This is a genomic window from Cyanobium sp. Aljojuca 7A6, from assembly GCF_024346455.1.
GTDB lineage: Bacteria > Cyanobacteriota > Cyanobacteriia > PCC-6307 > Cyanobiaceae > Cyanobium.
In genome coordinates this window covers 1-56,231 of sequence record NZ_JAGQCY010000016.1, presented here as the reverse complement: position 1 = coordinate 56,231, position 56,231 = coordinate 1, and the positions used below count along the sequence as shown (strand labels likewise).

At 67.7% G+C, this 56,231-nt stretch carries 54 protein-coding genes and 1 pseudogene; 27 read left to right on the top strand and 28 right to left on the bottom strand.

Going from position 1 to position 56,231, the window contains the following annotated elements; genetic code table 11:
• Window positions 1-38 precede the first annotated feature (38 nt).
• Together KBY95_RS13445 and dapB are read right to left on the bottom strand one after the other, a co-directional pair.
• Entirely contained in the window at window positions 39-686 is a 648-nt protein-coding gene (locus KBY95_RS13445) for a hypothetical protein (RefSeq protein WP_254965643.1), read from the bottom strand.
• A 19-nt stretch (window positions 687-705) separates the two neighbouring features.
• Entirely contained in the window at window positions 706-1,572 is an 867-nt protein-coding gene (gene dapB, locus KBY95_RS13440) for a 4-hydroxy-tetrahydrodipicolinate reductase (RefSeq protein ID WP_254965642.1), read from the bottom strand.
• 137 nt (window positions 1,573-1,709) lie between these two features.
• Between dapB and KBY95_RS13435 the strand changes: the two genes are divergently transcribed.
• Complete coding sequence (locus KBY95_RS13435) at window positions 1,710-5,732, top strand: magnesium chelatase subunit H (RefSeq protein WP_254965640.1); 4,023 nt, start codon at window positions 1,710-1,712, stop codon at window positions 5,730-5,732.
• A gap of 257 nt (window positions 5,733-5,989) precedes the next feature.
• Complete coding sequence (locus KBY95_RS13430; protein WP_254965639.1) at window positions 5,990-6,193, top strand: CsbD family protein; 204 nt, start codon at window positions 5,990-5,992, stop codon at window positions 6,191-6,193.
• A gap of 199 nt (window positions 6,194-6,392) precedes the next feature.
• Here the strand turns inward: KBY95_RS13430 and pstS are convergent, their stop codons facing one another.
• Entirely contained in the window at window positions 6,393-7,400 is a 1,008-nt protein-coding gene (gene pstS, locus KBY95_RS13425) for a phosphate ABC transporter substrate-binding protein PstS (RefSeq protein ID WP_254965638.1), read from the bottom strand.
• A gap of 325 nt (window positions 7,401-7,725) precedes the next feature.
• On the opposite strand from pstS, the gene fldA reads away from it, so the two are divergent.
• On the top strand, window positions 7,726-8,250 hold the full coding sequence (gene fldA / locus KBY95_RS13420; RefSeq protein WP_254965662.1) for a flavodoxin FldA: 525 nt from the start codon (window positions 7,726-7,728) through the stop codon (window positions 8,248-8,250).
• Window positions 8,251-8,285: 35 nt separating this feature from the next.
• Here fldA and KBY95_RS13415 read toward each other — a convergent pair whose 3' ends face one another.
• The gene (locus KBY95_RS13415) at window positions 8,286-8,501 is read right to left on the bottom strand and encodes a hypothetical protein (RefSeq protein ID WP_254965637.1); all 216 of its coding nucleotides are present in this window, start codon (window positions 8,499-8,501) and stop codon (window positions 8,286-8,288) included.
• A gap of 190 nt (window positions 8,502-8,691) precedes the next feature.
• Here KBY95_RS13415 and KBY95_RS13410 point away from each other — a divergent pair, with 190 nt between their 5' ends.
• Window positions 8,692-9,219, top strand: coding sequence for a ferritin (locus tag KBY95_RS13410; protein WP_254965636.1), 528 nt, complete (start codon window positions 8,692-8,694; stop codon window positions 9,217-9,219).
• A 240-nt stretch (window positions 9,220-9,459) separates the two neighbouring features.
• Window positions 9,460-11,247 carry a ferrous iron transport protein B gene (feoB, locus tag KBY95_RS13405; protein WP_396095027.1) on the top strand — a complete coding sequence of 596 codons (1,788 nt, stop codon included), beginning with the start codon at window positions 9,460-9,462 and terminating at the stop codon, window positions 11,245-11,247.
• Window positions 11,248-11,279: 32 nt separating this feature from the next.
• Here the strand turns inward: feoB and KBY95_RS13400 are convergent, their stop codons facing one another.
• The 4 genes from KBY95_RS13400 to KBY95_RS13385 form a co-directional block, all read right to left on the bottom strand.
• Window positions 11,280-11,513 carry a FeoA family protein gene (locus tag KBY95_RS13400; protein ID WP_254965634.1) on the bottom strand — a complete coding sequence of 78 codons (234 nt, stop codon included), beginning with the start codon at window positions 11,511-11,513 and terminating at the stop codon, window positions 11,280-11,282.
• A gap of 69 nt (window positions 11,514-11,582) precedes the next feature.
• Window positions 11,583-11,891 carry a hypothetical protein gene (locus KBY95_RS13395; RefSeq protein WP_254965633.1) on the bottom strand — a complete coding sequence of 103 codons (309 nt, stop codon included), beginning with the start codon at window positions 11,889-11,891 and terminating at the stop codon, window positions 11,583-11,585.
• 108 nt (window positions 11,892-11,999) lie between these two features.
• Window positions 12,000-13,118 carry a UDP-2,3-diacylglucosamine diphosphatase gene (locus tag KBY95_RS13390; protein ID WP_254965632.1) on the bottom strand — a complete coding sequence of 373 codons (1,119 nt, stop codon included), beginning with the start codon at window positions 13,116-13,118 and terminating at the stop codon, window positions 12,000-12,002.
• 229 nt (window positions 13,119-13,347) lie between these two features.
• Entirely contained in the window at window positions 13,348-14,364 is a 1,017-nt protein-coding gene (locus KBY95_RS13385) for a substrate-binding domain-containing protein (RefSeq protein WP_254965631.1), read from the bottom strand.
• A 111-nt stretch (window positions 14,365-14,475) separates the two neighbouring features.
• On the opposite strand from KBY95_RS13385, the gene KBY95_RS13380 reads away from it, so the two are divergent.
• Window positions 14,476-16,161 (top strand): VWA domain-containing protein, encoded by a 1,686-nt coding sequence (locus KBY95_RS13380; protein WP_254965630.1) that lies wholly within the window; start codon window positions 14,476-14,478, stop codon window positions 16,159-16,161.
• Window positions 16,161-16,922, top strand: coding sequence for a hypothetical protein (locus tag KBY95_RS13375; RefSeq protein WP_254965629.1), 762 nt, complete (start codon window positions 16,161-16,163; stop codon window positions 16,920-16,922). Before KBY95_RS13380 ends, KBY95_RS13375 begins: the two co-directional genes overlap by 1 nt.
• Window positions 16,923-16,928: 6 nt before the next feature.
• Here the strand turns inward: KBY95_RS13375 and KBY95_RS13370 are convergent.
• Window positions 16,929-19,097, bottom strand: a pseudogene (locus tag KBY95_RS13370) (PhoX family protein); the annotation flags it as partial.
• Entirely contained in the window at window positions 19,094-20,098 is a 1,005-nt protein-coding gene (locus tag KBY95_RS13365; RefSeq protein ID WP_254965628.1) for an esterase-like activity of phytase family protein, read from the bottom strand. The pseudogene KBY95_RS13370 and the gene KBY95_RS13365, both read right to left, overlap by 4 nt.
• An 89-nt stretch (window positions 20,099-20,187) precedes the next feature.
• On the opposite strand from KBY95_RS13365, the gene KBY95_RS13360 reads away from it, so the two are divergent.
• The 3 genes from KBY95_RS13360 (at window position 20,188) to KBY95_RS13350 (ending at window position 22,409) form a co-directional block, all read left to right on the top strand.
• Window positions 20,188-20,997 carry an NYN domain-containing protein gene (locus tag KBY95_RS13360; RefSeq protein WP_254965627.1) on the top strand — a complete coding sequence of 270 codons (810 nt, stop codon included), beginning with the start codon at window positions 20,188-20,190 and terminating at the stop codon, window positions 20,995-20,997.
• A gap of 14 nt (window positions 20,998-21,011) precedes the next feature.
• Entirely contained in the window at window positions 21,012-21,845 is an 834-nt protein-coding gene (locus KBY95_RS13355) for a PhzF family phenazine biosynthesis protein (protein ID WP_254965626.1), read from the top strand.
• 111 nt (window positions 21,846-21,956) lie between these two features.
• Window positions 21,957-22,409: a gamma-glutamylcyclotransferase gene (locus KBY95_RS13350; protein ID WP_254965625.1), complete on the top strand. Its 453-nt coding sequence runs from the start codon at window positions 21,957-21,959 to the stop codon at window positions 22,407-22,409.
• A gap of 27 nt (window positions 22,410-22,436) precedes the next feature.
• Here KBY95_RS13350 and KBY95_RS13345 read toward each other — a convergent pair whose 3' ends face one another.
• Entirely contained in the window at window positions 22,437-24,569 is a 2,133-nt protein-coding gene (locus tag KBY95_RS13345) for a 4Fe-4S binding protein (RefSeq protein WP_254965624.1), read from the bottom strand.
• A gap of 88 nt (window positions 24,570-24,657) precedes the next feature.
• On the opposite strand from KBY95_RS13345, the gene pdeM reads away from it, so the two are divergent.
• On the top strand, window positions 24,658-25,362 hold the full coding sequence (pdeM, locus tag KBY95_RS13340) for a ligase-associated DNA damage response endonuclease PdeM (RefSeq protein ID WP_254965623.1): 705 nt from the start codon (window positions 24,658-24,660) through the stop codon (window positions 25,360-25,362).
• Here the strand turns inward: pdeM and KBY95_RS13335 are convergent.
• Window positions 25,319-25,786: a CBS domain-containing protein gene (locus tag KBY95_RS13335; protein ID WP_254965622.1), complete on the bottom strand. Its 468-nt coding sequence runs from the start codon at window positions 25,784-25,786 to the stop codon at window positions 25,319-25,321. The two genes, pdeM and KBY95_RS13335, sit on opposite strands and share 44 nt — an antisense overlap.
• Window positions 25,787-25,833: 47 nt before the next feature.
• Between KBY95_RS13335 and KBY95_RS13330 the strand changes: the two genes are divergently transcribed.
• The gene (locus KBY95_RS13330) at window positions 25,834-26,367 is read left to right on the top strand and encodes a CDP-alcohol phosphatidyltransferase family protein (RefSeq protein WP_254965661.1); all 534 of its coding nucleotides are present in this window, start codon (window positions 25,834-25,836) and stop codon (window positions 26,365-26,367) included.
• A 50-nt stretch (window positions 26,368-26,417) separates the two neighbouring features.
• Here KBY95_RS13330 and KBY95_RS13325 read toward each other — a convergent pair whose 3' ends face one another.
• From KBY95_RS13325 to KBY95_RS13310, 4 genes are all read right to left on the bottom strand, one after another.
• On the bottom strand, window positions 26,418-27,113 hold the full coding sequence (locus tag KBY95_RS13325) for a VanW family protein (protein WP_254965621.1): 696 nt from the start codon (window positions 27,111-27,113) through the stop codon (window positions 26,418-26,420).
• Between the two features lie 283 nt (window positions 27,114-27,396).
• Complete coding sequence (locus tag KBY95_RS13320; protein ID WP_254965660.1) at window positions 27,397-28,314, bottom strand: NAD-dependent epimerase/dehydratase family protein; 918 nt, start codon at window positions 28,312-28,314, stop codon at window positions 27,397-27,399.
• Window positions 28,315-28,358: 44 nt separating this feature from the next.
• Complete coding sequence (locus KBY95_RS13315) at window positions 28,359-29,108, bottom strand: hypothetical protein (protein ID WP_254965619.1); 750 nt, start codon at window positions 29,106-29,108, stop codon at window positions 28,359-28,361.
• Window positions 29,109-29,197: 89 nt separating this feature from the next.
• A complete protein-coding gene (locus tag KBY95_RS13310; protein ID WP_254965618.1) occupies window positions 29,198-29,431 on the bottom strand; it encodes a hypothetical protein in 234 nt (77 codons plus the stop codon).
• A 68-nt stretch (window positions 29,432-29,499) separates the two neighbouring features.
• Between KBY95_RS13310 and hisA the strand changes: the two genes are divergently transcribed.
• From hisA to KBY95_RS16430, 6 genes are all read left to right on the top strand, one after another.
• Window positions 29,500-30,261 carry a 1-(5-phosphoribosyl)-5-[(5-phosphoribosylamino)methylideneamino]imidazole-4-carboxamide isomerase gene (hisA, locus tag KBY95_RS13305; RefSeq protein ID WP_254965659.1) on the top strand — a complete coding sequence of 254 codons (762 nt, stop codon included), beginning with the start codon at window positions 29,500-29,502 and terminating at the stop codon, window positions 30,259-30,261.
• Between the two features lie 225 nt (window positions 30,262-30,486).
• Entirely contained in the window at window positions 30,487-30,876 is a 390-nt protein-coding gene (locus KBY95_RS13300) for a Fur family transcriptional regulator (RefSeq protein WP_254965658.1), read from the top strand.
• Window positions 30,877-30,902: 26 nt separating this feature from the next.
• Window positions 30,903-32,579, top strand: a complete 1,677-nt coding sequence (locus KBY95_RS13295; protein ID WP_254965617.1) for a DUF3685 domain-containing protein — start codon at window positions 30,903-30,905, stop codon at window positions 32,577-32,579.
• A gap of 22 nt (window positions 32,580-32,601) precedes the next feature.
• Window positions 32,602-33,195 carry a thylakoid membrane photosystem I accumulation factor gene (locus tag KBY95_RS13290; RefSeq protein ID WP_396095024.1) on the top strand — a complete coding sequence of 198 codons (594 nt, stop codon included), beginning with the start codon at window positions 32,602-32,604 and terminating at the stop codon, window positions 33,193-33,195.
• The gene (gene fumC / locus KBY95_RS13285; RefSeq protein WP_254965656.1) at window positions 33,192-34,574 is read left to right on the top strand and encodes a class II fumarate hydratase; all 1,383 of its coding nucleotides are present in this window, start codon (window positions 33,192-33,194) and stop codon (window positions 34,572-34,574) included. The genes KBY95_RS13290 and fumC overlap by 4 nt, the downstream gene beginning before the upstream one ends.
• 218 nt (window positions 34,575-34,792) lie before the next feature.
• Entirely contained in the window at window positions 34,793-35,299 is a 507-nt protein-coding gene (locus KBY95_RS16430; protein WP_315858933.1) for a prepilin-type N-terminal cleavage/methylation domain-containing protein, read from the top strand.
• Between the two features lie 48 nt (window positions 35,300-35,347).
• Here the strand turns inward: KBY95_RS16430 and KBY95_RS13275 are convergent, their stop codons facing one another.
• Entirely contained in the window at window positions 35,348-36,727 is a 1,380-nt protein-coding gene (locus KBY95_RS13275; protein WP_254965616.1) for a PhoH family protein, read from the bottom strand.
• 85 nt (window positions 36,728-36,812) lie between these two features.
• On the opposite strand from KBY95_RS13275, the gene KBY95_RS13270 reads away from it, so the two are divergent.
• From KBY95_RS13270 to proB, 6 genes are all read left to right on the top strand, one after another.
• The gene (locus KBY95_RS13270) at window positions 36,813-37,991 is read left to right on the top strand and encodes a F420-0:Gamma-glutamyl ligase (protein WP_254965615.1); all 1,179 of its coding nucleotides are present in this window, start codon (window positions 36,813-36,815) and stop codon (window positions 37,989-37,991) included.
• 96 nt (window positions 37,992-38,087) lie between these two features.
• Window positions 38,088-39,194 carry a hypothetical protein gene (locus KBY95_RS13265; protein WP_254965614.1) on the top strand — a complete coding sequence of 369 codons (1,107 nt, stop codon included), beginning with the start codon at window positions 38,088-38,090 and terminating at the stop codon, window positions 39,192-39,194.
• Complete coding sequence (gene ruvX / locus KBY95_RS13260; RefSeq protein ID WP_254965613.1) at window positions 39,195-39,713, top strand: Holliday junction resolvase RuvX; 519 nt, start codon at window positions 39,195-39,197, stop codon at window positions 39,711-39,713.
• A gap of 19 nt (window positions 39,714-39,732) precedes the next feature.
• Entirely contained in the window at window positions 39,733-40,281 is a 549-nt protein-coding gene (locus KBY95_RS13255) for a DUF3727 domain-containing protein (protein ID WP_216909093.1), read from the top strand.
• Window positions 40,281-40,790 carry a YqeG family HAD IIIA-type phosphatase gene (locus tag KBY95_RS13250; RefSeq protein ID WP_254965612.1) on the top strand — a complete coding sequence of 170 codons (510 nt, stop codon included), beginning with the start codon at window positions 40,281-40,283 and terminating at the stop codon, window positions 40,788-40,790. Before KBY95_RS13255 ends, KBY95_RS13250 begins: the two co-directional genes overlap by 1 nt.
• On the top strand, window positions 40,790-41,929 hold the full coding sequence (gene proB / locus KBY95_RS13245; RefSeq protein WP_254965611.1) for a glutamate 5-kinase: 1,140 nt from the start codon (window positions 40,790-40,792) through the stop codon (window positions 41,927-41,929). The genes KBY95_RS13250 and proB overlap by 1 nt, the downstream gene beginning before the upstream one ends.
• Here the strand turns inward: proB and bla are convergent.
• The 6 genes from bla to KBY95_RS13215 form a co-directional block, all read right to left on the bottom strand.
• Entirely contained in the window at window positions 41,910-42,767 is an 858-nt protein-coding gene (gene bla / locus KBY95_RS13240; protein WP_396095026.1) for a class A beta-lactamase, read from the bottom strand. The genes proB and bla overlap by 20 nt on opposite strands.
• Window positions 42,768-42,893: 126 nt before the next feature.
• On the bottom strand, window positions 42,894-43,160 hold the full coding sequence (locus KBY95_RS13235; protein ID WP_254965609.1) for a hypothetical protein: 267 nt from the start codon (window positions 43,158-43,160) through the stop codon (window positions 42,894-42,896).
• A 30-nt stretch (window positions 43,161-43,190) separates the two neighbouring features.
• Entirely contained in the window at window positions 43,191-43,871 is a 681-nt protein-coding gene (locus KBY95_RS13230; protein ID WP_254965608.1) for a hypothetical protein, read from the bottom strand.
• A complete protein-coding gene (locus KBY95_RS13225; protein WP_254965607.1) occupies window positions 43,871-44,632 on the bottom strand; it encodes a phosphatase PAP2 family protein in 762 nt (253 codons plus the stop codon). Before KBY95_RS13225 ends, KBY95_RS13230 begins: the two co-directional genes overlap by 1 nt.
• Window positions 44,633-44,682: 50 nt before the next feature.
• Window positions 44,683-44,943: a hypothetical protein gene (locus KBY95_RS13220; RefSeq protein WP_254965605.1), complete on the bottom strand. Its 261-nt coding sequence runs from the start codon at window positions 44,941-44,943 to the stop codon at window positions 44,683-44,685.
• Window positions 44,940-45,410 (bottom strand): N-acetyltransferase, encoded by a 471-nt coding sequence (locus KBY95_RS13215; RefSeq protein WP_254965604.1) that lies wholly within the window; start codon window positions 45,408-45,410, stop codon window positions 44,940-44,942. The genes KBY95_RS13220 and KBY95_RS13215 overlap by 4 nt, the downstream gene beginning before the upstream one ends.
• Window positions 45,411-45,587: 177 nt before the next feature.
• On the opposite strand from KBY95_RS13215, the gene KBY95_RS13210 reads away from it, so the two are divergent.
• The 3 genes from KBY95_RS13210 (at window position 45,588) to KBY95_RS13200 (ending at window position 50,348) form a co-directional block, all read left to right on the top strand.
• On the top strand, window positions 45,588-48,605 hold the full coding sequence (locus tag KBY95_RS13210) for a CHAT domain-containing tetratricopeptide repeat protein (RefSeq protein ID WP_254965602.1): 3,018 nt from the start codon (window positions 45,588-45,590) through the stop codon (window positions 48,603-48,605).
• A 98-nt stretch (window positions 48,606-48,703) separates the two neighbouring features.
• Window positions 48,704-49,486: a hypothetical protein gene (locus tag KBY95_RS13205; RefSeq protein ID WP_254965601.1), complete on the top strand. Its 783-nt coding sequence runs from the start codon at window positions 48,704-48,706 to the stop codon at window positions 49,484-49,486.
• Window positions 49,487-49,502: 16 nt separating this feature from the next.
• Window positions 49,503-50,348 (top strand): hypothetical protein, encoded by an 846-nt coding sequence (locus KBY95_RS13200; protein WP_254965600.1) that lies wholly within the window; start codon window positions 49,503-49,505, stop codon window positions 50,346-50,348.
• A gap of 35 nt (window positions 50,349-50,383) precedes the next feature.
• On the opposite strand, the gene KBY95_RS13195 is transcribed toward KBY95_RS13200, so the two are convergent.
• The 5 genes from KBY95_RS13195 to KBY95_RS13175 form a co-directional block, all read right to left on the bottom strand.
• Window positions 50,384-50,641, bottom strand: a complete 258-nt coding sequence (locus KBY95_RS13195; RefSeq protein ID WP_254965599.1) for a hypothetical protein — start codon at window positions 50,639-50,641, stop codon at window positions 50,384-50,386.
• Between the two features lie 1,024 nt (window positions 50,642-51,665).
• Complete coding sequence (locus KBY95_RS13190) at window positions 51,666-52,463, bottom strand: putative DNA-binding domain-containing protein (RefSeq protein WP_254965598.1); 798 nt, start codon at window positions 52,461-52,463, stop codon at window positions 51,666-51,668.
• On the bottom strand, window positions 52,460-53,284 hold the full coding sequence (locus KBY95_RS13185) for a DUF692 domain-containing protein (RefSeq protein WP_254965597.1): 825 nt from the start codon (window positions 53,282-53,284) through the stop codon (window positions 52,460-52,462). Before KBY95_RS13185 ends, KBY95_RS13190 begins: the two co-directional genes overlap by 4 nt.
• A gap of 28 nt (window positions 53,285-53,312) precedes the next feature.
• Window positions 53,313-53,561, bottom strand: coding sequence for a DUF2282 domain-containing protein (locus KBY95_RS13180; protein ID WP_254965596.1), 249 nt, complete (start codon window positions 53,559-53,561; stop codon window positions 53,313-53,315).
• A gap of 167 nt (window positions 53,562-53,728) precedes the next feature.
• The gene (locus KBY95_RS13175) at window positions 53,729-56,071 is read right to left on the bottom strand and encodes a S8 family peptidase (RefSeq protein ID WP_254965595.1); all 2,343 of its coding nucleotides are present in this window, start codon (window positions 56,069-56,071) and stop codon (window positions 53,729-53,731) included.
• Window positions 56,072-56,231 lie beyond the last annotated feature (160 nt).

Below are 56,231 nucleotides of genomic sequence, written 5' to 3'. Positions count from 1 at the left end.
GAATTGTAACGCAATGTTTCGGATCTGTCCAGCTTCCCTCACCCCAGGCGCCGCAGACAGAGCTCTTCGAAGGCCGGCCGCAGCAGGTAGGGGTACTCCCCCACCCACTGCTTCAGCTGGGGCAGCCAGCCATCGGAGAGGGCTCCGATGCGGGAGAAATCCTTGCGCTCACTCAGCACCAGGCAGCGGATCACCATCCCTGGCCGGATCAACGCATGCTTCTTTTCCAGCGGGAAGCGGATCTGGCCCAGGTAGCCCTCCTCGTCCTCCAGCTCCAGGCACAGCCAGGTGCGCCGGTTCTCGACCAGCTCGAGCCGCCCGTCGCGATTGGCCTGCTCCCGCCGGTTCTCCACCACCTCCCGCCGGAACAGGTCGGCCACCACCCCCTCGAAGATCGCGGCCGCCGGGTAGCGCCGCAGCAGCGCGTTGCGGCGGCCCGCTTCCAGGATCGGACCCCACAGCACATAGAGAAGAAACACGAAGCCCACCACCAGGAACACCGGACCGGCCTGGCTGCGAAACAGAAGCACCTGGCTGATCAGCAGCGAGATCACCCCGCCGATCACCGAAATCAGCACCCGCTGCAGCAGTTTGCGCGGATCGCCGCTGCTGGCGCTGAACTGGGAGCCGGTGGCCACCGCCGGGATCAGGCGGACCAGTTCGCCGGGTTTGAGGGGGATCAGCATCGGCTCAGAGAGGAGTGGCTCACAGGAGCCTCTCCAGTCCATAGACCAGGCCCCCCAGGCGGCGCACCTTGCGAACCGTGAGCAGCACCCCGGGCATGTAGGCGCTGCGGTCAATCGTGTCGTGGCGCAGGGTGTAGGTCTCGCCGGGGGAGCCGAACATCACCTCCTGGTGGGCCACCAGCCCGGGCAGCCGCACCGAATGCAGCCGCAGCCCGCTGTCCCGCAGCCCGCCCCGGCAGCCGGGCAGGCTCTCGTGCTCCTCCACCTGGGAGGGATTGAACGGCTTGCCGAGTTCTTCCATCAGTTCGGCGGTCTTGAGGCAGGTGCCGCTGGGGGCATCGGCCTTGCGGTTGTGGTGCAGCTCGGTGAGCTCCGCGTAGTCATAGAAGCGCGCTGCTGCCGCCGCCGCCTGCTGCAGCAGCACCATGCCCACGCAGAAGTTGGGCACCACGGCGCCCCCCATCGAGGCCTTGTCGGCGAAGCTGGCCAGATCCGCCAGCTGGTCGGGCCGCAGGCCGGTGGTGCCGATCACCGGATGCACGCCGTAGGCGAAGGCGCCTCGGCAGTGCTCGAAGACGACGCTGGGGTGGGTGAAGTCGACCAGCACCGCCCCGCCGCCCGGCCCGGCCTGCCGCACCGCCTGGCTCGCCTGGCAGAGGGTGCCCTCGAAGTCGGCGCTCAGCGCCACCTCCAGCTCCCCGAGGCCCAGAACCAGTCCCACATCCTCCCCTTCCTGGCCCGGGGTGGTGTCGATGGCTCCCACCAGGGTGCAATCGGGGGCTGCCAGCACGGCCTTGATCACCTCGACGCCCATCCGGCCCAGGGCCCCGGCCACCACCACCGGGATCGGTGCCGGCTCTGCTGGGGACGGGGAGGTCGCGGTCATGGGCGGCTAGCACTCCAGGCGAGCCTATGTGGCCTGGCCCTCCGGCAGGGCGTGGGCCTGTAACGCTGCGCTGCAACCGATCGCGTCCCCGGCGGGAGCTCCGTAGGCTGCTTCACATTGCTCAACGCTGCCGCCGCATGTTCACGCAGGTCCGTTCCGCCAGCCGCCGGGTCAGCCCTGCCTCCACCGATGGCGCCAACGACCGGGTGGTGATGAAGGCCGTCTATGTGGTGCTCGAACCCCAGTATCAGAACGCCCTCACCACTGCCGCCACCGGCCTCAATGACCAGAACGGGCCCCTGGCGGTGGAGCTCAGCGGCTACCTGATCGAGGAGCTGCGCGATCCGGCCAACTACGCCGACTTCTGCGCCGACGTGGCCGCCGCCGATGTCTTCATCGCCTCGCTGATCTTCATCGAGGACCTCGCCCAGAAGGTGGTGGAGGCGGTGGCGCCGCACCGCGACCGGCTCAAGGCGGTGGTGGTGTTCCCGTCGATGCCGGAGGTGATGCGCCTCAACAAGCTCGGCACCTTCTCGATGGCCCAGCTGGGCCAGAGCAAGAGCGCCATCGCCCAGTTCATGCGCAAGCGCAAGGAAGCCAATGGGGCCGGCTTCCAGGACGCCATGCTCAAGCTGCTGAACACCCTGCCGACGGTGCTCAAGTACCTGCCGGTGGAGAAGGCCCAGGACGCCCGTTCCTTCATGCTCAGCTTCCAGTACTGGCTGGGGGGAACGCCGGACAACCTGCGCAACTTCCTGCTGATGCTGGCCGACCGCTACGTGTTCGGCAAAGCGGAGCTGGGCCGGCCCCAGCTCACCGTGGCTGACCCGGTGGTGTTCCCCGATCTGGGCATCTGGCACCCGATGGCGCCGGGGATGTTCGAGGACCTCAAGGAGTACCTCAACTGGAGCGCCAGCCGCGCCGACCTGAGCGACAAGGCCCGCCAGGGGCCGGTGATCGGCCTGGTGCTGCAGCGCAGCCACATCGTCACCGGCGATGACGCCCACTACGTGGCAATCATTCAGGAGCTCGAATACCGGGGCGCCACGGTGATTCCCTTGTTCTGCGGCGGCCTCGACTTCTCCCGTCCCGTTTCCTCCTTCTTCTACGACCCGCTCCAGCCCGACCAACCCCTGGTGGATGGGGTGGTGAGCCTCACCGGCTTCGCCCTGGTGGGCGGCCCGGCCCGCCAGGACCACCCCAAGGCGATCGAAACCCTCAAGCGGCTCAACCGGCCCTACATGGTGGCCCTGCCCCTGGTGTTCCAGACGACGCAGGAGTGGGAGGAGAGCGATCTGGGGCTGCACCCGGTGCAGGTGGCCCTGCAGATCGCCATCCCCGAACTCGACGGCGCCATCGAACCGATCGTGCTGTCGGGGCGCGATGACGCCACCGGCAAGGCCCACACCCTGCAGGACCGGGTGGATGCCATCGCCGAACGGGCCATCCGCTGGGCCTCGCTGCGGATCAAGCCGCGGGCTGAAAAGAAGCTGGCGATCACCGTGTTCAGCTTCCCTCCCGACAAGGGCAACGTGGGCACCGCCGCCTACCTCGATGTGTTCGGCTCGATCTTCCGCGTGCTGGAGGAGATGAAGGCGAAGGGCTACAGGGTGGACGCCATGCCTCGCACCCCGAAGGAGCTGATGCAGGCGGTGCTCAGCGATCCGGAGGCCCTCGAAGGCGCCCCTGAGCTGGCGATCGCCCACCGCATGAGCGTCGAGGAGTACGAGCGGCTCACCCCCTACTCCGAACGCCTGGAAGAGAACTGGGGCAAGCCCCCGGGCAGCCTCAACTCCGACGGCACCAACCTCCTGATCTACGGCCACCACTTCGGCAACGTGTTCGTGGGGGTGCAGCCCACCTTCGGCTACGAGGGCGATCCGATGCGCCTCCTCTACTCGCGCAGCGCCAGCCCCCACCATGGCTTCGCCGCTTATTACACCTACCTGGAGAAGGTCTGGGGTGCCGATGCGGTGCTGCACTTCGGCACCCATGGCTCGCTGGAGTTCATGCCGGGCAAGCAGATGGGCATGAGCGAAACCTGCTACCCCGATTCGCTCATCGGCGCCCTGCCCAACCTCTATTACTACGCCGCCAACAACCCCTCGGAGGCCACCATCGCCAAGCGGCGCGGCTATGCCTCCACGATCAGCTACCTCACCCCGCCGGCCGAGAATGCCGGCCTCTACAAGGGCCTCAAGGAGCTGGGTGAGCTGGTGGGCTCCTACCAGCAGTTGCGCGAGAGCTCCAGAGGCGTGCAGATTGTCAACGCGATCATCGAAACGGCCCGCCAGTGCAACCTCGATAAAGATGTGGTGTTGCCCGAGGGCGATGCCGATGCGGCGGCGCTCGATCGCGACGGTCGTGATGGGGTGGTGGGGGCCGTGTACCGCCAGCTGATGGAGATCGAGAGCCGGCTGCTGCCCTGCGGCCTGCACACCATCGGCAAGCCGCCCACCGCCGAGGAGGCGATCGCCACCCTGGTGAGCATCTCCGCCCTGGAGCGGGAAGAGGAGGGCCTGCGTTCCCTGCCGGCCCTGCTGGCCGAGAGCCGCGGCCGCACCATCGCCGAGGTTTACAGCGGCAACGACGCGGGCGTGCTGGCGGATGTGGAGCTCAACCGGGTGATCACCGAGGCCTGCCGTTCGGCGGTGGGGGCCATGGTGCGCCAGGTCACCGGCAGCGACGGCCGGGTGAGCCTGCAGCGCCGCTTCGTCTGGTTCTTCGACCTGCTGGAGCGCGTCGGCTACCGCCTGCCCAGCCCCTGGCTGAGTGCCTGCCGCCAGGCGGGCTTCGCCGATGTGGATGTCACCGAGCTGGATCGCCAGTTCACCTACCTGCGCTTCTGCCTGGAGCAGATCTGCGCCGACATGGAGATGGAGAGCCTGCTGCGGGCCCTCGATGGCGAGTACGTGCTGCCCGGGCCAGGTGGGGATCCGATCCGCAACCCCGGGGTGCTGCCCAGCGGCAAGAACATCCACGCCCTCGATCCCCAGGCCATCCCCACCCGGGCGGCCATCGCGGCGGCCAAGGTGGTGGTCGACCGGCTGATCGAGCGCCAGAAGGCCGAGCAGGGCACCTGGCCCGAAACCATCGCCTGCGTCCTCTGGGGCACCGACAACATCAAGACCTACGGCGAATCCCTCGCCCAGATCCTCTGGTTCATCGGCGTGCGCCCCGTGGCCGATTCCCTCGGCCGGGTCAACAAACTTGAATTGCTCTCCCTCGAGGAGCTGGGCCGGCCCCGCATCGATGTGGTGGTGAACTGTTCGGGCGTGTTCCGCGACCTGTTCATCAACCAGATGGGCCTGATCGACCAGGGGGTCAAGATGGCCGCCGAGGCCGATGAGCCCCTGGAGATGAACTTCGTGCGCAAGCACAGCCAGGAGCAGGCCGCCGAGCAGGGCATTTCCCTGCGGGATGCCGCCACCCGGGTGTTCTCCAACGCCAGCGGCAGCTACAGCTCCAACGTCAACCTGGCGGTGGAGAACAGCACCTGGGAGGAGGAGGGTGAGCTGCAGGAGATGTATCTCAGTCGCAAGACGTTTGCCTTCAACGCCGACAATCCCGGCGAGATGAACCAGAACCGTGAGGTGTTCGAATCGGCGATGAAGACCGCCGATGTCACGTTCCAGAACCTGGATTCGGCGGAGATCTCCCTCACCGATGTGAGCCATTACTTCGACTCCGACCCCACCAAGCTGATCGCCGGCCTGCGCGACGACGGCAAGGCCCCCACCAGCTACATCGCTGATACCACCACCGCCAACGCCCAGGTGCGTTCCCTGAGCGAAACCATCCGCCTCGATTCCCGCACCAAGCTGCTCAACCCCAAGTGGTACGAGGGCATGCTGAATTCCGGCTACGAGGGGGTGCGGGAGGTGGCCAAGCGGCTCAACTTCACCCTGGGCTGGAGTGCCACCAGCGGCGCGGTCGACAACTTTGTGTATGAGGAGGCCAACGACACCTTCATCAACGATCCCGAGATGCGCCAGCGGCTGATGGACCTCAACCCCCACAGCTTCCGCCGCATCGTCGGCACCCTGCTGGAGGTGAACGGCCGCGGTTACTGGGAGACCTCAGACGAGAACATCGCCCAGCTGCAGGAGATCTACCAGGAAATCGAGGACCGGATCGAGGGGGTGAGCGGCCAGGCCTGATCGTTCAGGGCTCTGGTTGATGCCGCAGCCTTTAACAGCAGATGCGCTGCATGGAGAGAAAGAGCGTCGATATCCTCATAACTCTTAATATCTCCCGCAGGGGCCGTGGCCGCTGAGCTTTTCGCCTGGGTCTGTGGCGGCAACCTGCTTTGCCCGCGGATCCACCGCCTGCCGCAGCGATTCCTGCGTAGGACTGAGTGGTGCCATTGGTGGCATCGTTGATCCACCCAGCTCCATTCCCTACACCTCTGAGAACCATGTCTAACAAACTCGACGCCGCAGCCAAAGAGGCTGAAGGCAAACTCCAGTCCGCCGTCGGCTCCATCACTGGCGATAAGGGACAACAAATCAAAGGCGAAGCCAAGCAAGTCCAGGCCGAGGCCATGAAGGCGGAAGCCCAATTGAAGGAGGAAGCGAAGAAGGCGGCCAAGAAGCTTGATGAGGCCACAGACCAGAGCTGACAACTGCCAGTCGTCATCGTTCATAGCCATGACCATGCCCGGGGCGTGAAACACTCCCCGGATTTCTCACCAAGTGGATCAGTACGGCCACGACGCTGTGCTTATCTGCCGCTTTTGAGTGAGTGAAATGATTGGCACTAAAAAGGGGGCCGAAAGGCCCCCCGAACTTACCCTCAAGGGGTGAGTCGATCCAACAGGATCAATTGCCGATTTTGGCCACTTCCGCGCGGGCCCGTGCCAGTACGGCGCCGGTGAGGGGCACGTAATCCAGCGACTTGGCAATGTTCTGTCCCTTGGGAGAGAGTCCCCAGAGCAGGAAGTTGCGGATGGTGGAAGCGTTGGCGCCGTTGCCGGTTTTGTAGGCCAGGATCCAGGTGAAGGAGGCGATTGGGAAGCTGTTGGCGCCGGCCGGGTTGCATTCTTCACCACCCAGGCGCCCATCGAGCTTGATGTTGTTCAGTGCGGAAGCGCCGGTGACATCATTGGCCAGTACGAACCTGCCGGCCTTGTTCTGAACAGCCGCCGGGGTGATCTTGCCCTTCACGAAGGCCTGGTTGAGGTAGCCGATCGAGCCTGGGGTGTTCTGGATCAAGCCGGCCACACCCTCATTGCCCTTACCGCCCACACCCACGGGCCACTTGACGGCCTTGCCGGTGCCCACCTTGGATTTCCACTCCGGCGAGAAGCAGGAGAGGGAGTTGGTGAACACGTAGGTGGTGCCGGAGCCATCGGAGCGGTGGGCCACCGTGATCGGTCCCTTGCCGCATTTCAGCTGGTCCCACGTCTTGATCTTGCCGAGGAAGATATCGGCCACCTGGCGCTGGGTGAGCTTGAGGTTTTTGCAGCCGGGGTTGTTGTAGGCGGGGGTGACGGTGCCGCCGATCATCGGGATCTGCAGGGCGCCACGCTTGCCGGCAGCACCGGCAGTGAACTCACCCTTCTTCTCCTGCAGCTCTTCATCGGTGGCACCGAAATCAACGCTGCCGGCGTGGAACTGACGCACACCGGAGCCGGATCCGACCGACTGATAGTTCACTCGGTTCTTGGTTTCCTTGGCGAACTCCACAGCCCAGCGCTGGTAGGCGGGGGCAGGAAAGGAGGCCCCGGCGCCGCTGATGGATCTGCTCTGGGCGATCACGGGAACGGCCAAGCCAGCGGTGACAGCGCTGGCGGCGCCAAGGATCAGGGCCTTCTTCGCGAAGGTCATCAGAAATGCCAATTGGGTGCACGTAATCAATAGCAACCCGTCCCACCCATCGGTGTTATGGGCAGGTTAACGGGTCTTCAAGGATTGGTCGGGGCTGGCTCCGTGTTCAGGGAGCGACGCTATTGAGGGCCCTGCTGAGGCAGCAACGGCTGGAGGCCCACCCGGGGATGGCGCTGCAGCAGAGCTGACTTGTTGGATGGCGCCGAGATGGAGGGGCTGACCAGAGGTCTGCTCGCTTCGTAACAGCGACTACGTTGATTCGTGCCGTCGTAGAGCTTCTTTGTGGTGGGTCAATTTAGACCGATGGGGTGTTCTGACTGTCACGATGCTCACCATCTTCTTCGCCACATCCACCGGTAAAACGGAAGACATCGCTCAATGTCTGGCCCCATTGCTGGGTTGTCCGACTGAGCTGCGCGACGTCGCCAGCCTCAGTTCCGAGCAGGACTTCTGCCGTGCCGCTGCCATGATTTGCTGCGTGCCCACCTGGAACACAGGCGCCGATTCTTTTCGCTCTGGAACTGCCTGGGATTCCTACGTGGAGGCGATACCTGAGTTGAATCTTACGGGCAAGCCCGTGGCCATTCTGGGGCTGGGCGACTCGTCCAGTTACGGCGACTATTTCTGTGATGCCATGGAGGAGCTCCACAGTGCGTTCCAGCAGGCCGGAGCCCGGATGGTGGGATCCGTGCCCACGGATGGCTACAGCTTCCAGGCCTCCAAGAGCGTCCTCCATGGTCGCTTCTGCGGTTTGCCGATTGATGAAGACTCCGAGCCCGAGCTCACCGCTGAGCGTCTCAACGCCTGGGCAGCCCAGCTGAATCGGGAGATGGTCGGATTGCTGACCTGACGGGCCTTTTCATCTCTGCTTCCTGTCCTGCATCCTCAGGGATCGACTCTCTCGATGCGCACCCACAGACTGCGGCGGGCATCCATGGTTTCCAGAAGCTCCAGGTGCTCGGCCGTGACGGCCCTGGCCTCCTCAATGCGGCCATCCAGAGACAGCTGGGAGAGTCGCTCCATGCACCAATCCCGCAGGTGGGTGAGGGTGAGCAGGCGCCTTAGAAGGGCGTCATCGTCTGAATCGGGAGTGGGCGTCATCAGCGGCCGATCATTCGGAGCCACCAATCTGTCGATCTCGCGCAGCCGCACGTTCCTGATCTGCACATCAGAGCGTGCCTTTACTGACCCTGGATGGAGCCCGTAGCCAATGTCACATCAGATTGTGTGAAATTAGCGGCGCCACCATCTGGCCCTGGCTATGGATGAAGTGGTCATCCCTGCCCTTCCCGTGAAAGAGCTCACCAGTGCCATCAACCAACACCTGGCCGCTGAGTTCCAGGCCGGCCACACCTATCTGGCCATGTCGATCTGGTTGCGGGAAAAGGATCTGGCTGGTTTTTCCGCCTACATGCACGCCAAGAGCCAGGAGGAGCGCGACCACGCGGCCCGCATGATCGCCTACCTGGTGGACAGCGACGAACAGGTGGAACTGCCCACGATTGAGGCCCCGGAGCGGAGCTGGCCCTCGGTACAGGCGCTGTTCGATCTTGTCTACGAGATGGAAAAGGGGGTCACCGCCTCCATCAACCGCCTCTATGCCATCGCCGAGACCGTTGGCGAACGCAGTGCCACCGCCATGCTCGATTGGTTCGTCGCTGAACAGCTCCAGGAGGAGGCCGAAGCACGCTTCGTGCGCAAGCGTCTGCGCCTGGCCGGCGACAACAGTGCCGCCCTGTTGCTCCTGGATCAGCAGTTCCTGGAAGGGACGGCCCTGACCCATGTCAAAGGTGGCCTTAGTGGTGACAGGGGAGCCTGATGCGACATCCGTTCCATGGTTTAATCCCGTTACTGTGTTATCGGGATCTGAGGTTTCAACTTGATCGTGGTGTCCATGGCCGGCTCTGAACTCGCCAGCACCAGCCCTGCGGAGCCTTGTCCCTCCTCACCACCCCAGCGCCGAGCCGGTTGGCGCTGGGGCGGTTCAGGCTCCTGCCATGGCTCGGAGGAGCGCAGGCGCCGCGGCGCTGGTGAGGGCTTTCAGCTCGCCTTGCTGGGGATGCCGAACACCGGTAAGTCGACCCTCTACAACCGGCTCACAGGTGGCCATGCGCAGATCGCCAACTGGCCTGGCCTGACGGTGGACCTGTTGCGGGGACCCATGCCAGCCGACCGCAACGGCACTCCCTATGACCTGGTGGACTTGCCGGGGATCCATGACCTGACCGGCAGCAGTGAGGACGAGGCCGTGGTGCAGCGCTTCATGCGCAACACCCCACCCGATCTGGTGCTCGTGGTTCTGAATGCCAGCCAGATCAACAGCCAGCTGCGGCTGTTGCTGCAGATCCAAGCACTGGGTCTGCCGGTCGTTGCCGCGCTCAACATGAGCGATGAAGCCCGGCGTTTCGGGGTCGCGATCGATCATCAGGGGCTTTCGCAGGCCCTCGGCCTGCCGGTGCTGCCTCTGAGCGCCAAGAACAACCAGGGCATCCAGGCGCTGATTGACCAGCTGCACCATTGGGGTGAAACCCATAGCCCCCACGACGGAGGGGCTCGCCAGCCCACCCAGCTCGGATCCCGGCTGCCGGACGACTGGCAACAGGAGCTGGTGGCCCGCTACGTGACGCTGCCGGAAACGCTGCGCAACCGCCGCACACGCCTGGTCGATCGCGTGCTGCTGAATCCGCTGCTGGGGGTGGCGATCTTCCTCGCGATCGTGATGGTCGTGTTCCAGGTGCTGTATGCGATCACCGCTCCGCTGCAGGACCTCCTGGGATCCGGGCTCGAATGGATTGAGTCCAGCTGGCTGGAACCAGGCCTGCAGCTGCTGGAGGCTCCTGATGGGCTGAAGCGTTTCCTGTTGGACGGCCTCTGGCTGGGTGTGAGCACGGTGGCCACCTTTCTGCCCCTGATCTTCGTGTTTTACGTGATGATCGGAATCATCGAAGATTCCGGCTATCTGCCGCGTGCCGCCTTTCTGATGGATGGCTTCATGCGCTGGCTGGGGCTGGATGGACGGGCCTTCGTGCTGCAGGTCATGGGCTTTGGCTGCAATGTGCCCTCGATCATGGGAACGCGGGTGATCCGGGATCGGGGCATGCGCCTTCTGGCGATGTTGTGCATTCCCTTCGCCCTCTGTCAGGCCAGGCTGACCGTGTTCATCTTCATGGCCGGTGTCTTCTTCCCCAGGCCTTGGTGGGCGCCAGGGCTGGTGCTCTTCGGTTTCTATGGGATGAGTTTCGCGGCAGCCGTGATCACGGGGCTTGTGTTCAAGCGAGCCTATCCGAATGACGAGGCCTTCGTGCTTGAACTTCCCCCCTATCGGACCCCCAGCCTGACCACCATCCTGCGCCGCGGCTGGACCTCCATGCTGAACTTTCTGGTCACCACCCGCGTGTTCATCATCGTGGGTGCTGGCGCCATCTGGCTGCTCACTAACCTTCCCCCTGGTGCGGCAGAGGGATCCGGTCGTACGCTCGCGGCGGGGATCGGTCATCTGTTCCAGCCGCTGTTGGGGCCGATCGGTATGAACCCCGAGCTCACTGTGTCCCTGTTCTTTGGCTTCATTGCCAAGGAAATCCTGCTGGGAGCGATGGCGGTGATCTACAAGACCACGGAATCTGGCCTTGGTGGCGCGATCCAGAGTGCCATCACGCCGTTGCAGTCGCTCAGCTTCATGACGTTCGTGCTTCTCTACACCCCCTGCCTGGGAACAGTGGCGGCCCAGATTCAGGAAGCCAAGAGCCGCAGCTTTGCCCTCCTGTCCCTTGGTTGGTCGCTGTTGTTGGCCTGGGTGCTGGCCTTGATCGTGTATCAGGGTGGTGGCTTCATCCTGTCCCTGAGCTGAGCAGAAACGTGGACGAGGGACGACGTGTTCGTTCAGTGAGGCGCGATCACGTTCACGTCCATTTCGGCGGCCTGTTCATGGCGAAGCATGAATTCAAGCAGGCCACTGGAAAGATGCAGGATGCCGCCGGGTTTGCCATGCCGCAGCACTTCAATTTCCACGCCAGGCTTCACACCCATTGACTGCAGACGACGTTGCAAGCCGGGATGAGCCGGCAGGCAGGTGATCGAAACCCGAGCACCTGCTGGAACCTGACTGAGGGGCATGAAATCTTCCTTTCTTAAGCCACGATCCTAGGACAGTCCATGACAGTCCAACCCAGAACGTTGGATCGGTCACGGTGAAGTCGTGGACTGTTGATAGGCCCGCAGTAGCGACCTCGCCAGCTCACGCTCGACCTGCATCTTCAGTTGCTCCACATTCTGCATCTCCTTGTATAATCGATTCAATTCAAGTTCCTGGATCTGAAGATGCTGAACCAGGCTGATCTGGGCCTGTGTTAACTGGGGATGATCCATTGTGATCGCCGCCATCGCATCGCCGCGTCGGATCCGGTTCAGCACCTCTTGGGTCACTGGAGTTGCCACTGATCGGGAACCAATGATGTCCCAGATCGCCAACGGGGAGCAGTTCGCGTCAGACATGGAAAGGCACCTTTTTGGGATATAGCCTATGCAGCCGCCAGATGCTGTCTTGTGAATAATGAGACAGGGATTTGTTGCAGCCATCACCAGGACATGAGGCCAAGCCCGTCAGTCCCGGAAGGCCGCCCCCAGACTGGCCACCCCCAGACCACACCCCGGGCAGGGACGCATCGGATAGGTGTTGAAGGGGAAGCGGGGGGGCTGGAAGGGTTCGATGCCCTGGCGTCGATCGAATCGCACCATCCCGACGGTGCCGTTGTGGGCCACCACCAGCGCTGTGCGACCCAGTCGCCGCTGGCTGCGGGCCCAGCTGCCGGTGTTGTAGTAGGTGATGTGGCAGGGGCCGTCGCCCTCGCTGACCGGCCCAGGCAGGCCCAGGGGCGTGGCTTCGGGGATGTGGGTGTGGCCATTGATCAGCCCGTCGAGGGCCTGCGGGCCCCGTCCCTCCCGTTGCAGGTGCTGGACGATCCGGCGCTTGATCAGCCGGTCGTGCCCCGTGCGGCTCTTGAGGGCACTCTCGAGCACGAAGGCCAGGGAGAACCCCCCGGAGGAGTTCAGCCCCCGGCTGATCGGGATCGGCCACTCCTGGTGACTGGCGAGCAGATCCACGGCGCTCTGCAGGATTCCTTCGGCGTTCCAGCCGGCCGGCAGTGGCCCGTTGGCCGGACGGGTGAAGGGGAAGAGCAGGCCATTGATGCCGGCGCTGTAGTGCTCCTGCAGCCGGGCCAGCCCCTCGGCCGCACCGGCGTGAAAGCGGATCAGCCGGTCGTACTCGTCGCCGTGGCGCACCAGCAGCCGCTTCCCTGAGGGGGTGCAGTACACGTCCTGCCGCCGAATCGTGAAGCCAGGCCGCTCCAGGCCGGCGTGGCGGCGCAGGTAGGCATCGTGGTTGCCGGGGATGTAGGTGATGGCCACCCCGTCCCGGTGCAGGGCCTGAAACCGCTCCAGCACCCGGCGATGGGAGGTCCGCAGCAGCTGGGCCTTCTGCCACGTCTCGCTGGTCAAGGGATCTTCGTCTTCACGGGCCAGCAGGGCGTCGATCAGATCGGTGAGAAAGTCGGCATCGACGTTGGCGTTGAAGCGGATCGCCTGCAGATCGATGATGTCGCCGACGAGGAACAACTGCCGGGGCCGGATGCACTCCAGAAACGCCGCCAGGTGGCCGGCTTCACACTGATTGGAGCCCAGATGCAGATCGGAGATGAACAGGGCGTCGCAGGTGAGCACAACCTTCTGGCAGGTGGATCGGAGCCCAGAGGCTGGGCGCGCTCAGGCCTGAAGCTCCGCCATGGTGACACGATCCCGGCGTGGATCACCGCGAACCCAGTAACAGCCAGACAGGCCGAATCCTGCAACCTTTGCATCGCTTGGTCGCAGCAATCGCTTCGCCGTCGTCCGTCGTCTGCCGCACCACCCCAGGTGGCTGGAAACACCTAGCTGCGTTTGTTCTGCCCCTTCAGCCGGCCTGTTGCCAGAACCGCAGCAGCTCCTCCCGTTCAGTTGGCGAGGGGGGCGGCAGGCGCTTCACGCCGCTGGCGGCCGGGCTGCCACCGCCGCCGTCGGCGCCGCGGAATCCCAGGCGCCTGAGCACCCCCTGGCCTTCCTGGGAGAGCAGAAAGGCCACGAATCGCTCGCCGTCCTGCTTGCCGCCGGCCGCTTCCCCCTGCAGCACGGCCGCCGCCAGCACGGTCTCGATGGTGGGATTCGGAACGAAAAGTTCGTAGCCCCCCGGACGCTGGCGGCTGGCCTCGTGCTGCCGGGCCAGGGCCGAGGCTTCGTACACCAGTGCCAGGTCGCCCTCGTTGGGGCCGCCACTGATGAATTCCTGCAGCAGGATGTCTGTGGAGCGAGCCGGGCGGTAGACGGCGCGGCGAAGGGCGGCGGCACAATCGGCGCCGCTCTGGCCCCGGCACCAGAGCGCCAGGGTCAGCTGGCCCGAGTTGGAGCGCATCGGGTCGGTGCTGCGCAGATCGACACTGCCCCAGCTCGCCGGGGCGCCCAGGGCCCCCCACTGGCCCGCCGCCGCGGCTCGCCGCAGCTGGGGCCAGGAGAAGCGGCCGTCCGGGAACAGTCGTTGGGCCCGTTCCGGCCAGGCCACGGCCACCAGCAGGGTGCGGGCGACGGGAACGGGGGGTTGTAGGAAGGGGGCTGGCACCCCCTGGGCCTGGAGCTCGCCGGCCAGCTGGTTGAGCAGGTCCCGGTTAGCGGGGATCAGCACCCGCGGCCGTTGCGGCCCCTCCTCGCGGGCGCGGTTGACCATGTCCTGGGCACCCTGCACTTTCCAGGCCAGGTCGATGCCGCCGTGGCGGCGTTCGAACAGGGGTTCGAGTTCACCCATGGCGCCGGCCAGTTCCGACCCCACCGCCACCACCAGCGGCCGCCGCAGCCCGGGCAGGGGGGCCGTCGCCAGGGCCAGGGAGGCGCCGGCGATCAGGAGCGAAAGCAGGCGCCTGCGGCTCAGGGTCGCTTCCAATGGACACGTCCGGGTACCCAGCAGTCTGAACGCGGCGGCGGCACCCGCCACCGGCGCCCTGGAGCCATCGCTCCTTGCCAGCAGAATGGGGGCACCTTTCCGACCCGCTCCATGGCACGGGCCCTGCGGTTGGCTGCCCTCACCACCGCGCTTCTCGGCCTGCCGATCAGCGGCTGCAACCTTGTGGCCCCGCCCCCGCTGGAGCTGCAGATGCTGGTGGGCAGCGCCCTGACGGGCTTCTGCCAGGAGGCGGCCAAGGCGATCGCCCAGTCGCCGCCGCGGCTGGCCGATCGCACCCCCGTGCTCCTCCGCTGCCGGGCCGCCGGCAGCGGCGATGTGGTCAGCGAAGTGGAAACCCACGCCAAGGGGGTGCTCCAGGGCGGCCAGGCGGCCGACGATCCGCGCATCCCCACCCTGGTCTCGGTGGATGGCGAGATCTATCTCGATCTGCTGCGGCACCGGCTGCAGCGTCTGGCCCCCACGCGGGAGCTGATTCCGGCGCCGGCCGATGCGCCGGCCCTGGCCTCCAGCCCGATGGTGTTCATGACCAGCCCGGCCCTGGCGAAGGGCCTCGACCGGCCCGATCCCTTCGCCGCCCTGGGCCGCAGCACCAACCACCGCCAGCTGGATCCGGCCGCACCCTCCCAGCCGATCCGTTACGTCCACACCGCTCCCACCCGCTCCAATTCGGGCCTGCAGACCCTGGTGGCGATGGTGGCTGAAGTGGCCGGCAAACGACCCGAGCTGCTCACCCTGGCGGATGTGCAGGCCCACGGCGACAAGGTGGCGGCGATCGAGCGCCACGTGACCCGCTACGGCAGCTCCACCGACGAACTGGCCCGGGCGATGCAGCGCAACGGCCCCTTCTGGGCCTCGGTGGGTTCGGTTTACGAGTCGTCGGTGGTGGCGGCCAATGCCTCCCGCCAGGCCGACCAGGAGCCCCTCAAGGCGGTGTATCCCCGGTCCACCTACGCCAGCACGATGCGGGCGATCCTCCCTGAGGCCCCCTGGGTGTCCCCCCAGGAAAAGCAGGCGGCCCTGTTGATCATCGAGCGGCTCCAGAGCCCCGAGATCCAGCGCCTCGCGGCCGAACAGGGGCTGCGGCCAGCCAACCCGGCGGTGCCCGCCAGCCGGGTCACGGCGGCCTACGGCGCCGATCCCCGGGCCGTCTACGACTCCCTGCGGGCCCCCAAGCCTGAGGTGGTGGAGGCGATCATCACCCTCTGGCGCAACCAGGCCAAGAAACCCTCCCGGGTGGCGCTGGTGGTGGACAGCTCCGGGTCGATGAAGGGGGAGAAGCTGCCGGCGGCCCAGCGCAGCCTGCAGGCCTACCTGGCCCAGATCGGTCCACGGGACACGGTGGGGTTGTTCGATTTCGACAACCGGCTGCGGCCCCCGGTGGTGGTGACGGGAGGCGGTTCCGGCGGTGAGGCGGCCGGCCGCTTCATCGGCTCGTTGGAGGCGGAGGGCGGCACCGTCCTCTACGACGCCATCCAGCAGGGCCGCGACTGGCTGCGAACCACCCGGCGCCCCGGCGAGATCCTGGCGGTGGTGGTGCTCACCGATGGCCAGGACAACGGCTCGCGTCTGTCCCTCGAAGGGCTGGGCAGCGAACTGCAGCGCAGTGGCTTCGCCGGCGATGAGCGCATCGGCGTCTTCACCATGGGCTATGGCAACAAGGGGGATTTCGACGCCGACGTGCTGCGCCGCATCGCCGAGAGCAACGGCGGCCATTTCACCACCGGCACGGCGGACAGCATCCGCCGCCGCATGGAAGATCTGCAGATGGCCTTCTGATGACGGCGCCGGCCTGGACCAACCCCCTGGACCGCCCCCTGGCGGTCGCCGCCGGCGGCGTCAGCCTGGTGCTGCTGGTGCGCGGCGTCGGGCTGGCCCTTCCCCTGGCGGTCCTGCTGGCCGTGGCTCTCAGCGTTGCCTTCGCAGCGCTCCTGCCTCAAGGGGGAACGGCCGCACGCCGCAGCCGCAGCGAGCGCCTCCACGCCGAGCGGCTTGATGCGGGCCTGGAGGAGGCCCTGGATCGGGCCAGTGGGCTGGCGGTGACGGCGTTGGCGTTGCGCCAGGAGGCTGTGGTGCGTTTCACCGACCCGGGCCATCTGGAGGCCCTGGGCAGCGTCCAGCTCTGCTGCGAACGGTTGCAGCAGCTGCCGGAACGGCTGCAGGAACGCCGGCCCCTGCTGGAGTCGGGCGCAGGGCGGCGCCTGGATCCCGACGCCCTCACCCGTCGCCTGGCCCGGGAGGAGAAGGCCCTGCAGCGGGAGGCGGAGGGGCCCCTGCGCCAGGAACGGCGACGGCTGGTGGACCAACTGCGCCGCAATCTGCAGGCGGCGAATCAGGGGATGGACGAACGGGAGGCCCGCCTGCTCGCCCTGGCCACCCGTCTCGAGGCCATCGACGGTGGCCTGCAGCAGCTGCGCCGCCAGATCGATCGCCAGTGGCCCAGCACCGAGGCCAGCGATGCCGCCATGGCGGCGGCGCTTGAACCGCTCGATGAGGCCCTCGACCAGATCGAGCGTTCTCTGGATGCCGGCACCGCCTGAGGGTCAGCTCTCCAGCAGCGGCCCGCCGGCGAGGCGCCGGATCGCCACCACTCCGGGGCGTGGGGCCCGGCCGGGCACCCCGGAGGGCCAGTTGGAGCCCTGGGGCACCCAGCGCAGCTGCTCGAAGGGGCGGCCGGAGCGATCCACCAGCCGGTGGGCCTGGGCTTCACGGGCCTCCGCAGACGGGCGGGCGCCGTGGTCCTCGCCCGGGTGCTGCACCGCCAGAAACAGGGTGGCTTCGCCGCTGTCGAAGCAGGGGCCGGTCAGTTCGGATTCCATGGGTCCTGTAGCGAAGCAGAAGGCCTCACCGGCGTGGGGCCCGCGGGAGGGCAGCACCCAGCAGCTGTTATTGCCGAACAGATCCAGATCGACCGATTTCGTCGAGCGGTCGGTCACCATCCAGATGTTCCCCAGCCGATCGATGCTGAGGTTGTCGGGATTGGCGAAGCCCAGGCCCCCCTGCCAGGGGGCGCCGCCAGTGGCCACCAGGCGCCAGCGGAAGCCCCCTGCCGGTGCCGCATCCTCATCGGCCAGGCGCATGATCCAGCCATAGGGCCAGGTGGGCTGCCCCTGGGGGCCGCGGAAGATGGCCGGGTCGGCCCGGCCGTCGCCGCTGCCGCCGCCGGCGGTGAAGGCGATCAGCAGATCGCCGCTGGCCGGATCGATCACGGTGTCTTCCGGCCGGGCCGCGGGGGTGGCCCCGATGGCGCAAGCGGCCAGGTGGGCATCGATCAGGATCGCCCCCATCCGCTCCTCGCCCTGTCCGGGGTAGAGGTCCGCCAGGGTCTGGAACCGGCGCCGGTAGTCCGCCACGGCCGCGTCGCTGCTGAAGGCTTCGGCGCCGGGCCTGAGGCGATCGGAGTGGGGCAGCAGGATCGCCTGCTCGAGGCCGAAACGGGTGAAATGGCTGGGGGGAAGCGGCGCCACCGGGCTGGAGGGCTCCAGGGGCAGCCAGCGGCCCCGGCCCTCCCCGCCGGCGGGGAGGGGCGGATCGAAACGGGCCACCTCCAGCCGCCCGGCAGTGAACAGGGCCGAATTGGCCGGGTCGGCCGGATCGCGGATCGTGGCGTCGCTGACGTAGCGGTAAAGGTGGCCGCCGTGGCGGTCGCAGCCGGAATAGACGATCAGGGGCTGGCCGGCGACGGCCTTGACCGCCACGGCCTCGTGGCGAAAGCGGCCCAGCCAGCTGTGCTTCACCGCGGCCTGCTCGGGCCGGCGCGGGTCGATCTCCACCATCCAGCCGTACTTGTTGCCCGCCAGGCCGAAGGGGTTGCCAAGGCCGTCGAGGCGCTGGCCGTCGTAGGCGAAGGGCCGCTCGGCGGGCGAGACGGAGGAGCCGTCGGCATGCACCGCCTCGGGCACCTGGCTCTGCAGGTTCTCTTCGGCGCTGAGCACGGTCCCCCAGGGGGTCTCGCCGCCGGCGCAGTTGGCGAAGCTGCCGATGATGGCGTCCCCCAGGCCGTCGTCGTAGCCGAGGCGCTCGCGGCGTCGGAACACGGCCGCCGCCGGTCCTGAGCTGCGCAGCCGCTGGGCGGGGTCGCGCCAGCCGCTGAGGCCGGTGATGCGCCGATCGAACCTCCCCGTACGGCGCCGCCAAGGGCCGCCGGGCTGCCGCTCCAGCTCGATCACACCGAGGCCCAGATCGGCCATGGCTGCCTCCGCCAGCTGGCGCATGTTCTCCAGCAGCGGATCGCCCGCCGGCAGGCTGGCGGCATCCACCCGGCCGCCCCTGGCGGCCAGGGCCTCGATCACCCCCTCAAAAGGCAGCGTCCCGCCCACGGCTTCGGCGTAGCCCTCCCGCCAGGCCCTGGCGCTGATGTATTCAAAATTCACCGTCAACAGGGCCCGATCCGCCGCCAGGGCCAGGAAGGAGAGGTGATCGTTGTTGAAGCCGAAGCGGCCCTCGGCCACCGGATCCCCCCAGACCGCCACCACGTCGGCCCGGAAGCCGTCCGGCAGCACCAGCCGGTCTTCCAGCTCGATGCGGGCATACCGGCGCTGCTGGCTGTCCGCATCGAGGCCGTCGGTGGCCACCGGCAGGGGGGTGGGCACCACAGGGAAAGGGGTTTCCCTTGTCGCGGCCCCCACTGTCTTGGCTGCCGCGGATGGCAGAGCCGCATGGGCGAAGGAACAGGCGCCGATGCCAAGCAGAGAGAGCAGATCGCGACGATTCATCGGTTCGGTTGGCAGGAGGCGCTGCGGTGGGGCACCAGCAGGGCCACGTGGTTGTCCTGTTTGGCGTTGAAATTGTCGTCCGAGGCCAGCAGCAGGCTGGCCCGGCCATCGGCCTGGGTGGGCCCCGGGGTCAGGGCCTCCCAGTTGTCTGGCGGCAGGCCGGCCGCGATCAGATCCCACTGGTGGATCGGCTCCAGCACGCCGTTCGGGTCGGCCCGGCCATCGGGCAGCGGGTAGTGGGCCAGGAGGATCTGCCACTGATCGGGGGCCTGGTAGCGCCGCAGCAGGGCCAGCAGCCCTGGCGCCGGAGCGGCAGCATCGACCACCAGCAGATCGGTCAGCCCCCAACCAGTGCCCGCGGGAATGGCCAGGCGGGCCAGGGGCCCGGGAACGGCTCCGCTGGGGCCGAGGGCCCAGCCCAGCAGCCTCACCTGGCCTGGGGGATCCTGCAGCAGGGGCGATTCTGCGGCCATCAGCAGCCGATCGGCCTGACCGGGCCGGCGCAACAGGGCCAGGGACTCCGGCCCCTTGTTGGCACCCAGACCCTTCCCCGGGGCCGGCTGCCAGTCGGGTGGCAGGGGATAGGCACGCTCCAGCTGGCCGCTGGCCCGATCAAAGACCAGCAGTTGGGCTGGTCTGTCGGTGCTGCGCCGGCCTTCACTGGCCACCCAGAGGCGGTCGCCGAGCACCACGAGCCCTTCGCCGTCCATCTCCGCCGGCAGGGGGGCCTGGGGTGAGCCTTTCAGGTCCAGCCGGAAAAGCGGCCGCAGCGGCACGCGCCCCAACTGCCGAACGCCGCTCCAGGCGCTCACGCTGCCCTGGGTGTCATCGCTGAGCAGCAGGAGCGTATCGGTGTTGCTCTGGTAGCTGGCGGCAGAGAAACCTCCGGAGGGTTGGCCGTTCGCCGCTCGGCGAGGCAGGCGCGCCCGGGCCGCCACCTCCCAGCCCGCCTCGGCCGGGCAGGGCAGCAGGGGGGGTGGGACGACGGGCGGCACAACCATGGTCAGATTCTCCTGTCGGCGAGGGGCGGCGGCGGCATCCGGGGACACGCGCTGGGGGCCGTTAAGGTCGAAGTCCCATGGGGTGAGCCATGACATCCCCATCCGGAGCCCTCCCGGCAGCCGCCGACTCCGGCGAGGACAGCGGCAAGCGGCTGGCGGTCCTCATTGATGCCGATAACGCCCGGGCGGCGGTGATCGAGGCGGTGCTGGAAGAAGTGGCCCGCTTCGGGGAGGCGATTGTGCGGCGTATCTATGGCGACTTCACGTCACCGGAAAGTGCCTCCTGGAAGAAGTTGCTCAACAAGTTCTCGATCAAGCCGATGCAGCAGTTCGCCTACACCGTGGGCAAGAACGCCACCGACAGCACGATGATCATCGATGCGATGGATCTGCTGTACACCCGCCGCTTCGATGGCTTCTGCCTGGTGACCAGCGACAGCGATTTCACTGGCCTGGCCGTGCGCCTGCGGGAGGAGGGGCTGCTGGTGTATGGCTTCGGTGAGGAGAAGACCCCGGCGGCCTTCCGCAACGCCTGCCACAAGTTCCTGTTCACCGAGGTGCTGCGGACCGCCGCCCGTCACGGGGAAGAGGCCGCTGCCGCGGACAGTGCCCGCCGGCCCCAGGAGAGCGATCCCCCTGCCAGCGGCCATCCCGTCATCCCGGCCGATTTTTTGATGGAGGCGCTGGATCGCTCGGTGGAGGAATCGGGCTGGACCCAGCTGGGCACCTTCGGCAGCTACCTGCAGAAAATCCAGCCCGACTTCGACACCCGTCTCTATGGCTTCAAGAAGCTCTCCGATCTGGTGCGGGGCTGTCCCTCCCTGTTCGTGATGGAGGAGCGGGAGGCCCCCAGCGGCAACCGCACGATCGTCTATGTGCGGGCCCGGGAGGACCTCTGAACCCTGAACCGGCCATGACTCTGCGGCGCCTGGCGGCCTTCTGCGATGGCGATCAGGGCGGCAATCCCGCCGGCGTCTTCATCGGCGAGCAGTTGCCTGACGCCGCCCAGATGCAGCGGATCGCCGCCGAGGTGGGCGATTCGGAAACGGCTTTCGCCGCTCCCCAGGGAAACGGCTGGCGGGTGCGCTACTTCTCCCCGGCCGCCGAGGTGCCCTTCTGCGGCCACGCCACCGTCGCCCTCGGGGCTGCCTTGGCCGAACACTGCGGCGATGGGGTGTTCCCCCTGGTGCTCAACGGGGCCGAGATCAGCGTGGAGGGCCGGCGGCAGGGGCAGCGCTGGAGTGCCGCCCTGCAGTCGCCCCCCACCCAGCAGCGCCCCGTGGCGCCGGAGCTGCTCACGGCCGGCCTGGAGCTGTTCGGCTACGGCCCCCAGGACCTGGATCCCTCCCTGCCTCCGGCCATCGTCCACGGCGGTGCCGACCATCTGCTGCTGGCCCTGCGCCGCCGCGAGGACCTGGCGGCCATGCGTTATGCGATGCAGGACGGGGCCCGTCTGATGCAGGCGGCGGGGCTGCTGACGCTCCTGGTGGTCTGGGCGGAAGGGCCCCAGTCGTTCCATAGCCGTAATGCCTTCGCCATCGGAGGCGTCTACGAGGATCCGGCCACCGGTTCGGCCACCGCGGCGCTGGCCGGCTACCTGCAGAGCCTCGGCTGGCTCCATGGCGGCAGGATCGCTGTGGTGCAGGGGGAGGACATGGGTTGCCGCTCCCGGCTGCTCGCTGAGATTCCGGCGCAGCCGGGGGGCTCAATCCGGGTGGCGGGCCAGGTGCGCCCCCTGGAGGCCTGAATCAGGAGGCCTTTTCGAGCCGCTTGACGATCCAGCCCATCAAGACCAGCGAACCCAGCAGCGCCGCAAGCAGGGCGATTGTCATGGAATCGGAGGGCATTTCGACGCATTATGACCACAGGCCCCGCTGCCCTGGCCCTAGCCGTGCAAAGCCATCCCGCCCTGGTCTTTGTCTACGGCACGCTCAAGCGCGGCCACGGCAACCACCACTGGCTCAGCGGTGCGAGCTTCCTGGGGGAGGCGGTTCTGCCGGATGTGGTGCTCCACGACCTGGGCCCCTTTCCGATGGCCGTGCCTGGAGAGGGTTCGGTGCGGGGTGAGGTGTATGCCGTGGAGGCCGGAGGCCTGGCCCGGCTCGATCGCCTCGAGGGTTATCCGCGCCTCTACGACCGTCGGCGGTTGCCTTTGGCCGATGGCCGCCACGCCTGGGTGTACCTGGGCCGACCGCACCAGGTGCGTTATGTGCCCGCCATCACCGATGGCTGCTGGCGGGGGCCAGCGCCGGGAGCCGCGGTGCGCCGCAGCCAGATGGGCCTTGAGCCCCTTGTCAAACGGAATCCCTAGCGCGGTACTGTCGCGGCTCTGCGGGCGTCAGCCCCCTGCCACCAGCCAGCGCCCCCCGCTTCCCAGGGCGATCACCAGGCCCGACAGGGCGAGGGAGGGACCACTCCAGAAGGCCAGCTGCAGCAGGCGCCGCAGCAGCAGCAGGGATCCGCCCACCCCCACCAGCACCGCCAGGCTCTGGCAGAAGGCGATCACATGGCCATCGGCGCTCCAGGCGGGCAGCCGGGCAGCCAGGGTCGGCCAGAGGGTTTCGGTGCTCACCGGCAGCAGCCGGCCCCCCTCCGCCATCCCCATCGGCAGATGCTGGGCCAGCAGCAGCCCCCACAGCAGCGGCAGCAGCGCGTAGAGCAGCAGCCAGCTCGAGCTGGCGGGGCGCAGCCACCCCAGCAGGGGCCGCAGCAGCAGCCACAGCCCCGCCGGCAGGGCCAGCGCCAGGACGGCGAAGGCCAGGCGGCCCAGCAGGGGTCCCTGCTCCAGGAGCTCCGGCGCCAGGGGCAGCCAGCCCAGCAGCCGTTCCCAGTGCCGCAGGCAGATCCCGCCGGCCAGCACCAGGATCAGCCCCGCCTCACCGGCGGGCGGGGCCATGTCGCGCTGCAGGTCGGCGGCGGGGGGGCGCAGGCGCAGCTGCACCGACCGGTGCGGGCAGGCCTGGGCGCAGGAGAGGCAGAGCACGCAGTTGCGGTTGTCGGCCAGGTGGGCCGGATGGGTGCCGAGGGGGCAACCGGCGGTGGCCAGGCCCTCCCCTTCCGCCGGCCCCCCCTTGAAGCAGGCGTAGCTGCTGCAGCTGCCGCTGCAGGTGCCCGCTTCGGCCCGCAGTTCGCTGATGGCCAGCTTGGCGAACAGGCCGTTCATGCCGCCCACCGGGCAGAGGTGGCGGCACCAGAAGCGCTTCTCGAAGCGCAGCGAGCCGACCACGGCCCCGGCGGTGATCAGCAGCAGCAGGGCGCTGCTCTGGCGGGCACTGTTGCGCAGGTCGCCCAGTTCCTCCCACAGGAGGATCGCCGCGAAGCCTGCCGCCAGCAGGGGCGCCGCCCAGCGGTCGCTGTCGCCCCGCGGCCAGCGGGCCGGCCGCCAGCCCAGACACTTCGCCAGTCTCTGGCTGATCTCCCCCCAGACCATGAACGGGCAGAAGGAGCACCACAGGCGGCCCACCAGGGGGTAGCCCAGCAGGATCAGCGGCCACCACCAGGCCCAGAAGAGATTCAGGCCGCCGTTGTGGCCGCGGTCCTGGGGTCCCCACCAGAGCCACAGGTTCACCAGCACGAACACCCAGCTCACCACCCCGAACAGCAGGGTGTTCCAGAGCAGGGGTGAGCGCATGGCGTCCCGCAGCCAGGGTTTCCAGCGCCAGAGGTCGAAGCGGGCCCGCTGGGGACGCCGCAGGGTCCAGAACACGTCCTCCGGCAGCTCCTCCGGATGGTCGCCGCTGCACTGGCGCAGGGCCCGCTCGATCAGCTCCAGCAACTCCCGCACGTTGCCCGGGAAGTCGTAGGTCTGGAGGCGCTTCACCAGCCCCTCCCCCACGGCCGGCGGCTGGCTCCAGCCGAGGCTGAGGGCCTTCTGGCGCACGCCGTAGCGCAGCCATTCGCCCAGGTCCTGGCGCCGCACCCGCAGCGGTGGCACGCGGATGTGGCAGCAGAGGGCGTCGAAATCGGGGGCGCTCGCCTCGGCGGTGAGGAACACCCGCCCGGCGAAGACGTGGTCGGCGTGGTCAGCCTCCGGCGAGCGCCAGCGGCCGCTGCGGGCCAGCTCCAGCAGGGCGGGTCGCAACGCCGGGGCGGCGCGGTCGATCTGATCCAGCAGCAGCCCGCCGGCGCCGATGCAGTCGATCAGGGCGACGCCACCGGCGGGGGCCGCGAACAGCTCGGCGCCGTCAGGGCGGAGCAGGGCGCAGTTGATGCGCACCAGAAGCTGCTTGCGGGCCGACGAGCCGAAGTGGATCAGGGAGGCGAGGTTGTCCTTTTCCAGGCCGGGCTCGCCGCTGATCAGCACGGCCTGGCGGCTGGTGTCGGCGGAGGCGGCGCGGATGGCGTCCCGCAGTTTCTGGGCATAGCGGCTGCTGCCGACGACCCCGCGGCGGGTCCGGCCCAGCAGGTAGGGCGCCAGCCGCAGCAGGCAGGCCCTCGGGTCGGTGCTGGCATCCGGCTGGCTTGACGTCATCGGGGACCTCGCGCTGGGTCGATTGTCGTTGGAGACGATGGGGGGATCTCCCCTGGCCCGCCCCCATCGGCACGTTGACGGATTCACCATGGACGTGTCGGGTTCGGCCGAATTTCTCTGGCGGGGGCACCGTCTTCAGCTGCTGGCGGAGCGGGCCGTCTGGGAGCCGCAGCAGGGGCTGCTGCTGGTGGCGGACCTGCACCTGGGCAAGGCGGAGAGCTTCCAGAGCCAGGGCATCCCGCTCCCCAGCGACGGCGATGGGGCCACCTTCAACGCCCTGCTGGCGCTGGCCCACAGCCATCGCCCCGCCCAGGTGCTGGTGCTGGGTGATCTGATTCACAGCCGGCTGGGGCTGACGGCGGACCTGCGCCAGAAGCTTCAGGCCCTGCCCGACCTGCTCGGCTGCACCCTGCGGCTGATCGGCGGCAACCACGAGCGGGGGTGCTGGCTCGAGGGGCTGGCGCAGGAGCCTTCGCTGGCCCTGGGCCCCCTCTGGTTGAGCCACGCCCCCGAGCCCAGGGCCGGCCACCTGAATCTCTGCGGCCATCGCCACCCGGTCGCCCTGATCGGTGGCGGCGCCGACCGGCTGCGTCTTCCCTGCTTCGCCTACGACCCGCGCGCCGAGCAGTTGGTCCTGCCGGCCTTCGGCCAGCTCACCGGCGGCCATCCCTGCCCGGAGGGCGAGGTGCTCTGGCTGGTGGCCGACGGCACGGTGGTGCCCTGGGGCCCCACCCCCCGACGGAGTGGCCTCAGCTTTCGGCGGCCAGCGCCCGCACCACGTCGCCGCGGGTGAGCACCCCCACCAGGGCCTCCTGCTCGTCGAGCACGAACAGGCGCTGGGTGCCCCGGTCGTGCAGCAGACGGGCGGCCTGGGGCAGAGGGGTGCCGGCGGGGCAGCTATGGGGCTGGGAGCCCATCACGTCGCCCACCGTGCTGCCAAGCACCTGGTGCACCTGCTTGTCCCAGTCGAGCGGGTTACGCAGGTAGATGACGGCATCGAGCAGCATCATGTAGGGCCCGGCATCGAAGCCGCTTTCGCGCACCATCAGGTCCTGCTCGCTGAGTTCCCCCACCAGGGCCCCGAGCTCATCGAGCACCGGCAGGCCGCTGACGTGGTGGTCGCTCATCAGCTGCACGGCCTCCTGCAGGGGCGTGGTGGTGGTGACACTCAGCACGGGGCTGGTCATCACTTCGGCCACGCTGCGCTCGACGACCATGCGGATCTCCTCGGTGATGGCATTCTGCTGGTGAACGGGACCCTGCCCTGCGACGCCTCGCCGACCTGCTGACGCTTGCCCGGGCCGTGCTGGGGTTGCCGCTGCTGCTGGCCCTGGCCGGCGGCCGGCCCGCGCTGGCCTGGGTGCTGCTGCTGCTGGGCGGCCTCAGCGACTGGGCCGACGGTGCCCTGGCCCGCCGGGCCGGCGGTGGGTCGGTGTGGGGAGCACGGCTCGATCCCCTCACCGACAAGATCCTGATCAGCGCCCCGCTGCTGTGGCTGGCCCACACGGGCGGTCTGCCCCTGTGGGCGGTGTGGCTGCTGCTGGCCCGGGAGCTGCTGATCTCCGGCTGGCGGGCCGGCCAGGGCAGCGGCGGCCCCGCCTCGCTGGGGGGCAAGGCCAAGACGATCCTGCAGTTCCTCTCCCTGCTGCTGCTGCTCTGGCCTCCGGCCTGGGGCCTGGGCCAGGGCGCGCCGCTGGTGCGCCTGCTCCATGGCGCCGGCTGGTGGCTGTTCTGGCCGTCGCTGCTGCTGGCGCTCAGCTCGGCCCTGGGGTACCTGCGGGCTGAGGCGAGGGGGTGAAACCGGGCCACGTCGCCCAGGATGACAGAAGTGAGCGAAAAGGCCTGTGGCTAAGTAACGACCTGCAAGCCCTGCTTCTGTTCATAAACCGTGGAGACTTGAAGGCATTGGTTGACCATCGTATTGACTTGAATCCATGGCCTTTCGAGACTGACACGAACAAACTCGACGTGGTGGGCCGTCAGGTTGGCATCAGAGCGGAGTTCACCAATCAATTTGTCCTGCTCAACTCTGAATCCAAAGGAGACACGAAAGGGGTGGGGATTGTGAAGTCGTAAGTCCTTGAATCCCCACACCACCGTGGCGTCAGCGCCCAATGGTGTGAAGCGTTCATCCTCCGCATAGATATCCAGGCTGTGGGGATGGCGTTCCAGCACGGTTAATCCACCCAGCAGGGCCAGGTGGTAGACCATCGAAGACAGCTGGCAAAGCCCACCGCCACTGAGGGCAACGAGCTTGCCCTTGACAATGTTTCGCCCCGGAAGAAATCCATTGGCTGCATTAGGACGGCGGATGCGGTGCCAGAAGGACCAGCTCCTGTTGCTATCGATCAGCCCGCCATCCAGCAAAGCGGCCCCCCGGGTGATGTTGGCAATCTTGTTTTCAAAGAAGTCGCTCGGCATGATCGGCTGCGTGAGGCCAAGGGAAGGCGGCTGCTGTGCTATGGCACCATCGGTCCTTTCAAACGTAATCTTGTTCAGGCGATCATTCCACAGGCGCCAGAGATGTCGGATCTCCTGACGCATTCCCAATGGCAATCGTCGTCTCATTACAAGATCTCGTCTTCAACCGGTTGAGTGAATACCACAGCGATTTAAGAACTTGCCCTTGCTCGGTATGACCATGGACCAGTGCCCAGTCTCAAGCGGCAGAACCCTCCCGGGAGGGGGCGATCAAAACTGAGCTGGACGAAGGGCCAATCGGAGGAATTTGACCAGAACTGTATGGGCACACTTCCACGACCGCAACACAGCGGCAACAGTGCCGCGGCAGGGTTCCGTTTGGGCCCTTCTGGAAGCCCCTGACCCCTCAGCCCAGCAGCGCCGCATCAGCGCTGAAATCAGGGCTTCCGGCGGGGCGCAGGGCGTAGTCATTGGTGTAGCTGTCAGCGAGGGTGGCCTCCAGGTCGTACTCCGGCTCCCAGGCCAGCTCCCGCCGCACGCGGTGGGTGTCAGTGAGGAAGTGGGCCAGGCGCAGCGGGAACGCCTTTCGGGCCTTCTTGTCGAGGCCGGCGGGGTCAAAGCTGCGGATCTCCACCGCCTCCGGATCGGTGCCGCAGGCGCGGGCGGCGGCTGCCACCAGGCCCCGGAAGCTGATGCCCTGGGAGCCGGTGCAGTTGTAGATGCGGTTAGCGGCGGCCTCCACCTCAATGCAGCGGGCCATGGCGGCGGCCAGGTCGCCCACGTGGCCCAGCTGGGTGATGGTGCTGCCGTCACCGGGGAGGGGCACCGGCCGGCCGTGCATGAGGCGATCGAAGAACCAGCTTTCCACCGGGTTGTAGTTGCCCGGACCCACGATGTAGGTGGGCCGGAAGCTGGTGAAGGGGATACCCTCCTGGCGCAGCCAGCCTTCTGTTTCCAGCTTGCCGGCATGGCGGCTCTGAGGGTCGGTGGGGGACTCCTCGTCGAGGGGCCAGAGCTCGCTGTCGGCGTACACACCGGCCGAGCTCACGTACACCAGCCGGTGGGAGGGGGGGCCGGTGCGCTCGATCACCTGCCGGGTGTCCTCCAGGGTGCGGCCGGAACTGTCGACGATCACATCGAAGGGCCGACCCTGCAGCATCGCCAGACCTTCGGCGCTGCTGCGGTCGCCCTGTAGATGTTCAATTCCCTCCGGCAGGGGCTGGCGCCCGCGGGTGAACAGGCTGAGCTGGTGGCCGGCGGCCAGAAGTCGGCTGACCAGGGGGCGACCCACGAAGCGGGTACCGCCCATCACCAGGATCCTCATCGCCATGCCGCGTTGGTGAGCGCCATTCAAGCGGCAGGCCGGGATCAGGGGCCGCAGGGCAGCGGCAGGCCCAGGCGCTCGAAGGGCAGGGGCAGCAGTTCCAGCACCACCGTTCCCGGGGGGCCTGCGCTGGTGCCCGCGGTCCCGGGCAGCGGCACCGGCCGGTAGGTGCGGCCATCGAAACGCAGCTCCTTCAGCCCATCGGGGGCGCCATGCAGGCTGGCGGGCAGGGTGAAATCCAGCCAGCCGCGGTGGCGATTGCTGATCACCTTCAGGGGCGACTGGAAGAGGCCGCTCTCCGCCACCAGTTCCAGCACGCCGTCGACGTCACGGAACACCAGCAGGCTGCAGCCGCCGCTGGCACAGGCGTAGGAGCCCACCACCACCGCCACGGTCTCCAGCCGGCCGTCGCCGTCGAGATCGATCCGGTTGTGCAGGTAGCGCAGCGGCCCCACATCGGCACAGACGGGGCGCTGGGCCGTGGCTCGGGCCTGCTCCCACTCGGTCTGATCGGGATCGCCGGACGCCGCCGGGCTGGCTGCCACCGGGCCGGCGAACAGGCGAGCCCGCAGGGCCGCCTCCAGGCGAGCATCGGGACGGTTGATCGGTGCAATCACCGAACCCGGCGGTGCCAGGGGGGGTGGCCTGTCGCGGGGATCCGGGCCCTCAGGGCCCAGCAGGGAGCGCGGCGGGGGCGTTGGCGCCGCCAGCGGAGGAGGTGCCAGCGGCTGGGCCAGGGCAGGGGTGCAGCAGCCGATCAGCAGCAGAACAGCAAGCGGCCGCAGCGGCGACATCGGGGAGAGACGGAGGCCTGGCGAATGCCGTCGCCCGCGGATGGGGGCAAGTTACGTCGTTCAGGGCCAGGACGCTGCCGCTGCCCCTCTCAGTCGCCGGTCGTTTCGACCTCCGGACCGGCGGCGGCCGAGCTGAGCTGCTCCAGGTGGGCCTCGATGCGATCGGCCAGCGCCAGGCAGCGATCCATCTCCTCCCAGAGCAGTTCACGGCGCCGGGACGTCACCGCGTAGGAGCGGTGATGCAGGTCGCGGCCCTGGTAGCGGAGCGCATCCCTGAGGCGGCGCCAGTCATCCGGAGCCAACGTGGGAGGGGAGTGCGTCATCGGGTCAGGGCCAGCAGGTCGGCGTCATGGCACAGGATGGAGCCCAGAGCGGCCCTGTCACCCTGGTCATGCAAGTCATTCCCGCCATTGATCTGCTCGACGGGCATTGTGTGCGTCTGCATCAGGGTGACTACGGCCGTGTCACCCGCTTCAGCGACGACCCCGTGGCCCAGGCGCTTGAGTGGCAGCGCCAGGGAGCCACGAGGCTGCACCTGGTGGATCTCGATGGGGCCAGGAGCGGAACTCCCTGCAACGACGGCGCCGTGCAGGCCATCGCTGCGGCCCTGGCCATTCCGGTGCAGCTGGGCGGGGGCGTGCGCTCGGGGGAACGGGCTGAACAACTGCTGGGCTGGGGTGTGGACCGGGTGATCCTGGGCACGGTGGCCGTCGAGAACCCGGAACTGGTGCAGCGCCTGGCCGGCCGCCATCCCGGCCGCATCGTGGTGGGAATCGATGCCAAGGAAGGGATGGTGGCCACCCGCGGCTGGATCGAGCAGAGCACGGTGGAGGCCACGGCCCTGGCCGCCAGCCTCGAGGGCACGGGGGTGGCGGCGATCATCAGCACCGACATCGCCACCGACGGGACGCTGGAGGGCCCCAACCTGGCGGCGCTGCGGGCCATGGCCCAGGCGTCTTCCCTGCCGGTGATCGCTTCGGGGGGTGTGGGTTGTCTCACCGATCTGCTCAGCCTGCTGAGTCTTGAACCCCAGGGTGTGACCGGGGTGATCGTGGGACGGGCGCTGTACGACGGCCGGGTGGATCTGGCGGAGGCTCTGCAGGCCATTGGAGACCAGCGGCTCCAGGATCCGTTGCAGCTGCCGATCGCCTGAAAGCGGTCATCGGCAGAGCCGCCGGCAGAAGACGCGGCCTATGCCGGTATTGCGCCAACTGCCCTATAACAGACCAATCGTCTATGGCAGCAGCGGTTGCATCCCACCACGACCACCTCCTCCTCCACGGGCGGCGACCGCCGTGGCGAGGTTGGTGATCGTCCCTTGGTGTCGCCAGCCCCGAGCCACGTGGAGCAGGTCTACCAGCGCTGCCGCGACCTGGGTATGCGCCTGAGCCGTCAGCGGCGCATGGTCCTCGATCTGTTGTGGGCCGAAAAAAGCCATCTTTCCGCTCGGGACATCTTCGAAAAGCTCAACGATCAGGGGCGCCACATTGGCCACACCTCCGTTTATCAGAATCTGGAGGCTCTGCAATCGGCCGGCGTGATCGAATGTCTTGAGCGCGCGAACGGCCGTCTTTATGGCTATCGCGCCGATCCCCACAGCCATCTGACCTGCACCAGATCCGGCGAGATTCTTGATCTCGATGTGCTGCTTCCCGCCAATCTCCTGCAGCAGATTGAGGCGCAAACCGGGTTCGCGATCGAGTCCTACACCCTGCATCTTTCCGGCCACCCCCGGGCGGCACTGGAGAAAAGCGTCCGCCTTGGTTAAGGTCGGGCCATTCTTCTCCTGACAACGTGCCTCGACGTCCGGCACAGCCCCTCCCCCAGCTGCTGCTGTTCGCCGAACCCCTGCAGAGGGCGGGCCTCTCCAGCTGGCTAGAGCCCGGGGGTTCCAGTGGCGACCCCAGTGGTTGGAGTGGTTGTCGAGTGGTGGGTAGCGACGAACTGCAGGGTCCGCCCCAGCTGATCGTCTGGTGCCTTGGCGCCCCGCCCGAGCCCCAGGCGCTCGACGCCGAGAGCCGCCGAATGCTGGAACGCTGGCATCCGGCGCCGCTTTTGCTGCTGCTCCCCGACCACCACCCCTATGCCAGCGACTTTCTGCTGCAGCTGCCGGCCCAGGGCCTGATCGAGCAGGCCGACGCCGTCAGCCTGCGGGAGGCCGTCAGCACCGTGCTGGCCGGCGGCCGGGTGCTGGCCATCGGTCCTGCACACCAGGTTCCTGACGCCACTCACGCCGTGCCCATGGGCCTGGGTCAGTGGTTGCTGCTCAGCGGCCTGCAGCAGATCGATGCCGAGCTTCGCCTCTGTCTGCGCCTGCTTGATCCACCGCCACCCCAGCTGCTGCCGCTGCTGCTGCTGGAGGGACGGGTGCGGGAACTACGGCAGGCCCGTCGGTTGTTGCAGTGGCTTTGGGGGCCGGTCAGCCTGGCCTGGAGCCAGCCCATTGTCGAGGAGCCCGTTGCCCCCAGCACGGCGGGCAGCCAGGCTTCGGGCTCAGGCCATGCAGTGGCGATCACCCTGCGCCAGCGCACGGCCGAGGGACTTTGGGAGGCCCTGCGGGAACGGCTGACGCAGGCCGCTGCCGCCGGCCCCAGCAACAACAGCGGCCAGCTCCTGGCCCTCGACGGTCTCCACGTCTCCCGTCGCAGTGATCTGTTGCTGGGACTGCTGGAGCAGTTCGACCGGCTGCGCCGCCGACTGCTGCAGGACGATCCCCGCGGCGAGCAGCTGGAGCGGCTCTGGAAGGAGTTGCAACCGGAGCTGCGCCAGCAGGCCCTGCGCCACATGGCCGGCTCTTACGTGCAGCTGCCCATGGCCGGCAAGCTCTGCCCCGTGGCGGAGACGCTCCTGCATCGCAGCGAGTTTGCCGCCGAGGACCTGGAGCTGCCCGATCCGCTGGCCATGCTCACTCCTCTGCTGCAGGCCCGCCCTTTGCTGGTGGATGGCCAGTTGCTGGCACCGGATGAACCCCAGGCCGTTCTTTATCTGGAACTGCTGCTCAGCAATTGGCTGGTGCGCAGTGCCGAGCTGATCAGCGCCGAGGTGCTGGCGGCCTGTGCCGAATGGCCGGAGCTGCGCCGCTACCTGTTGCGTCCTGAGCTGCTGGCCACCCGCAATCTGGAGCGGCTGCGCAACCAGCTCAATGCCCAGCAACGATGGACCAGCTGGTTCGACCGGCCGATCCACCTTTATGAAAGCCGGCGCCCCCTGTTCCGCCTCGGGGCCGGCGCGATCGATTCTGTGGATCTCACCGAGCCCCGCGACGCCGAACTGCGTCAGCTTGGCTGGGTGCAGCAGGCGGTCACGCTGGCCATGGAAGCCCGTGATGCCCTGGGCCCCCAGCTCCAGAGCCTGCTGAAGCGCCTGGGGGATCTGCTGGTGGTGCTGCTGACCCAGGTTCTGGGCAAGGCGATTGGCCTGGTGGGTCGCGGCATCGTCCAGGGCATGGGCCGGAGCCTCAACCGCAACTGAGGCGGCCCGTGTGCACGGCACAATGACCCCAGACGCTCGCTTCCCCTTGCCCCGTTTGCTGTCCCGGCCCTTCGCCAGCCTCTGGGCCCTGCTGCTGATCGTGGCGATGGGCCTGGCCTGGTCCCCTGGCCCGGCGGCGGCCAGCCTCGAGAACGACCGCTACGACGGCAACATCTTCGCCCTGTATGCCGGCAACGGCTCCCTGGTGCCGCCCCGCAGCAGCCTGGCCCAGTCCCTGGCGGACCATCGGGTGGCGGTGATCGTCTACTACCTCGACGACAGCAGCGTCAGCAAGCAGTTCGCCCCGGTGGTCTCGGAGCTGCAGCGCCTCTGGGGCAACGGCATCGACCTGATCCCCTTGGTCACCGATCCGCTCCAGAATCGTCCCGATGGCGGCGCCGCGGATCCTGCCCATTACTGGGACGGCCTGATCCCCCAGGTGGTGGTGATCGGCAGCGATGGACGGGTGGTCTTCGATCGCCACGGTCAGGTGAGTGTCGATGCCATCAACGCCGCCGTGAGCGAGGCCACCGGCATCCCGATGGCGCCGGGCTCGGGCAACAGCGCCACCATGAGCTTCAACGAACTCAACAGCGAAGTGGTGGCCTCCCGCTGATGCCGGCCAGCCGCACCGAAACCGACAGTCTCGGCCCGGTGGAGGTGCCGGCCGAGCATTACTGGGGGGCCCAGACCCAGCGTTCGTTGCGCAACTTCCCCTTCGGCGCGCCGATGCCGATCGCGGTGGTCCACGCCTTTGGCCAGCTCAAGGCCGCCTGCGCTGAGGTGAACGCCGCAAAAGGCGTGCTCCCCGACCTCCTGGCGGCGCTGATCGTGGTGGCAGCTGACGAGGTGAGCGGTGGCCGGCTTGATGCTGAGTTCCCGTTGCGGGTCTGGCAAACCGGATCGGGCACCCAGACCAACATGAACGTCAACGAGGTGATCGCCAACCGGGCGATCGCTGCCGCAGGAGGCGTACTGGGCAGCAAGCTGCCGGTCCACCCGAACGACCACGTCAACCTGAGCCAGTCGAGCAACGACACCTTCCCCACCGCGATGCACATCTCCGTGGCGAGCGCCCTGCACCAGCGGCTCGTTCCCAGCCTGGAGGCCCTGATCGCCGCCCTGCGGACCAAGGCGACGGCTTACGCCGGCCTGATCAAGATCGGGCGCACCCACCTCCAGGACGCGGTCCCCCTCAGCCTTGGCCAGGAATTCGGTGGCTACGCCTCCCAGCTGGAGCTGGGACTGGCCAGCCTGCGGGCCACGTTGCCCCAGGTGCTGCAACTGGCTATCGGCGGCACGGCGGTGGGCACCGGACTGAATGCACCCGCCGGCTTCGGCGAAGCGGTGGCGGCCCGGCTGGCGGAGCGTATCGGCCTGCCGTTCACCAGTGCCCCCGACAAGTTCCAGGCCCTCGCCGGCCAGGAGGGGCTGGCGGCGGCCCATGGGGCCCTGACGGTGCTGGCGGGCAGCCTGATGAAGATCGCCAACGACATCCGCTGGCTGGCCAGCGGCCCTCGCTGCGGCCTTGGGGAGCTGGTGCTGCCGGAAAACGAACCAGGCTCCAGCATCATGCCCGGCAAGGTGAATCCCACCCAATGTGAGAGCCTCACCATGGTGGCCGTGCAGGTGATGGGCAACAACACCGCCGTCCAGATGGCCGCCAGTCAGGGGAATTTCGAACTGAACGTGTTCAAGCCCCTGATCGCCCATAACCTGCTTGAGAGCATCGACCTGCTGGCCGGGAGTTGCGGCACGTTCCGGGAACTCTGCATTGAGGGACTGCGGGCGGATGTGGAGCACATCGAAGCCCAACGCGACCGCAGCCTGATGCTCGTGACCGCTCTGACCCCGGCCATCGGCTACGACCGGGCCTGCGCCATCGCCCGCCATGCCCACCAGCACCGGCTCAGCCTGCGGGAGGCGGCGCTGGTGCTCGGTGAGATCAGCGGCGAGGAGTTCGATCGCTGGGTCAGGCCCGAGCAGATGGTCTGAAGGCAGCCAGCCTTGATTTTCCGCTGATCTTCCGTAAGGTGTCCACGATCATCTGCGGCTCGTCATCAGGACAAGATTGTCCTGGCGTTGTCGTTGATCAACGACTGCGAATGCCCGCTCTAAACACTTGATCAGGACAACGCCCACACTGCTGAGCTTCTTGCAGACTCTTGCCTGCCCCACGATCGAGTTGCGGAGCGGGAGACCGCAGGCCTGACATGTTCTCCTTTCGTTCCCGGAACCCAAACGATCGACCCGTGCGAGCCGACCATTCCGTTGGCCTCAGACCTGAGTTCTATCGGGCAGTTTGCCGGTGGCGCGGGCGTCCGATCCTCACAGGATCGGCGGGGTTCACTCTCCTGGAACTCATGATTGTGGTTGGCATCGTGGGGATCCTCAGTGCGGTTGCCCTTCCCCGGTACCTTCGCGCCATGGCCATGGCCGAGGCGTCCAGCAGCATCCTCGAAGCGGTGTCTTTCGCCGAACAGTGCGCGGTTGCCCACAAGTCCGGCCTACCCGTCCTGGTAACTCCCCCCGGTGGCCCAGCCCGCTACTGCGACAGCACCTCCGCCAGGCAGATCCACAGCCGACGCTGGTCGGGGGATGCCTCGGGAGTCGTGTGCTTGGGAGTCCCCGCTAGCAGTAATCACCGTCAAGCTTTTCTGCGCGTGAGTGGCAACTTAAGTCCCATCATCGGTACGATTGAATGCAGCTTCCAGCCATGATGTTTCTCCGGAGTCCCTGCCGGATAGTGCCGGACCAGGGCAGCCGACTCACAGGAGATTCGCCGCCAGTTCGGCCAGCTCTGAGCGTTCTCCCCGCATCAGGGTGATGTGGCCGGAAAGCAGCTGGCCCTTGAAGCGTTCCACCAACCAGGTGAGGCCATTGCTCTCGGCATCCACATAGGGATTATCGATCTGGTAAGGGTCGCCCGTAAGCACGATCTTGGTGCCTTCTCCCACCCGGGTGACGATCGTCTTGACCTCATGGGGGGTGAGGTTCTGGGCCTCATCCACCACCATGAACTGGCGCGGGATCGAGCGGCCACGGATGTAGCTGATCGCCTCCACTTCCAGCAGTCCCATCCCCTTGAGATCGCTCCAGTTGCTGCGCGGTGGCCGATGGCCCCCCCGGGAGGCCTGGGCGTCCTCGCCACCGAGCAGGAAGTCGAGGTTGTCGACGATCGGTTGCATCCAGGGGGCCATCTTCTCCTCGAGATCCCCTGGCAGGAAGCCCATCTCCTTGCCCAGGGAGATCACCGGGCGGGTCACCAGAAGGCGTTCGTAGAGGCGCTCATCGGCCACCTGGTGCAGCCCCGCCGCCAAGGCGAGCAGGGTCTTGCCGGTGCCGGCCTTGCCCACCAGGGTCACCAGGGCCACCGCCGGATCAAGCAGCAGATCCAGCGCGAAGGCCTGCTCCCGGTTGCGGGGCTGGATCCGCCCCATTTTGGCCTTGGCCGACTTCTGCAGCGGTTGCAGGGTCCCGGTGCGGCCGTTGTAGCGGGCCAGCAGGGTGTGGGCCGGCTGGGCCAGGTCGATCAGGGTCACCCCCTCGTTGGCCTGGAGGGGCGCCACGGGAACCGGCTGCTCCGGGATGGCGTCTGCCGTCAGGCCGTCGCCGGCCTTGACCCGGTCCATCAGGTCGGCGTCCATCCAGCGCTCGCAGAACCCCGGGTAGAGGTCCGCCATGTCCACCTTGTCGGTGGTGTAGTCCTGGGCGATCAGGCCCACCGCATCGGCCTTGATGCGCAGGTTGGTGTCCTTGGTGACGAGCACCACCGGTGGCTGGCTGCCCACCACCTCCTGCAGCCGCTGCTCCAGCGCCACCGCCAGGATGTTGTTGTCGCCGTTGCCCGCCTTGAGTTCGGGGGGCAACTGTCGCAGGGTTTCGCTGCGGCAGAACACCACCTTCAAGGTGCCCCCGCTGGAGCCATCGATGGGTACCCCTTCGGCCAGGTTGCCCTTCTCCCGCAGTTGGTCGAGCAGGCGCGACACCTGGCGGGCGTTGCGGCCCTTCTCGGAAGGGTCCCGCTTGAAGCGGTCGATTTCCTCGACCACCTCGATCGGGATCACCACCTGGTTGTCCTCGAAGCGGTTCAGGGCCTGGGGGTCATGCAGCAACACATTGGTGTCGAGCACGAAGGTCTTGCGCATGCCAGGGCTCTGCCGGTTCCATGGGGCCGAAACTAGGTCCACGGGTGCATCTACGCTCCGGCCGGACATTCCCTGACGTATCGGCTTGCCGTTTCCCGTTTCCTTCCTGCTGGTTCTGCTGCTGCTCCTTGGTCTGGGGCTGGTGGTGCTTGAACTGCGCCACCGTCTGCGGCCGGCTTCCCCCCTTCAGCTGCTGCCCGGCGCCTTCCAGGTGCGGCGCCGGGCCCAGGGCCTGGAGATCACCGGGGAGATCCACATCCGCAACCCCCACCCCCGCATGGAGGTGATGGTGCCGGAGATCACGCTGGTTCCCACCGTGCTGGGCCGCAGCGATGTGAGCCAGATTCGCCACGAGCTGCGCATCACGCCTCAGCACCCGGATGAAGAAGCCCGCCCCGACGGTTACTGGGCCGCTTACATCGTCAAGGGCCGAAAGACCACCGCCGCCCACATCCGCCTCAACCTCACCGGACCCGCCGGCGTGGATCTCGAAAGCGTGCTCGACACCCTCTGGATGGACATCCACTGGGTGAACTACGGACCCTTCGGGCGGTTGCAGCGGCGCCAGGGGATCCTGATGCCCCTGCAGAAGCCGGAACCGGGTGATCCGGCTGCCCCCGGCTGGCGTGAGGGGGAGGGCTGCCGGGTGCTGCCGGTGCGTACCCATCTCCTGGGGGTGCTCGACGATTCACTCGCGATGCTGCGGCGCTACACCGATGGCCTGCTGCAGCCCGGTGATGTGCTGACCATCGGCGAGACCCCCCTGGCGGTGATCCAGGGGCGCTATCACCACCCGTCGACGGTGGATCCCTCTTTCCTGGCCCGCCTGCTCTGTCGGGTGTTCCACCCCACCAGCTCCCTGGCCACGGCCTGCGGTCTGCAGAGCCTGATTGATGTCTCCGGCCCTGCCCGGGTGCTGGGGGCCTGGTTCGTGGGCACCGCCCTGAAGCTGGTGGGCAGCAAAGGCTGGTTCTATCGCCTGGCCGGGGAGCAGGCCCGCCTGATCGATGACATCACCGGTACCACCCCCCCCTACGACCAGACGATCGTGCTGGGCCCGGACCAGCCGGCGGCCTGGTGCGAGCGGATGGCGGCGGCCCTCGGGGTGGCCGTGGCGGTGGTGGACGTCAACGACCTGGGACGGGTGAAGGTGCTGGCCGCCAGCGGCGGCACCGACGAGGCCCTGCTGATGCGGGCTCTGCGTCCCAACCCCGCTGGCAATGCCAACGAGCGCACGCCCCTCGTGTTGGTGCGTCCCACGTAGAATGTCCATGACAATGGTGCGATCAACGCCCATGTCACGTCCCGCGTTCCGGCGCCTCTCCCCACCCCTTCGTCGTCTGCCGTGCCAGTGCCTGCCGTGCCAGTGCCTGCCCAGGGCAGAACCTCCCCGAGCTGGACGGTGGAGCCCCTGCAGGGTTGGCATCTTCCCCTGCTGGATGATCCGGCCTTCCTGCCCCTGCAGCCGCTGTTGCAGCGCTCGCTGCTGCTGGCCCTGCCGGAGCAGTTACTGAAGGCGCTCACCAGTCGCCGCCCCCTGGCTGCCCAGGTGCTGGTGGCGCTGCAACGCCAGGGGCTCACCCGCCAGCAGGCCCTGGGGTTGATCGTCTCCCGGCGGCTCAACCGCAGCGGCAGCTGCTGGCAGGTGCAGCATCTGCGCCTGGCCCTGGCTGCTACCGAAGCCACCGATCCAGACGCCTTGGCACCCAGCCGGGCGGCCCTGGCCGGGGATCTGCTGCGCCAGGCCATCGGTCGGGTGAAGGGCGCCGCCAGCTGGATCGCCACTGCCTCCAGCCTCGACACGTCCCGGCTGGCGACCCTGCGGGAGCAAGGCTTCCAGCCCCAGCGCACCGATCGTCTCTGGCGCTGGCAGCCAGGGGCGGATCGCGCCACCCCGCTTCCCCCTGCCGACCTGCAGCTGCGTCAACTCAATCGCCGCAACGCCCCGCTGCTGTGGCACCTGGAGCAGGCCACCTGCCCGGCCCATCTGCGCCAGCTCCAGGACCGCCGCATCGAAGACCTGCTCGACCAGAGCCGCAGCCATGGCTGGATGCTGGTGGACGCCGTGCGCAATGAGGCGGTGGCGGGCGTGCGCTGGGTCGACGAGCACCCCGGCGGCGGCCAGGCGGTGGAGCTGAGCATCCACCCCGGCTGGGGCCACCTGCTTGGGGCGGCGGCCGAATCCTTGCTGCATCGCCTCGCCAAGGGGGGCACCAGCCTCTGGCTGCGCTGCGAAGTGAGCGACGGCGAGCGCCAGAGCTGGCTGCAGGCCCTGGGGGCCGAGGCCCATGGCGAGGAGGTGTTGATGGCCCGCAGTGTCTGGCGGCGCCAGGAGGGCCAGCCGGCCAAGCGAGCGGCCCGGCGCCTCGAAGCGGTTCTCGAGCAACTTCAGCCCCGGCGGCGGCCCATGCCCACCCCCAGTGGTCCCCTCGGCAGCCTGCCCACGGTGCCCCTGCTGCAGCGCTGAATGGCTACGCCTCGGCCGCGATCGGTGCTGGCCCTTGATGTGGGGCGCCGCCGTATCGGCCTGGCCGGCTGCGATCCGCTGGGGGTCACGGTGACGCCGCTCCCGGCGCTGGCGCGGGGGGAGTTCCAGTCCGACCTGCAGCGGCTGCTGCTCCTGGTGCGTCAGCGACGGGTGCAGGCGCTGGTGGTGGGGCTGCCCCTCGATGCAGGCCAGCGGCCCACCACCCAGACGATCCATTGTCGCCGCTACGGCTTGCGCCTGGCCCGGGCCCTGGCGGCCCTCGGCCAGCCCCTGCCCCTGGCCTGGGTGGATGAGCACGCCAGCAGCTGGGCGGCGGGCGAGCGTTTCGCTCTGCACGGCGACCGCAGCGGCCGCCTCGACAGCGCGGCGGCCGCGTTGTTGCTGGAGCAATGGCAGCGGGAGGGCCCCGAACCCCTGGACCTGACGGCCTTCAGCGACGATCCGGTCGCCCCGGCGGCCATCGCCGTGGGCACTCGGGCCGGTGCTGATTCATTCTGAGTAAACCCGCTCCCCCTCGATGGCCTCCGACCCCCCTGCGATGACGGGCTCCGGCGACGTGCCCACCGTGCAGGTGCGGGACGGCAGCGGCCGGCAGCTGCTGTGTTTCCTGGAGCAGCTGATTCCCCTCGATGGCCACGACTACGCCCTGCTGACGCCGGTGGACACCCCGGTCTGCCTGTTCCGCCTCAGCGATGACGACGATCCCGAGCTTGTGGAGACCCTCAACGCCACCGAACCGATCCTGTCGGTGGCGGATGTGGTGCTGCAGGAACACGACCTGACCCTGGTGCGTTCCGCTGTCACCCTCACCGTCAGCGGCGAACTGGAGGAACCCGATCCCGATGAACTCGAGGATGAGGAGGGCGACGACGACAGCGAGACCTACGAACTGCTGGTGAGCTTCATGGCCGGCGATGAGGAGTACGGCCTGTACATCCCCCTGGATCCCTTCTTCGTGGTGGCCCGCATGGAGGGGGCCGACGCAGTGATGGTGGAGGGAGAGGAATTCGAGCGGGTCCAGCCCCGCATCGAGGCCGAACTCGACGAACGGGAGAGCGACGACTGATGCTGCGCGACCTGCTCACGCCCGACTGGCTGCCGGGGACCTCCCTGGCCCACCTGCCGCTGCAGGAGCTCGTCGACCGTGGCATTCGCGCTCTTGTCCTGGACGTCGACCGCACCCTGCTGCCCCGCCGCCAGGCCACCATGCCCGTCCAGGCTGAGCTGTGGCTGCGCCACGCCCGCGAGCGGATGCCCCTGCACCTGCTCAGCAACAATCCCTCCCGGCGCCGCATCGGTGCGGTGGCCGACACGATGGGGCTTCCCTACACCACCTCGGCGGGCAAGCCTCGGCGGGCCGCCCTGCGCAAAGTGCTGCAGGATCTCGATCTGCCCCCCGCCCAGGTGGCCCTGGTGGGGGATCGGCTGTTCACCGATGTGCTGGTGGGCAACCGAATGGGCCTGTTCACCGTGCTGGTCAAGCCGATCGACCCGGACGGTGAGCCCTGCCGCCAGGACCGGCTGCAGAACCTGGAGCTGCGCATGGCCCGCTGGGTGGGTTCGGTCCCCGGCTGATGGCAAGTTCCGGCACACCCGCCGCCGGCGGACTGCGGCGTGTGATCAAGGTGGGCACCAGCCTGCTGCGGGGCACCAACGAGCGCCCCACGGCGGCGGTGATCGCCGATCTGGCCGCCAGCTTCGGCCGCCAGCAGCGCCGGGGCGACCGCCTGGCCCTGGTCACCAGCGGGGCCGTGGGCCTGGGCTGTGAGGCGCTCCGCTTCAGCAGGCGCCCCAGCGAGGTGGTGGCTCTGCAGGCCGCCGCCGCCGTCGGCCAGGGCCGGCTGATGGGCCTGTACCAGGAGGCCTTCGCCGTGCGGGGGATGGCGGTGGCCCAGGTGCTGCTCACCCGCAGCGATCTGGCCTCCCGGCGCCGGTACCAGAACGCCTGCCGCACCCTGGAGCAGTTGCTGGAGTGGGGCGTGCTGCCGGTGGTGAACGAGAACGACACCCTGGCCACCGATGAACTGCGCTTCGGCGACAACGACTCCCTCTCGGCCCTGGTGGCGGTGGCGATCGGCGCCGATGAGCTGGTGCTGCTCACCGATGTTGACCGGCTCTATTCCGGCAACCCGCGCACCGATGCCGATGCCAGTCCGATCGAGGAGGTGCGCGACCTGGCCGAGCTGGAACGCCTCAGCCATGTGGCTGAAGGGGGCGGCCAGTGGGGCACCGGCGGCATGACCACCAAGCTGGCGGCGGCCCGCATCGCCACCTCCAGCGGCATCCGGGTGCGCCTGGCCGATGGCCGCGATCCGGCGGTGCTCGATGCCCTGTTCGCCGGTGAGAAGGTGGGCACGGTGTTCCAGCCCAGCGCCACCCCCCTGGCCGACCGCAAGAGCTGGCTGGCCCATGCCCTGCTGGTGAAGGGCAGCGTGCGGGTGGACGCGGGCGCCGAGCGGGCCCTGCTGCAACAGGGGGCCTCCCTGCTGGCGGTGGGCATCCGCGCGGTGGAGGGCCACTTTTCCCGGCGCGACGCAGTGCGGGTGCTGGCCAGCGATGGCCGCGAACTGGGGCGGGGCCTGAGCACCCTGAGCAGCGAGGAGCTGCGGCGCATCATGGGCCTCAGCAGCGAGGAGGTGCGCCGCCAGCTGGGGCCGGTGGGGGATGCGGTGGTCCATCGCGACCAGCTGGTGCTTACCGGCCCGCCGGCCTGAAGGTCTCCACCACGATTGTGGTGGCTGCGGCGAGCACACCGTCCTGTGCCCGGGCGGCCGGATCGGCCTGGGTGTGAAAGATTGCCAGCACGATCGGTGCACGGCCGGGCGGCCAGAGCACGGCCACGTCGTTGGCGGTGCCGTAGGCACCGCAGGTGCCGGTCTTGTCGCCCACCCGCCAGCCGGGCGGTACCCCGGCCCGCACCCGGCGGTCGCCGGTGGTGTTGCCGATCAGCCAGTCCTGCAGCCGCAGGCGCAGGGGCGGGCCGAGGGCGGCGCCGAGCGCCAAGGCCTGGAGGCTCGTGCCCATGCCGCGGGGGGTGTCGGTGTCGCGGGGATCGCCGGGGATGGCGGTGTTGAGGGCGGTTTCCCAGCGATCGAGCCGGAAGGTGCGGTTGCCGATGGACCGGGCGAAAGCGGTCAGGCCGGCGGGGCCTCCCAGGCGCGCCATCAGCTGGTTGGCGGCGGTGTTGTCGCTGTACTGAACGGTGGCGGCGGCCATCTCCGCCACCGTCAGCCCGTCCTGGAGGTGTTGCTCGGCGATCGGCGAATAGGTCACCAGATCCGCTCGGCCGAAGCGGATCCGCTGCTCCAGGAAGCCCGGCTCCCGCTGGCTCCTGTGAAGCATGGCCGCTGCCAGGATCACCTTGAAGGTGCTGCAGAGGGGAAAACGTTCGTCGGCCCGATGGCCGATCCTGGCGCCGCTGGCGGTGTCGATGGCGAACACCCCCAGCCGCCCGCCGGAGCGGGCCTCCAGTGCTGCCAGCGTGGACTCCGCAGCGGCTTGTGGCCGGACGGGCCCCGCGGTGGCGGGCGCGACGGCGATACCTGGCACCATCGCCACCAGGGCTGCAGCCAGACCTGCGGCCATGAACGAGCAGTTGTGGGCAGTCATCGGGCCCATCATCCCCGGAGCCGATCCAGGAGCGGCTCCAGCTTCTCCAGTAGCTCGGCCGCCTCCCGCTCACCGGAAAGGCCCTCTGCCACGATCAGGGCCCGGCAGGGAGAGATCCAGCACCAGGGTGGTGGGCTCGCTCAGGCCCGGGCGCGGCGCGTACATCCAGCCCAGAACGCCGCTGTACTTCACCAACAAGGTGTTGAGCACGGCGACGAACAGCAGGTCGCTGCCGTTTTCGAGTGTGCCGGCCTGTCGCAGGGGCACAGCCAGATCGGCAACCAGGGCGTGGGTCTGATGCCAGGCGCCGGAGACGCCGGGGGCACGGTCCGGCACCGCCGTGGGTGGCCCCTCGGACGGCCCCCCTCAGCGAGGCCTCGGGCGCAGGGATTGGATCAGCTGCTCAGCCAGCCGTTGCAGCGGATGGCCGCCGGCCGCCACCTTGCGGTAGCAGTCGTGCTCCAACAGGCCGGCCTGGGAGAGCAGGCTGACCTCGGGGGTGGAGACGGACGGCCTGTAGCGCAACACCCAGATCCGATCGAAGTCGTCGTCGTCAATCCGGGGCATCTGCGTCCAGCCCAGCCCGCGCGCCAGCAGCGGCAGGCGCCGATGCTCCCAGGCCACCACCAGCACACCGCCGCTCAGATCGGGATCGGAGAGCAACTGGCGACCGATCTGCTCGGAGCGATGGTCGGCCTCTGCATACAGACGAATGTTGACCCCTGTGGCCACGGCCAGGGGAACCAAGGTCTGATAGCTGCGGGCGTTCTTGCCGGTGGCGTCATCAAAGCCGTAACTGGCCAGATGCAACCGCTTCTCCGGCACCAGGCAGGCGGGCAGCAGGTGACTGAGGCGCAGGGCCTGAAGAAGTCCCGTCTCCGAGAGGTTGAAGTTGTCCCCACCCTCCACGGGGACATCCTTGTGCCCATGGCGCACCAGGACCACAAGCTCAGGGACGGCCTCCGCCGCCGGGGGCAGCAAGGTGGCAGCGGCCAGTCCGGCATGCAACGCCAGCCGCATCGCCGCTGAGGTCACAGCGCGGTCCATCAATCGCCCAGCAGGGGGACCCCGGCGGGAGGCGGCACCAGCAAACGGCTGCGCTCTGAGGCCACCTGCTGCTTGAACGTGCGCCACTGGGGGGAAGCGATCAACTCCTGGCTGATCGCCTGGGCCAGCCGCTGGCTGGCTTCCACATCACTGGGGTAATGCACGCCGCAGTAGGCGCGCACATAGCCCCCCTGAAGGCCCACCGGCAACAGCCGCTCCCGGCGTTCCGGCAGCAGATCGGCCAGCAGCAGGGACGCGGTGGCAAACCAGGTGGCGTGGCCGCTGGGGAACGACCAGGAACTCTCCAGGGGCAGGCAGGGCTTCAGATCCGGGTGGCTGACGAAGGGGCGTGGTCGGGCCAGCGCATCCTTGAGCTGATCCTTGAGTCCATCGGCCCGCTTGAGAAAGGCCGGCAGTCCCGCGTAGAGGCTGGGCGATGTCCTGGCCAGGTCGGCGCCCACGGCGGCATCGAAGACGCTGAGATTGCGGTTCAGGAAACGCCAGCTGTGCACGATCCCGGCCGGCGTACGGCTGCGCTGGTTCCAGCGCAGAATGGCCAGATCATCGCGTTCCTGCCAGCTGCCGGGGGCCGGTGGTTGGCCGATCACGGCGCGGTAGGCGGCCGGCTGGAGCACCAGACCTGCCGCCGGGTCGGCCGGCTGGGCAAGCGCCGGGCCTGCCAGCGCCAGTGCGCCCGGCAGCAGGGCGGTCTGCAGCAGCAGCAGGCCGGTCAGCCATGGTCCCGGGCGCAGGGTGTTCATCGGTCCGGGGCCAGCGGTGGTGTGGCAGCACCGTAGGGGTGCCCCGGAACTCAGAACCGTTCGTTGCCGATGGCGGGCAGCACCAGCTCGCGCACGAAGGACGCCGGGGACAGCTGCAGCAGGGCCGAGACGATCCTGATCATGTCGTGCAGCGGAATCTGGCGATCCTCACTGAGCCGGGCGCCCGCCTCGGGCGGCACCTCCAGGCCGTCGTCGGTGTTCAGGTGGCCCAGCTGCAGGCAGGTCAGCGCCAGCCGCTGGTCCCGGAAGCTCTTCCGCAGGGCATCGGCCCCGACCCCCATCCGTTTCAAGGACCCGTTCCGGCTGGGGCGATGTCGAAGTGCAGGACATCTTCCCCGACGCCGAGCCTGGCGTAGAGGGCGATGGCGGGCCCATCGTCGCGATGGGCCTGGACGAAGATCCCGTCAAAGCCGCGCTCGGCGGCGAGCGTCTTCAGGCGATCGATCATCGCCGTGGCCACCCCCTGGCGCCGGTGATCGTGATCCACAGCGAGATCGTAGAGATAGAACTCGCGGCAGGCCTGCTCGAACTTCGGCAGCACGTAGCCCGTCAGTCCACCCACCACCCGCGTCCCGGCCTCGGCGGCGATCGCAAGGAACATGTCGCCGCTCAGCAGGTCGTGCAGGTACGAATCCGAAGGCTGTCGCTCGAGATAGCGCTCAGGATCGTTGAAGGCGTCGGCAAACAACGCCAGCAGGGAGCGCAGGGTGCCCACGTCGGCGGGTCCAAGGACACGAACGGAAGGCAGAGCCGTCATCGAGAGAGGTGAAACACAAGGTCCGGCTAGTTTGGTTGGGGTGGGGGCTTGGGCGGAAGGGCCCAAACGTCCACCCCATCGCCCAACAGCAGCACGTGATGCTGCACCTCCATTCGCCGCTGTACCGCCACGCCGGAGACTCCCCGTTCACCCCTGACGCGGTCCGCTCGCTCCCCGTTGGCTCAGTTCCCGTGGGGAACCGCCCTCGCCGTGCTGCTGCTGGCCGATGGGCAGCCGTCGGCGGCCGTCGATCGCCAAGGGCAGGCACCGGCGCCACGGCAGCAACAGCAGCACCTCGCCCAGCCCTTGGGGGAACGCTATCCCCAGATCCCTGCACAGGTGTGGGAGTGGACCGACGAGGCCAACGCCCTCGAGGCCAAGGGGGCGAACGGGAAGGCGGCGGTGCTTTGGGAGAAGGTGCTGGCCTGGCGTGAGAAGGCGCAGGGGCCCGACCACCCCGATACGGCCACCAGCCTGACCAACCTCGGGCTGCTCCATGTCAAGCAGCACGCCTTCGCCAGGGCCGAGCCCCTGCTGGCCAGGGCCCTGGCGATCCGAACCAGGATCCTGGGGCCGGACCACCCCCTCACCGCCCTCAGCCTTAACAACCTCGCCTGGCTTTACTTCAACCAGGGCAGCGACGCCAGGGCCGAGCCCCTCTACCGGCGCGCCCTGGCGATCGGCGAGAAGGCGCTGGGGCCTGAGCACCCAGGACTCGCCCTGGGCCTGACGAACCTCGGGATTCTGTACAACGCCCAGGGCGCCTACGCCAAGGCCGAAGCCGTGTATCGGCGCGCTCTGGCCATCAGGGAGAAGGCGCTCGGACCCGATCACCCCGACACCGCCACCAGCCTCAACAACCTGGCGACGCTGTCCATCAACCAGGGTCGGTACGCCGAGGCGGAGCCCCTGCTGCTCCGCACCCTGGCCATCAAGCAGAAGGCGTTGGGTGACGATCACCCCGATATCGCCACCAGCCTCAACAACCTGGCGGCGCTCCAGGACAACCAGGGTGCCTTCGCCAGGGCCGAAGCCCTCTATCTACGCGCCCTGGCGATCAACGAGACGGCGCTGGGCCCGGAGCACCCCTCCACGGCCACCAGCCTGAACAACCTCGGCCTGCTCTATCGGAGTCAGGGCGCCCATGCGCGGGCGGAGCCCCTGCTGCTTCGGGCACTGGCGATCCGGGAGAAGGTGCTCGGCTCCGGCCACGGCGATACCGCCGCCAGCCTCAACAACCTCGCCATGCTGTACGGCGATCAGGGCGCTTATTCCCGCGCCGAGCCGTTGCTGCGCCGCGCCCTGGCCATCCAGGAGAGGACGCTGGGTTCTGCTCACCCCGTCACCGCCACGGGCCTCAACAACCTTGCGGTGCTGGTCGACAAGCAGGGTGCCCCCGAAAGGGCCGAGCCGCTGCACCGGCGCGCCCTGGCGATCCGGGAGAAGGCCTTGGGGCCCGACCATCCCGATACCGCGGGCAGCCTCAACAATCTTGCGGATCTCTATCGGCTTCAGGGCGCCCATGCCAAGGCGGAACCCCTGTTTCTGCGCGCTCTGGCGATCTACGAGTCCGCGCTGGGCCCGGATCACCCCACGACCGCCCTCAGCCTCAACAACCTGGCGACGGCGTACCTCAGCCAGGGGGCCGCTGCCAGGGCCGAACCCCTGCTGCGCCGTGGCATCGGCAGCCAGGCCCTGTTCCTGCAGCGGGAAGCCCCCCTGCTGCCCCAGGCCCGGCGGCAGGAGCAGATCAAGGCCCTCGGCAGCGTCTGGGAGATCCCCTATTCCCTTGTGGCCACGACACCGACCGGTGCCTCCCTGGCCCTGTTCACCCGCCTGAACCGCCACGGTCTGCTCCAGGATATTGAACGCCGCCAGGCCGAGCTGAGCCGTGGCTCCCCTGCCCAGCAGATCCTGGTGCGTCAGCTCACGGCTTTGACGGCCCGATTGGCCGATGTGAACCTCAGCGAAGCGCAGCGGCAGAGACTGCAGCAGGAGCGGGATCGGCTGGAGCAGGAGCTCTACCGCCAGCTGCCGGCCCTGACACCGCGGCTGGTGGACCCCGTCCAGGTCGCCGCCGCCCTGCCGGCTGATGGGGTGCTGATCGAATTCCAGCGCTTCCGCCCCTACGACGCGCGTCAACCGGAGGCCAGGAGCTGGGGGGAAGCGCGCTATCTGGCAATACTGCTGTTCCCCGATGGCGCGACCCGTGCGGTGGACCTCGGCCCGGCGGCGGCCATCGATCCCCTGATCCAGCAGGCCCTGGCCGAAAGCCTGGCCCGCAATCGCCCCGCTGGACCGTTCTGGGACCGGGTGAGCCAGAAGGTGCTGGGGCCCCTGCGGCCGCAGCTGCTGGGGCGGCGGCGGTGGTTCGTTTCACCTGACGGTGAACTGAGCCGCATCCCTTTCACGGCGCTGCCGGCTCCCGCTGACAGCTTGAGCGGAGTTGAAGCCGATTCATCGGCCACCCTGGGCCAGCGCGTGCAGCTGCGGATCCTCACCAGCGGCCGTGATCTGCTCAGCCTGCACAGCCCCGGACCAGGCGGCCAGCGTTCCCTGGTGCTCGCCGATCCTGATTTCGGTGGCCCAGGCGCGTGGCAGCCCTTGCCCGCCACGGCCGCCGAGGGAAGCTGGATTGCCGAACGGCTCGGGGCGGCGCTCTATCAGGGATCCGCCGCCACCACCGGCGTGGTGCAACAGGCGCGTGGCCCCAGGGTGTTGCACATCGCCAGCCACGGGTTCTTCACCACGGGCAGCGGCGACCCGCTGCTGAACAGCGGCATCGTGCTGGCGGGCGCCAATCGCAGCCGCACGGCCGACGATGACGGCTATCTCACCGCCAAGGAGGCGGCCCAGTTGCAGCTCGATGGCACCGAGCTGGTGGTGCTCTCCGCCTGCGACACCGCCTCCGGCAGCCTGCAGACGGGCGAAGGGGTCTATGGCCTCCAGCGGGCCCTCACCGTGGCCGGCGCCCGCTCCACCCTGCTGTCTCTGTGGAAAGTGGATGATGACGCCACGGCGGTGTTCATGCAGCGCTACGTCGCCCTGCTCAAGCAGGGGATCGGTCGGATGGACGCGCTAGCGACGGTGCAGCAGGAGTTCCGCAGCAATCCGCCAGAGCCGGACTGGGCCGACCACAAGTTCTGGGCCGCCTGGCAGCTCACGGGCGACGGGGGGCCGATTCCGGGGTTATGAGCCATGGACTCCATACCAGGCAGACTGAGACGGCGGCCATCTGTTGTTGTTTCCTACTCATGCGATGCCAACGGGGGTCTGCAGCACTCGGTGCTCTGGTGGTCATCGCATCGCTGCTCGTGCCGGTGACCCCTGGGGACGCCGCCCCTGAACTGGACAGCATGGTGGCGTCCATCGCCAGCCAGCTCCGCCAGAGCTGGAAAGCGGATCCAGCCACCGCGAAGCTGCCCTGGCCGGCCATCGACGTGCTTCCCGCCGGCCAGACGCCTCTATCGATCTGCCCTGGGGCTGGCGCGTCGGCCATCGTGGCAACGGGAGCGCAGTCTCCGGCCCTGTATTGCGCAGCCAGCGGCAAAGTACTGCTGGATCGCACCAGGCTGGCGAAGGAGTCCAGCCGCCATGGGGAGTGGGGGGTGGTCTATTGGCTCGGGGTCGGCCTGGGCAAGGCCATCCTTGGCCACCGTGCCGCGTCGGTCCTGCCACCTGCCGCCACCAACCTTCAGGCCAACTGCCTGGCGGGGGTGTTGATCGGTGGCACCAACTTGCAACCCAAGCCCCAGGATCCCCCCAGGCCAGATCAGCTCATTGCCCCGGCCAACGGGGCCTACGGCACCGCCGCGGCCGAGCAGATGGGGACCCGCAGCCAGCGCTCCTATGCCTTGCTCACCGGCCTCGGGGTGACGGATCTGGGCGGCTGCTCCGACGGATCAATGGCCCAGCTCGCCAAGGACCAGGTGCCCGATCCAGCGCTGCTGAGCGAGCTGGCCAAGGGAAGGGATCGGGCTGCGTTCAACACGATGGGGGTGATGAATCGCCGTTGCAGGAGGCTGCCCAACTCCCCCTGCCCAAGGCGAGTACCCAGTTTCTCTGGCCAGAAGTAAGCCAACACTCCAGCCCGTGAGCAGCGAATCCCCGACCAAGTCACCGAGAGACAGTGAGAAGCTGCCCAAGAAAGGGATGCCCGGCGCAGGTGCCGGAGCGGGCTCGTTCCGGATCCCTGCGTGGATGCGCTCGCCATCGCTTCATGAATGGGTCCGGACGCTCGGCATCATCATCGCCGCCTCCTGGGGGGTCTACACCTTCATCTGGAAGGAGATGTATGTGCCTTCCCAGGCGCCAGCCAGCATCAGTCTTCAGATCAGCCTGACGCCGATCGCCGCTGATGGACAGAGCGATCAACCGCAACCATCACTGCAACGGGAGCTCAAGGTCAGTGCCACCAATGCCAGCAATCGCAGGCTCTATCTGCTCAGCAGTTTCTGGGAGTTGTTCCCGATTCGCCGCCAGGTGCTGAATCGATCCACCTTTACTGAGCGGGCCAAAGGGCCTTTTGATGCCATTCATGTGGAACGGGGCGCCGAGCTGCAGCCCTACCCAACGGAAGCAGCTGGGAAGTTGTTCGTGGACGATCACATCAATCCCGGTGAAACGATTCATCGGTTCCTGATCGTTTCCCTGCCCTCTGGTTCCTATGCCGCCCAAGTCGACGTCTTGGTTCCCGTTCTGACGCGAGAGCCACCGAAGGGGAACGGTCTGTTGGGTGGCAGAATATTGGAATGGGGCTACGACAAGAGTTCTGTCGTCATTCCTTTGCTTTGCGTGGAAGGCAACCCAAGCGACTGTCTTCGTCTGGATGATTCTGAGAAGCAGGACGTCCAGATGGATCGAAAGCTCAAGGCATTTGATCCGAACTACTTTTTGAATGAGCAGAGTGTGCAGGTTGGGCTGCCAGGCGGGTTGTAGGCCAGGTCCAGGTGAGCACGCCTGTTGCGGCTGCTCTAGGGCAGGCGGCGGGCGCCACCCATCGGACCACGCTTGCCATCGGGCCCCAGAATCCAGAAACGAATGGCATCGCCGCTCACCTCAAACTCCTCCACGATCTTCAGCCCAACGACGCCCGGATCCGATGGGAAGAGGATCCGCCAGGTCCTGCGGGAACCCTCGCAGGTTGCCTCCCAGGCGCCGGCGGCGGTAGCACCGGCCTCGGACACGATCCACACCAGGTGATGGCGACCGTCGGCCAGCTTCGTGACCACGGCCCGCCCGGGCTTGCTCGGTGCCACGTAGTCCCATGTGCCGACCGCCGCCTCGCAGGCAGAGGCTGCTGCTGGTGCTGCCCAGGAAGGTGGTGAAGCCATGGTCAGAGCTATCACCGCAGTGAGCACTCGTCTCCGCATGGGCTGCTCCAGGGGTGGCTGGCGTTCAGCGTCAGATTAGGGCTGGCTGAGACTTTTGCCGACGTTCAACGCCCTGCGTTGCTCACCTGCCGCCGCTGTTTCCTTGATTTGGACGGCTCTTTGTGGAGGCGGCGCTCAGGGGTGGCAAGGCAGGCGGCCAATTGCAGGGAGCCTGCCAGTCTCTGGAGCGAGAATGATTGGCTTGACGACGTAAGCATGGAAAGCATCCCATCGTCTGATTGACCGAGGTTTCTCCTTTCTGGCCAATGTTGTGTGCAAGCAGGATGCTGGACCAGGCACTGAAGAGTGATGCAGGCCTAGGAGCAACCGCGATGCCTTGAGCGAAACCACCGCAGCAGAATGACGATGCACGACGTAGTCAATGTGAGGAATGCGAACACCATGATTGAGCCCGACACGTTCGCATGAAACTGAAGGCGTGCCGATTCCTCTGGACCTGCATCGGGGGAGGGGAATCCGAAGAAGACACCCCAGGCTGCACCTGCTGCAAAGCCTATGAAGCTCCCCAGAATCAGAAGCAACGGAGTTCGCAAGGCAATTCTCATTGTTGATGTCTATGGTTGGCCGTCAGCTGCTGCGGTAGGCAGATGCAGTGCCGTGAGCGATGGCCCCTCGCCAAGATTCTCGATTCCTACCAGAATGTTCTTGCAGGTCAGGGCGATTGCTTCCATCTGTTCCTGGCAAGAGATTGGACTGAGTGAGAAGGTGGCAACTGTGGCGCGCTAACAAACACTCATCAGGCAACCCGTGACAATCAATCTGCCGATCCTTTGCGTCGGGAACGTTGCGACGGCTTGTGCCTGGCCAAAGCCAGGGCCTGATCGCGCACCGTTTCCATGGTGCTGCGCCCTTGCCTGGGGTCTCATGGGGCGGCTGCCTCCTGCAGATCGAAATCGCGCAGCCAGCCGCGCTGCACCCAGAGCGGAAGCAGCTCGGCGATCGTGGTGCCGGAGAGGTCAAAGTCCTGGCGGCAGAGTTCGCCGAAGGGCACCCCCGAGGCGAAGGCCTGGAGCAGCTTCCACTCCGTTTCGCTGGGAAGATCCAATCGGGTGCTGTGGCCGTCTCTCCACACCAGGATCCTGATCCCTCCCTGATCGAGATCGATCACGTCGTGGCATGCCGTGGAGACGGTGTTGATCTCCCAGATTCGGTGGATGGGGTAGTCGGAAGCGATCAGGGCGGCCCCGGCAGGCAACCGGAACACGAGCCGATCCCAGTGCTCGGGAGGCACCCGGGCCAAGGCCTCCAGATCCAACCGGGGCTGATCAGGGGCATTGAAGGCCCGGTGCCAGAGCCATTCCAGCCGTGCCACATCCGCGAGGTAGGCAAGACTCCAGGCGGGACTGAAATCAGACAGGAAGGCGGGGAACTCGGCGCCGTAGTCGCCGAGGTCGGGAGAGCGGGAGACGCCGTGCTCCAGGAAGGCGGACGCCATGGCCTGGAAGAAATCCTCACCCACCAGCCTGTGGCAGACCGGATAGATCTGCTCAAGACTGCGCCGCAGTTTGCCGTCCACGCTGGTGCGGTAGGCCTCGATTCCCTGCCAGGCCGGCAGCACCCGGCTTCCCTGCAGCTGCGCTTCCAGGTGGGCCTGCTCTGAGGCGCTGGCCGTGCCCAGTGCCGCCGCGGCGAAGAGCTGCTGAAGAGCGGCAAGCTTCATGGCAGGAGTCGATCCGATCGCAGCGCCTCCGCCTTGGCGGCCTCCGCCATGAGCACCTCAAGAGCCGGGATGTCGGCGTCCCACTCGATCAGGGTCGGTACCTGTTCGAAGCGCTGCAGGGCCTGCCGGTACAACGCCCAGACCCCATCCTGCACGGCACGGCCATGGGTATCGAAGAGGAAGCGGCCCTCCTCTTCATACCCGGCGAGATGCATCTCCTTCACCCTCTCAGCGGGCAGGGCATCGAGATAGGTCAGGGGGTCGAAGCCGTGATTGAAGGCATTCACAAACACATTGTTCACATCCAGCAGCAGAGAACAATCGGCCCTCCTGGCCAGCTCGCTCAGAAACTCCCATTCGAGGTAGTCGCTTCCTGCGAAGCGCACATAGGGCGAGAGATTCTCGATCAGGATCTGACGCCCCAGCACGTCCTGCACGCGCTGAATCCGTTCCGCCACATGCTCCAACGCCTCCTCGGTGTAAGGAAGTGGAGCGAGATCATGGAAATAGCGGCCTCCGTGGGACACCCAGGCCAGATGATCCGAAACGAAGCTGGGCTCAACGCGATCCACCAACACTTTCAATCGCTGGAGATAGGCCTGATTCAGCGGATCCACCGAACCGAGCGAGAGACCCACCCCATGCAGGGTGATCGGATAGCGCTCGCGGATGCGCGTGAGGTGATGCAGAGGCAATCCACCCCCGAGGTAGTTGTCTGAGAGGGCTTCGAACCACGGAATGGCCGGCCAGCTCCTCAGAATGTCTGCGTAGTGGGGCGGACGCAGGCCTAAGCCCACGCCCTGGATGCTGGAATCAGTCACAACACCAGCCCCTCGCATCACCACAGGCTCACGACTTCTTCAGCGTTCCTCCCACGATCTTGTTGCAGGTGCCTTGGGGAACATAGACCCACTCTTCGGGGGCACCGGACACCGTGGCCTTGCCGGCGCAGGAGTGCTTGCTGGTGCCGCAGTCGTTCATGCCGGCCTTGGCGATGCCGGCGCATTTTTCCTTCCCTGCCGTGCCGGCCAGGGCTTCGGAGCTGGTTGCTGCCACCAGACCGAGGGCCAGAAGGCCGCAGATGGCAGTGTTAACCACTGCACGGGGTGCCTGAGGAGTGTTCATCGGATTGGGGATAGAAAACGGAGGATCACGCGGGGCCGGCGGAGCGGAACGCTCGCCGGTCACAGGGATACCACTGAGCAAGCCGATTGGATGTCAGGTCTCCTCAAGTCAGTGGTCTGCCACGGCGTCTCCATCCCATCTCATGTCTCCAGCAGCATCTTCGCCAGATTCGGCAGGCCTGCTCCCTGGTGATACGGGTCGCGCTTGAGGTCGGTGCAGTGCTCCAGCAGGATCCGCTTCACCCGGTCGGGATAGCCGATGAACTCGGTGCGAACCGACAGGAAGGCGGCCAGCAAGCCGGAGATATGCGGTGCCGCCATGCTGGTGCCGGACAGGGCGATGTACAGATCTTCGAGGCTCTTGCCCTTGTCGCGTTCTGGGGTGCGCTTGGGGTCGCTGCTGCTGCGGCAGGAGAGGATCCGCTCGCCCGGCCCCACCACGTCGGGCTTCAGGCGCCCATCGGCGGTGGGGCCCCGCGAGGAGAAGTAGGAGGTGCCGTAGCGGTGCGGCAGGGTGGGATGGACCGAGCCCACGGCGATCGCCTCGTCCAGGTTGGCGGGATCGCCGATGGAGAGATCAAAAGAGCGGGTGGCGCTGTGGCCGTCCACCACGATGTCGCCGCTGCCCTCGTTTCCCGCCGCCAACACCACCAGCACCCCCTGGCGGACCAGCCGCAGCAACGAAGCGCACAGCGGTGAATCGCCGCAACCGAAACTGGCCGGATCGAACGGTCCCCCCAGGCTCAGGTTCACCCCCTGGATCGTCAGGCGTCGTCCGTCCTGGTTCTGTTTCCAGATGTGGTCAATCGCCTTGATGATCCAGGCGTCATAGCCACTGCCGTTGTCGGCCAGCACCTTGTAACTGGCGATCCGGGCACGGGGCGCCATCGCCAGCATGTCGGGGCCGTCGTCACCACCCAACGCCTGCAATCCGCCGGCGATCACGCCGGCGACATGGGTGCCGTGGCCGTTGGCATCGTTGCCCTTGCCTGGCTGAACCGGGCCCCTGGTGGTGCAATCCCAGTCGGCGGCGATCGTTCCTTTCGGCGCGAAGTTGGCGTTGTGGAAATGGGGATGGCGGCTGTCGATGCCCGTGTCCAGCACCGCCCAGGTGATCCCCTGGCCGCAGGCGTTGTAGCCCAGCTGGGCTGTTCGGGCCTGCACCGTGTGGATGGAATCGTGCATCAGCGCCTTCTTCCTGCTGTTGCAGAACATCCGATACACCGCTGGCGTGGCGGCGCCGTATTGCTGGCCCATGGCACCCGCCAGGGTTTCCACTTCGGTACGGGTCAGGTTCACCGCCACGTAGCGATCGAGCTGGTCCTCCAGAAACACCGTCTCAGCGGTGATCGGCTCCTTGAGCACGTTGGTGCGGATCCAGCTCAGCACCGTGTCGCGGGCGTCCTGCAAGGAGTCGCCCTCCTCGCCCGCTGCCGAAGAGCGGTCCACCAGTTCGATCAGCACCGGCTGCCGCGCGCTGGCCTCCACATCCAGCGCATCGGCCAGGCTGCGGGCCACCGTCATCGGACTCACCGGCTGGAAACGGGAGCGATCCACCGCCGCCATCACCGTTTCCTGGGTGGCGTGGCGCGAGAGATAGCGGCTGGCGGAATGGGCCTTGCTGGGCGGCCACACCACCCCTTCCACCCGTTCATCAATGATGGCCGGTTTGCCGACGGCGCTGTACTCGTCGGCCAGCGTCTGGTCCAGGCAGACGATGTCGCCGTCCTGGGCGATGTTGACCCAGCGCTTCACCCCGGGCGGGATCGGTAGCTTTTTGCCGTGCCACTTGTGCAGCACATCGGTCACCTGGGGGAGCCCCAGGGGCGAGCCGATCGTGACGTACAGATCCACCTCCAGGGCGGCGCCCAACTCCACCAGGGCCTGGTACGTGACCATGCTCCCCTGGCTGTGGCCGATCACCACGAAAGGCCCGCCGCCGGTGCTGATCCGATCCTTCACCGTCTTCACCATTCGTTCGCGCTTGGTCTTGTTGAACAGGAAGTCGTTCACATCCGCCATGAACGCCTTGGTGAACATCGCCGTCACCGGACTCCACAGCCCCTTGGCTTCCACGGAAAGCGCCGCAGGCCCTCCCGTCGGTGCCCCCCGCTGGGCGGCCTTCAGGGCGGCGGCCTCCAGTTCCTGGCTCAACGCAGCTACGAACGCCTCCGATTCCTCGGGTGCATCGCTGCAGAGGATCGACGCCGCCAGAAGCGCCTCCGACCCCGGCTGCAAGGTGGCCCGGTCCTCACCGATGGCCCGGGTGGAAACGCCGGCTGTCTCCGGGTAGCGCTCCCGGTCCACCCAGTAGGCCATGCGGGTGCGCTCCCCCTGGTCGGCGCCGAACAGGGCCCGGTCCCACTCCGAGCGCAGCACCCCCTCGGGGGGCATGTTGGAGATGCCGTGGCAGTAGATCACCGTGCGGGCCCGCGCCCGAGGGCTTGTGGTGATCGAAGCGGTGGCTTTCTTCGGAGCGGTCATGGCGTCACGGGGGAGAGCAGAACCGGTCTCCAGCCCTAGGAGACTGATGAAAAACCTGGCCAGCCGCGAGAGAATGGAGTAACGGCACTGAGCAGATGCGCGGCCAACAGGAGAGGACCGGCCCCCTGTTCTCCTACATCTCCACGGAGGAGCGCATCCC

Bases quoted from the DNA above. Each gene is read 5' to 3' on its own strand.
- pstS (WP_254965638.1), bottom strand. From the start codon at position 7,400: ATGACCTTCGCGAAGAAGGCCCTGATCCTTGGCGCCGCCAGCGCTGTC.
- KBY95_RS13430 (WP_254965639.1), top strand. From the start codon at position 5,990: ATGTCTAACAAACTCGACGCCGCAGCCAAAGAGGCTGAAGGCAAACTC.
- KBY95_RS13325 (WP_254965621.1), bottom strand. From the start codon at position 27,113: ATGCGTCAGGAGATCCGACATCTCTGGCGCCTGTGGAATGATCGCCTG.
- KBY95_RS16430 (WP_315858933.1), top strand. From the start codon at position 34,793: ATGTTCTCCTTTCGTTCCCGGAACCCAAACGATCGACCCGTGCGAGCC.
- KBY95_RS13190 (WP_254965598.1), bottom strand. From the start codon at position 52,463: ATGAAGCTTGCCGCTCTTCAGCAGCTCTTCGCCGCGGCGGCACTGGGC.
- KBY95_RS13225 (WP_254965607.1), bottom strand. From the start codon at position 44,632: ATGAACACCCTGCGCCCGGGACCATGGCTGACCGGCCTGCTGCTGCTG.
- KBY95_RS13415 (WP_254965637.1), bottom strand. From the start codon at position 8,501: ATGACGCCCACTCCCGATTCAGACGATGACGCCCTTCTAAGGCGCCTG.
- ruvX (WP_254965613.1), top strand. From the start codon at position 39,195: ATGGCTACGCCTCGGCCGCGATCGGTGCTGGCCCTTGATGTGGGGCGC.
- KBY95_RS13350 (WP_254965625.1), top strand. From the start codon at position 21,957: ATGACCACAGGCCCCGCTGCCCTGGCCCTAGCCGTGCAAAGCCATCCC.
- KBY95_RS13175 (WP_254965595.1), bottom strand. From the start codon at position 56,071: ATGACCGCTCCGAAGAAAGCCACCGCTTCGATCACCACAAGCCCTCGG.
- KBY95_RS13345 (WP_254965624.1), bottom strand. From the start codon at position 24,569: ATGACGTCAAGCCAGCCGGATGCCAGCACCGACCCGAGGGCCTGCCTG.
- KBY95_RS13445 (WP_254965643.1), bottom strand. From the start codon at position 686: ATGCTGATCCCCCTCAAACCCGGCGAACTGGTCCGCCTGATCCCGGCG.
- KBY95_RS13315 (WP_254965619.1), bottom strand. From the start codon at position 29,108: ATGTCGCCGCTGCGGCCGCTTGCTGTTCTGCTGCTGATCGGCTGCTGC.
- KBY95_RS13215 (WP_254965604.1), bottom strand. From the start codon at position 45,410: ATGACGGCTCTGCCTTCCGTTCGTGTCCTTGGACCCGCCGACGTGGGC.
- bla (WP_396095026.1), bottom strand. From the start codon at position 42,767: ATGGTGCCAGGTATCGCCGTCGCGCCCGCCACCGCGGGGCCCGTCCGG.
- KBY95_RS13365 (WP_254965628.1), bottom strand. From the start codon at position 20,098: ATGGTTGTGCCGCCCGTCGTCCCACCCCCCCTGCTGCCCTGCCCGGCC.
- KBY95_RS13435 (WP_254965640.1), top strand. From the start codon at position 1,710: ATGTTCACGCAGGTCCGTTCCGCCAGCCGCCGGGTCAGCCCTGCCTCC.
- KBY95_RS13275 (WP_254965616.1), bottom strand. From the start codon at position 36,727: ATGCGCAAGACCTTCGTGCTCGACACCAATGTGTTGCTGCATGACCCC.
- KBY95_RS13255 (WP_216909093.1), top strand. From the start codon at position 39,733: ATGGCCTCCGACCCCCCTGCGATGACGGGCTCCGGCGACGTGCCCACC.
- KBY95_RS13375 (WP_254965629.1), top strand. From the start codon at position 16,161: ATGACGGCGCCGGCCTGGACCAACCCCCTGGACCGCCCCCTGGCGGTC.
- KBY95_RS13360 (WP_254965627.1), top strand. From the start codon at position 20,188: ATGACATCCCCATCCGGAGCCCTCCCGGCAGCCGCCGACTCCGGCGAG.
- KBY95_RS13250 (WP_254965612.1), top strand. From the start codon at position 40,281: ATGCTGCGCGACCTGCTCACGCCCGACTGGCTGCCGGGGACCTCCCTG.
- KBY95_RS13230 (WP_254965608.1), bottom strand. From the start codon at position 43,871: ATGGACCGCGCTGTGACCTCAGCGGCGATGCGGCTGGCGTTGCATGCC.
- KBY95_RS13290 (WP_396095024.1), top strand. From the start codon at position 32,602: ATGACCCCAGACGCTCGCTTCCCCTTGCCCCGTTTGCTGTCCCGGCCC.
- pdeM (WP_254965623.1), top strand. From the start codon at position 24,658: ATGGACGTGTCGGGTTCGGCCGAATTTCTCTGGCGGGGGCACCGTCTT.
- dapB (WP_254965642.1), bottom strand. From the start codon at position 1,572: ATGACCGCGACCTCCCCGTCCCCAGCAGAGCCGGCACCGATCCCGGTG.
- KBY95_RS13380 (WP_254965630.1), top strand. From the start codon at position 14,476: ATGGCACGGGCCCTGCGGTTGGCTGCCCTCACCACCGCGCTTCTCGGC.
- KBY95_RS13395 (WP_254965633.1), bottom strand. From the start codon at position 11,891: ATGTCTGACGCGAACTGCTCCCCGTTGGCGATCTGGGACATCATTGGT.
- fldA (WP_254965662.1), top strand. From the start codon at position 7,726: ATGCTCACCATCTTCTTCGCCACATCCACCGGTAAAACGGAAGACATC.
- KBY95_RS13300 (WP_254965658.1), top strand. From the start codon at position 30,487: ATGCGCCTGAGCCGTCAGCGGCGCATGGTCCTCGATCTGTTGTGGGCC.
- KBY95_RS13355 (WP_254965626.1), top strand. From the start codon at position 21,012: ATGACTCTGCGGCGCCTGGCGGCCTTCTGCGATGGCGATCAGGGCGGC.
- KBY95_RS13335 (WP_254965622.1), bottom strand. From the start codon at position 25,786: ATGGTCGTCGAGCGCAGCGTGGCCGAAGTGATGACCAGCCCCGTGCTG.
- proB (WP_254965611.1), top strand. From the start codon at position 40,790: ATGGCAAGTTCCGGCACACCCGCCGCCGGCGGACTGCGGCGTGTGATC.
- KBY95_RS13310 (WP_254965618.1), bottom strand. From the start codon at position 29,431: ATGACGCACTCCCCTCCCACGTTGGCTCCGGATGACTGGCGCCGCCTC.
- hisA (WP_254965659.1), top strand. From the start codon at position 29,500: ATGCAAGTCATTCCCGCCATTGATCTGCTCGACGGGCATTGTGTGCGT.
- KBY95_RS13400 (WP_254965634.1), bottom strand. From the start codon at position 11,513: ATGCCCCTCAGTCAGGTTCCAGCAGGTGCTCGGGTTTCGATCACCTGC.
- feoB (WP_396095027.1), top strand. From the start codon at position 9,460: ATGCCGAACACCGGTAAGTCGACCCTCTACAACCGGCTCACAGGTGGC.
- KBY95_RS13320 (WP_254965660.1), bottom strand. From the start codon at position 28,314: ATGAGGATCCTGGTGATGGGCGGTACCCGCTTCGTGGGTCGCCCCCTG.